This is a genomic window from Paenibacillus sp. O199 (genome assembly GCF_001636635.1).
GTDB lineage: Bacteria > Bacillota > Bacilli > Paenibacillales > Paenibacillaceae > Paenibacillus > Paenibacillus marchantiae.
In genome coordinates, this window is sequence record NZ_LGRP01000041.1 from 1 (window position 1) to 41877 (window position 41877).

Annotated in this window: 39 protein-coding genes, 1 pseudogene and 1 riboswitch; of the genes and pseudogenes, 30 read left to right on the forward strand and 10 right to left on the reverse strand. The window is 43.0% G+C overall.

Features of this window, described 5'->3' with window-relative positions:
• Positions 1–607: phospholipase D-like domain-containing protein (locus A6049_RS28880; RefSeq protein ID WP_063567888.1), on the forward strand; the 607-nt coding region annotated here is incomplete at its 5' end.
• A gap of 188 nt (positions 608–795) precedes the next feature.
• Here A6049_RS28880 and A6049_RS28885 read toward each other — a convergent pair.
• Complete coding sequence (locus tag A6049_RS28885) at positions 796–1479, reverse strand: NUDIX hydrolase (RefSeq protein ID WP_063567889.1); 684 nt, start codon at positions 1477–1479, stop codon at positions 796–798.
• A 79-nt stretch (positions 1480–1558) separates the two neighbouring features.
• Between A6049_RS28885 and A6049_RS28890 the strand changes: the two genes are divergently transcribed.
• Positions 1559–1861, forward strand: a complete 303-nt coding sequence (locus A6049_RS28890; protein ID WP_063567890.1) for a hypothetical protein — start codon at positions 1559–1561, stop codon at positions 1859–1861.
• A 285-nt stretch (positions 1862–2146) separates the two neighbouring features.
• On the opposite strand, the gene mscL is transcribed toward A6049_RS28890, so the two are convergent.
• Complete coding sequence (gene mscL / locus A6049_RS28895; RefSeq protein WP_063567891.1) at positions 2147–2641, reverse strand: large conductance mechanosensitive channel protein MscL; 495 nt, start codon at positions 2639–2641, stop codon at positions 2147–2149.
• A gap of 270 nt (positions 2642–2911) precedes the next feature.
• Positions 2912–3011, forward strand: a riboswitch (purine riboswitch).
• Positions 3012–3310: 299 nt separating this feature from the next.
• Between mscL and A6049_RS28900 the strand changes: the two genes are divergently transcribed.
• Together A6049_RS28900 and A6049_RS28905 are read left to right on the forward strand one after the other, a co-directional pair.
• Positions 3311–3898 carry a xanthine phosphoribosyltransferase gene (locus tag A6049_RS28900; protein ID WP_063567892.1) on the forward strand — a complete coding sequence of 196 codons (588 nt, stop codon included), beginning with the start codon at positions 3311–3313 and terminating at the stop codon, positions 3896–3898.
• A 1-nt stretch (position 3899) separates the two neighbouring features.
• On the forward strand, positions 3900–5261 hold the full coding sequence (locus A6049_RS28905; RefSeq protein WP_063567893.1) for a nucleobase:cation symporter-2 family protein: 1362 nt from the start codon (positions 3900–3902) through the stop codon (positions 5259–5261).
• A gap of 315 nt (positions 5262–5576) precedes the next feature.
• Here the strand turns inward: A6049_RS28905 and A6049_RS28910 are convergent, their stop codons facing one another.
• Positions 5577–5915 carry a DUF4870 domain-containing protein gene (locus tag A6049_RS28910; protein WP_063567894.1) on the reverse strand — a complete coding sequence of 113 codons (339 nt, stop codon included), beginning with the start codon at positions 5913–5915 and terminating at the stop codon, positions 5577–5579.
• Positions 5916–6068: 153 nt separating this feature from the next.
• Entirely contained in the window at positions 6069–6350 is a 282-nt protein-coding gene (locus A6049_RS28915; protein ID WP_053779714.1) for a hypothetical protein, read from the reverse strand.
• Positions 6351–6747: 397 nt separating this feature from the next.
• Between A6049_RS28915 and A6049_RS28920 the strand changes: the two genes are divergently transcribed.
• From A6049_RS28920 to A6049_RS28960, 9 genes are all read left to right on the forward strand, one after another.
• Positions 6748–6936, forward strand: coding sequence for a hypothetical protein (locus A6049_RS28920; RefSeq protein ID WP_017690840.1), 189 nt, complete (start codon positions 6748–6750; stop codon positions 6934–6936).
• Positions 6937–7168: 232 nt separating this feature from the next.
• Positions 7169–7930, forward strand: a complete 762-nt coding sequence (gene map, locus A6049_RS28925) for a type I methionyl aminopeptidase (protein WP_063567895.1) — start codon at positions 7169–7171, stop codon at positions 7928–7930.
• Between the two features lie 580 nt (positions 7931–8510).
• The gene (gene coxB / locus A6049_RS28930) at positions 8511–9563 is read left to right on the forward strand and encodes a cytochrome c oxidase subunit II (RefSeq protein ID WP_063567896.1); all 1053 of its coding nucleotides are present in this window, start codon (positions 8511–8513) and stop codon (positions 9561–9563) included.
• Positions 9564–9634: 71 nt separating this feature from the next.
• A complete protein-coding gene (gene ctaD, locus A6049_RS28935; protein ID WP_371121660.1) occupies positions 9635–11485 on the forward strand; it encodes a cytochrome c oxidase subunit I in 1851 nt (616 codons plus the stop codon).
• Positions 11482–12108: a cytochrome (ubi)quinol oxidase subunit III gene (locus A6049_RS28940; protein ID WP_063567898.1), complete on the forward strand. Its 627-nt coding sequence runs from the start codon at positions 11482–11484 to the stop codon at positions 12106–12108. The genes ctaD and A6049_RS28940 overlap by 4 nt, the downstream gene beginning before the upstream one ends.
• 3 nt (positions 12109–12111) lie before the next feature.
• Positions 12112–12432, forward strand: coding sequence for a cytochrome C oxidase subunit IV family protein (locus A6049_RS28945; protein WP_063567899.1), 321 nt, complete (start codon positions 12112–12114; stop codon positions 12430–12432).
• Between the two features lie 106 nt (positions 12433–12538).
• Complete coding sequence (ctaG, locus tag A6049_RS28950; protein WP_063567900.1) at positions 12539–13462, forward strand: cytochrome c oxidase assembly factor CtaG; 924 nt, start codon at positions 12539–12541, stop codon at positions 13460–13462.
• A 36-nt stretch (positions 13463–13498) separates the two neighbouring features.
• Positions 13499–13963, forward strand: coding sequence for a DUF420 domain-containing protein (locus tag A6049_RS28955; protein ID WP_024632131.1), 465 nt, complete (start codon positions 13499–13501; stop codon positions 13961–13963).
• A 111-nt stretch (positions 13964–14074) separates the two neighbouring features.
• On the forward strand, positions 14075–14446 hold the full coding sequence (locus tag A6049_RS28960; RefSeq protein WP_063567901.1) for a hypothetical protein: 372 nt from the start codon (positions 14075–14077) through the stop codon (positions 14444–14446).
• Positions 14447–14553: 107 nt separating this feature from the next.
• On the opposite strand, the gene A6049_RS28965 is transcribed toward A6049_RS28960, so the two are convergent.
• Positions 14554–14871, reverse strand: coding sequence for a hypothetical protein (locus tag A6049_RS28965; RefSeq protein ID WP_063567902.1), 318 nt, complete (start codon positions 14869–14871; stop codon positions 14554–14556).
• Between the two features lie 155 nt (positions 14872–15026).
• On the opposite strand from A6049_RS28965, the gene A6049_RS28970 reads away from it, so the two are divergent.
• The 8 genes from A6049_RS28970 to A6049_RS29005 all read left to right on the forward strand — a co-directional run bounded on the left by A6049_RS28970 (position 15027) and on the right by A6049_RS29005 (position 23122).
• Entirely contained in the window at positions 15027–15824 is a 798-nt protein-coding gene (locus A6049_RS28970; protein ID WP_095206246.1) for a hypothetical protein, read from the forward strand.
• Between the two features lie 92 nt (positions 15825–15916).
• A complete protein-coding gene (locus tag A6049_RS28975; protein WP_063567922.1) occupies positions 15917–16306 on the forward strand; it encodes a GntR family transcriptional regulator in 390 nt (129 codons plus the stop codon).
• A 15-nt stretch (positions 16307–16321) separates the two neighbouring features.
• Positions 16322–17218 (forward strand): ATP-binding cassette domain-containing protein, encoded by an 897-nt coding sequence (locus A6049_RS28980; protein WP_063567903.1) that lies wholly within the window; start codon positions 16322–16324, stop codon positions 17216–17218.
• A 20-nt stretch (positions 17219–17238) separates the two neighbouring features.
• On the forward strand, positions 17239–18141 hold the full coding sequence (locus tag A6049_RS28985; protein ID WP_063567923.1) for an ABC transporter ATP-binding protein: 903 nt from the start codon (positions 17239–17241) through the stop codon (positions 18139–18141).
• The gene (locus A6049_RS28990) at positions 18134–19429 is read left to right on the forward strand and encodes an ABC transporter permease (protein WP_063567904.1); all 1296 of its coding nucleotides are present in this window, start codon (positions 18134–18136) and stop codon (positions 19427–19429) included. Before A6049_RS28985 ends, A6049_RS28990 begins: the two co-directional genes overlap by 8 nt.
• 392 nt (positions 19430–19821) lie before the next feature.
• A complete protein-coding gene (locus A6049_RS28995; protein WP_143038143.1) occupies positions 19822–20643 on the forward strand; it encodes a hypothetical protein in 822 nt (273 codons plus the stop codon).
• The gene (locus tag A6049_RS29000) at positions 20640–21668 is read left to right on the forward strand and encodes a TniB family NTP-binding protein (protein WP_063567906.1); all 1029 of its coding nucleotides are present in this window, start codon (positions 20640–20642) and stop codon (positions 21666–21668) included. Before A6049_RS28995 ends, A6049_RS29000 begins: the two co-directional genes overlap by 4 nt.
• Before the next feature lie 362 nt (positions 21669–22030).
• The gene (locus tag A6049_RS29005; protein WP_063567907.1) at positions 22031–23122 is read left to right on the forward strand and encodes a hypothetical protein; all 1092 of its coding nucleotides are present in this window, start codon (positions 22031–22033) and stop codon (positions 23120–23122) included.
• A gap of 397 nt (positions 23123–23519) precedes the next feature.
• Here A6049_RS29005 and A6049_RS29010 read toward each other — a convergent pair whose 3' ends face one another.
• Positions 23520–25286: a sensor histidine kinase gene (locus A6049_RS29010; RefSeq protein WP_161490657.1), complete on the reverse strand. Its 1767-nt coding sequence runs from the start codon at positions 25284–25286 to the stop codon at positions 23520–23522.
• A 14-nt stretch (positions 25287–25300) separates the two neighbouring features.
• Complete coding sequence (locus A6049_RS29015; RefSeq protein WP_063567909.1) at positions 25301–25981, reverse strand: response regulator transcription factor; 681 nt, start codon at positions 25979–25981, stop codon at positions 25301–25303.
• A 388-nt stretch (positions 25982–26369) separates the two neighbouring features.
• Here A6049_RS29015 and A6049_RS29020 point away from each other — a divergent pair, with 388 nt between their 5' ends.
• From A6049_RS29020 to A6049_RS29040, 5 genes are all read left to right on the forward strand, one after another.
• Complete coding sequence (locus tag A6049_RS29020) at positions 26370–27020, forward strand: hypothetical protein (protein WP_063567910.1); 651 nt, start codon at positions 26370–26372, stop codon at positions 27018–27020.
• A 134-nt stretch (positions 27021–27154) separates the two neighbouring features.
• On the forward strand, positions 27155–28063 hold the full coding sequence (locus tag A6049_RS29025) for a hypothetical protein (RefSeq protein WP_063567911.1): 909 nt from the start codon (positions 27155–27157) through the stop codon (positions 28061–28063).
• Between the two features lie 4 nt (positions 28064–28067).
• Entirely contained in the window at positions 28068–28679 is a 612-nt protein-coding gene (locus A6049_RS29030) for an ABC transporter ATP-binding protein (protein ID WP_063567912.1), read from the forward strand.
• A gap of 51 nt (positions 28680–28730) precedes the next feature.
• The gene (locus A6049_RS29035; protein ID WP_063567913.1) at positions 28731–29948 is read left to right on the forward strand and encodes an ABC transporter permease family protein; all 1218 of its coding nucleotides are present in this window, start codon (positions 28731–28733) and stop codon (positions 29946–29948) included.
• A gap of 542 nt (positions 29949–30490) precedes the next feature.
• Complete coding sequence (locus tag A6049_RS29040) at positions 30491–31939, forward strand: pyridoxal phosphate-dependent decarboxylase family protein (protein WP_205412054.1); 1449 nt, start codon at positions 30491–30493, stop codon at positions 31937–31939.
• A gap of 1315 nt (positions 31940–33254) precedes the next feature.
• On the opposite strand, the gene A6049_RS29045 is transcribed toward A6049_RS29040, so the two are convergent.
• Positions 33255–33833: an isochorismatase family protein gene (locus A6049_RS29045; protein WP_063567914.1), complete on the reverse strand. Its 579-nt coding sequence runs from the start codon at positions 33831–33833 to the stop codon at positions 33255–33257.
• Between the two features lie 130 nt (positions 33834–33963).
• Between A6049_RS29045 and A6049_RS29050 the strand changes: the two genes are divergently transcribed.
• Positions 33964–34845 (forward strand): TetR/AcrR family transcriptional regulator, encoded by an 882-nt coding sequence (locus A6049_RS29050; protein WP_063567915.1) that lies wholly within the window; start codon positions 33964–33966, stop codon positions 34843–34845.
• 463 nt (positions 34846–35308) lie between these two features.
• Here the strand turns inward: A6049_RS29050 and A6049_RS29055 are convergent, their stop codons facing one another.
• Positions 35309–36955 (reverse strand): RNA polymerase sigma factor, encoded by a 1647-nt coding sequence (locus A6049_RS29055; protein ID WP_063567916.1) that lies wholly within the window; start codon positions 36953–36955, stop codon positions 35309–35311.
• Between the two features lie 1080 nt (positions 36956–38035).
• Here A6049_RS29055 and A6049_RS29060 point away from each other — a divergent pair.
• Positions 38036–38401 (forward strand): hypothetical protein, encoded by a 366-nt coding sequence (locus A6049_RS29060; protein WP_063567917.1) that lies wholly within the window; start codon positions 38036–38038, stop codon positions 38399–38401.
• A 182-nt stretch (positions 38402–38583) separates the two neighbouring features.
• On the opposite strand, the gene A6049_RS29065 is transcribed toward A6049_RS29060, so the two are convergent.
• The gene (locus A6049_RS29065; protein ID WP_063567918.1) at positions 38584–38886 is read right to left on the reverse strand and encodes a hypothetical protein; all 303 of its coding nucleotides are present in this window, start codon (positions 38884–38886) and stop codon (positions 38584–38586) included.
• Between the two features lie 1060 nt (positions 38887–39946).
• Between A6049_RS29065 and A6049_RS29075 the strand changes: the two genes are divergently transcribed.
• Both A6049_RS29075 and A6049_RS29080 read left to right on the forward strand, forming a co-directional pair.
• Positions 39947–41167 carry a TraB/GumN family protein gene (locus A6049_RS29075; protein ID WP_063567920.1) on the forward strand — a complete coding sequence of 407 codons (1221 nt, stop codon included), beginning with the start codon at positions 39947–39949 and terminating at the stop codon, positions 41165–41167.
• A gap of 467 nt (positions 41168–41634) precedes the next feature.
• Positions 41635–41877: pseudogene (locus A6049_RS29080) on the forward strand (glycosyl hydrolase family 8); the annotation flags it as partial.

The following is a 41877-nucleotide window of genomic DNA, read 5'->3' on the forward strand; positions in this document are numbered from 1 at the left end:
CGAGCCTGCGAAATACAGTGTCTTGAAGCCTGAGGAGATGACAAGCATGATCTCCGGTCAGATGCGTGCATCCCTTGAATATGTGCAGAGCAGTATGCCGCAGCATGAGCCGGAGAAGCCGGTCTTTTACAATATTGAAGGCGACAAAAATGTATTTGAGAATCTAAGCCGTGAACTTGCTGAGGCTAAACATGAGATTGTGGTGGACGTGTGGCGTGAGGAAGCGGAGTTGTTGCGTGCCGACTTGCAGCGTGCCGAAGACCGAGGCGTGCGCCTGTTATGGTCATGTGATGGTGGAGAGGGTATTATGGATCAGCCCGCTCCTTGGCCTGGTTTGCCTTCATACGGAGCAGGGAATGGCCGGAAGTTCTCTTTAGTGGTCGATCGTCGTTGGTGTATGTTAGGGATGCGCGGGGAATCTTGCGCCACTCAAGCGATGGTGACAGAACATCCGGTCATGACCGGACTGCTGTTGAATCATTTTGCTCAGGAATTGGTGTTGTATGAACTGGAGCAGGACATGGGGGAGGAACTGGAGTCTCGATACGGGCCTCGATACCAAAACCTCTCAGCGCGTTATTGGTCAGTACCTTCAGATATCCTATGAACTCCAAAATACATGCTTAAAGGAAGCAGGCGTTGCCATGAGGCAAACGCCTCTTCTTGCTAGTTAACAGAAGCAGTGATGTTCATCACAGCAAATGTTCCCTGTTGAGCTAATGTAATAGGGTATGAATTCATGCTATTTTTGAGAAAATGAAGCTATGAACGTAACTTTATCATAGGCAAAATTGGTTAGTTTTTGGGCACGTGAACTAACGCTTCAAGTACATCGATATAATATTCCGTACCGTGTGGCACGAACTCGGCTGCTCTAATCTCGCGCATGTGACGTGTTTGAACGTGAAGAGGAACAGAGCTACTATTTGCCTGATCCACCTGATTGGACGCTGACTGCACGGCTTGCACTCCCGCGGCTTGAATCACATGGGTTTCGCCACGGAACAAGGCAATCAGGTCATCCAGAGGCACTTCATATAGACTGTCGACTTCACTTGCCTGCAAGGTATAGGCTTCGAGAGGCTGGTTTAAGCACAGTCCAAAGACAGAGCTGAATTCCCGATCAATAAAAGGTACACCGCGAACCTGCCCTTCAAGTTGCTGTCTTGCTGTCAACAGGTAGGTCAGCGTTTCAAAAGGTGCTTGCACGCCCAGTTCTTCCTCCAGCTCACGACTGGCTTCATGCAGCTGTTCGCCGGCTGTGAGATGCCCTGCTGCGGTAATGTCGTAACATCCGGGGAAGGTATCCTTGATATCCCGTCTTCGCTGAAATAGAACCAACCGCTGTGAGCCTTCGTCCCGCACGATCCAGCAGTGGAATGAACGGTGCCAGAATCCCTTGGCATGAACCACGCTGCGCAGCTCTGTACCTATCCAATTTTGCTGATCGTCGTAAATATCGAAACGTTCTGGGGTCATGATACGTATCTCCTTATATAGCAAGTTTTAAAGTTCAAAATTTCACAAAGTATGTTTTAAACGAAAGGGGAACCATCTTATGGAATGCATTGTACACTTTCAGGTCATTTATCCGCAACCTCAGGAACGTAAAAGTCTTAGAGGATTGATTATGGTAGGGCAAGGTCAGGAACCGGCGAATAGCCAGCTAACAACGATGTTTAAGGATATGGGATTCAACGTACGTCTGGAAGACGAGAGCCAATTGTTGTTTAAACCTGTGGATGCGTCGATGAATTTTGATTATATCCGGGTAACAGAGCTCGATACCGGGGAAGAGGTTTATAAGGAAGATCGGGATTTGAAGTCGATTTTGGAGCACTTGTTGCCGCGTCGATTCTAGTTTGTAAGCATGGTGAGCGTAAGATAATAATGACATTAGAGCAACATACCTGCTTGTGAGATAAAGAAAGGCCCCACCTTTACGGTGAGACCTTTCATGTGGTTGCCGATTTGATCCCACCCGCTCCGTGCGGGATTGCAACAACACGGATGAAGAAGCATGACGGACAGATCAAGCAGGAGTTTTTTTACATAAGCCTTTATATATTAACAATTATCCACTACTGTTCTCTATAGAGAGTTTGGGTACACTGTAAATTCTGATGCACTTCAAGCATGGAAACGATTAAGCCGTTGCGCCGTTACCTTCAGCTTCCAGCTCTGAAGTACAGTGCGAACAGCGAGTAGCCGCAGCCGGAATTTCGGACAGACAATATTTGCAAGCCTTGGTCGTTTTTTGCGGCTCGGGCTTTTTGTGTTCTTTGCTTTTGATGTAATTGATACCCTTCACCAGCATGAAAATACAGAAAGCGACGATGAGAAAATCAATCATCACGTTGATGAACTGCCCATATGCAATCACCGTAGCGCCAGCCTCATTGGCTTGAGCGAGTGTTGTGATCTCCTGTCCACTGGCTGTTTTCATATCCCGATCCAGATTAATGATTTTCTGACTGAAATCAATGCCTCCAAGCAGTTTACCTACCGGTGGCATGATAATGTCATTCACGAGGGACGTGACAATTTTACCAAAAGCAGCCCCGATAATGACACCGACTGCCAAATCGATGACGTTGCCACGTACAGCAAATTCTTTAAATTCCTTTAGTACGCCTTTCATGTCTGCAAATCTCCTTTACCAAATATATTCATAATACAGGCGGCGTTTCCATCGATTCTCCGTTCGGACACGCGCTTCCGTTCTCATATTGTACATAAAAAAACCGCAGCAATCATCCCTTTAATGCAAATTAAGACAAGTTTCCGCAACTTCCATGAAAATACTTCTTTATTTCACGGCGCCGATTCGGTATACTTCTAACATTATCAGTTCCGTTCATACTTTTACATTCAGGTTCGCGATCATACATTGTAACGAATCATGGAGCTCTAAAAATTTAATATGCCGACTCGTATATGTGCAGGAATAGGCCTGCATGTTTCTACCCGATCACCGGAATGATCGGACTACGGGAAAGATCCTGCAACGTTGTTAAGGTATGGAGAGAGATGATTATCGGGCAGTGTGTCTGAAAAAGGATGTTCAAGTAGCTTCATATCCCTTCTTGAATAGGGAGTGAGGTTTGCTCTGAGTTATCCTGTTATCATGCTCTTCCATTACACTACACTTGCAGTATCCATGCGGCTTGTCCACATATGTACAAGTCCGTCTTTTCCCGTCTCCGGTTTTTCCGCAGCGTGTAAAAAGGCGGGCTTTTTGTTTTTTTACAGAGGGGATCGAGGTCATGCAGGCTTCTGTACGGGAGGGCGCACAGGGGGAAGAATTACGATGCAATTGTTAAAAGACAAGGTAATACAGGAAGGCATTGTCCTGTCCGAGCAGGTACTCAAAGTGGATTCATTCCTGAACCACCAGATGGACCCGGTTTTGATGAAGGAAGTCGGTAAGGAGTTCATCCGTCGTTTTGAAGGGGAGAACATTACACGTGTACTGACGATTGAATCCTCAGGGATCGCACCAGGCATCATGACTGCGCTGGAACTCAACGTGCCGCTTATTTTTGCACGGAAGCAGAAGTCACTTACACTCACGGAAGACATTCTGGTTGAGAAAGTGTACTCCTTTACGAAGCAGGAGACCAATGAAATTACAGTTGCGAAGAAGTTCATGCAGCCTGGTGACCGTGTACTGATCATCGATGACTTTCTGGCCAATGGCGAGGCAGCATTTGGTCTGGCCCGCATTGTGGAGCAAGTAGGTGCTGAAGTGGTTGGTATTGGCATCGTGATTGAAAAGGCGTTCCAACCAGGAGGCCGCTTGCTGAAAGAGGCAGGATACCGTGTGGAATCACTGGTTCGCATTGGGGCGTTGTCAGACGGGAAAGTTACGTTTGCGGACGAGGAGGTCACGATCTAATATGGCACGCGAACGTATTTTTCAGCGGCATCGGCATCCGATCAAAACGTTCTCGCTAGGTCTCCAGCACGTGCTGGCGATGTATGCAGGAGCTGTCGTTGTACCGATTATTGTCAGCAAGGCCCTTGGTTTTACTACGGAGCAGTTGACCTATCTGATTGCGATTGACCTGCTCGCCTGTGGTGTGGCAACACTGCTTCAGGTATGGGGCAATCGTTTCTTCGGAGTGGGGCTGCCCGTCATGCTTGGTTGTGCATTCCAGGCTGTATCACCGATGATTTTAATTGGGATGAAGAGCGGTGTGTCTGCCATTTATGGTGCGATCATTGCTTCAGGGATATTCGTTGTATTGTTCTCGGGCATTTTTGGCAAATTGATACGACTCTTTCCGCCAGTCGTCACTGGATCAGTAGTAACCATTATTGGTCTAACTCTGATTCCGGTTGCGTTCAACGATCTCGGCGGCGGTCAGGGTGCAGAGGACTTTGGAAGTGGGGTTCATCTTCTGCTCGGATTCGGCGTATTGGTGTTCATCATTCTGATGACACGGTTCACGACAGGATTCGTTCGTTCCATCTCGGTGCTGATCGGCCTTCTCGTGGGCACAGTGGCAGCAGGGCTCATGGGTGAAGTGAACTTTGCGCCAATTCGCGAAGCGAGCTGGTTCCATGTCGTGCAGCCATTTTACTTTGGTACACCGACGTTTGAGATTGTGCCGATTCTGACCATGATTCTGGTGGCGATTGTCAGCGTAGCTGAATCCACGGGTGTATTCATGGCTCTTGGCAAAATTTTGGATAAAGACCTGTCCTCCAAAGATCTGGCTCGTGGCTACCGTGCAGAAGGTTTGGCGATTGTGCTGGGTGGTATCTTCAACTCATTCCCTTACACGACCTATTCACAAAACGTAGGGCTTGTACAGATGACTCGTGTCAAAACGCGTGATGTTATCGTTGTAGCGGGTGGACTGCTTGTGGTTATCGGCTTTGTACCGAAGATTGCTGCATTGGCGCAGCTTGTTCCAGGTTCTGTTCTTGGCGGGGCCATGGTTGCATTGTTCGGTATGGTGGTATCGTCAGGTATTCGTATTCTGGGCAGCCAGGTTGATTTGAACCGTCATGAGAACCTGTTCATCATCGCCTGCTCTGTAGGCATGGGTCTGGGTGTAACGGTTGTGCCTCAATTGTTCGCAGGTGCGCCGGACTGGGCACAGATTATGCTCGGTAACGGAATTATTGCAGGTAGCTTTACGGCCATTTTCATGAATTTGCTCTTTAATGGTCTGGGTACTCAAGCAAGGGCTGCCAAAATGGCTGAACGTCAAGCGGATGTGATCCTTGGAGATAACGGCAAGTCGGCGTAAAAAGTAAAGAACTGAAATCATCGTTGTTATTACCCGATGCCTTCAACATGTATATTATGTTAACTTTAAATTCCTCATGGATTGAATAATAAATGTTGTGAATAAAAAAGTTAAACGGCCTGAACTATTCAGGGGATGAATCATCTATCCTGTTAATCGTTATTGAAGGCATAATAAACGGAACACCGGAGACCTTGCTCGTTAGAGAGCAGGAGATCCGATGTTTTTTCTTTTTTTTGCCCAAAACAAGATGGATTATTATGTAGACTCACATGATGAATTACTTTGAGATGAAGCCGATAGAAGCGTTACATCTTACAGATGCCGCATCTGTTTCTCTGCAAAGTCTCCGACCCACGGCAGCTTAAGCCATTTGCCTTGCAGACTGGTCACCACCATGAGAAGCCAGACCACCACACCAAGCAAGGACAATAGCGATGCCAGCAGTGGCCCAAACAGTGGGAGGAATGCACACAACACATGACCGACCATAATGAGGCCAAATACCGTGACGGATTGAAGTGCATGAAACAGAACGAATCTGCTTCGTTTTTCTACAGCCAGAAAGACGATTCCACCTACAAAAGTGAACAGATAACAGAGCATGCCGGCAATATTTTCATCCAGACCGCTTGATGATTTCATGGGGGACATTCGGTCCAGCCTCCTTTGTCCTTTTTAACTAGGTTATGAAGGAGGTGGACAGAACTGAACCGGATGGGACGAAATGTATCTTTGCTAGCTTAAAAGGGACATGTTCCTAATACTGCCCTGGAACATGCCCCTTTCCTTGCCTCATTATATAACTTAACGGTCACCCCGCTGAAAATGTCTGCGTGGATGTGTGGTCTTGCCAATCTTATCGGTATCATTCTCTTTAGGAACCAAACGCTCGTCGGTACGACCTTCGTGATGGTTGTCAAAAGCGAATTCTGTCAGTTCCCATTCCGTCTTGCCGAGAACGGGATCGGCCGGGAATTGTTGTCCGCGATGCAGATGTTCTTCTTGTCCGGCTTCGTTGGTATATATTCCGTCCACTTCCACCTTTTCATGCGAAAGGGGCAGCATTTCTTTATCTTTCTGATCCATAAAACAACGCCTCCTTAGATCCCATTATTTTAACTGTATGGGTTGTCCGTGATAATATCCCCCGAATAGTTCAGTGTTATGCTGGATATATTAATTCCGTATAGAAGTATCGTATTTATAACATATGATTCGGAATTAAACTTTTTGGGCATAAAAACCGTTATAAATATTAGGTAAAATCGTCAAGTCGTCAGATACTTCCGAATATGCTACAATAAGATTATGATTCACACCGAATCATATCGGGTATTTATAGTGTCAGGTACTTGCTTAAGCAAGGGTTCCCGACCTAAAGCTTGCTTTGAGCCGCGCACACAACTTCATGGATGGCATTTAAGACTTATTCGGCATTCTCTAAACGGAGCATTCACTTTCAACGTTTTGGGAGGGAATTACAATGGCAACGAAAGGTCACAATGAGGTCAAAGAAAGTTTGAGGGAAATGACTCGGATTTTCCGTCCTAAAGATCCAAAAAAATTCGTGAAGGAGTACGTGAGAAAATACCGGATTACGGGTGGATACGAGGAAGAATTGACTTCTGTGGTTGAGCATGAGCTTGTCAAGATGGATTCTTCCGTGTCCTGAAACACACACAACTCTGATTATACTGTTCCGATATGAATAGAACCGTCTCCCGGGCGTTAAGCTCCGGCAGACGGTTTTTTTTGATTGAAAAATGATATGTACATATTTCCAACGTGTAAACCTTTCATCTAAAAGAAAACAGAATTAGCTGTAGAGCTTCGCTCCACTTTTGGGGGCTTTGTTCCGTTCCTGCTGCATATACATGGAAGTACACATATGGCAGGAAGGATGAATGCATGTGGACCCTATTTTGAAAACGAAAGAAGAGATTGGCTACATGCGGGAAGCAGGACGAATCCTGCGAAGCTGTCACGAGCATATTGAAAAGTGGTTGGCCCCCGGTGTAACGACAGGAGATATTGACGAACGGGTGGAGGTTTTTTTGGCTGAAAGAGGAGCTACACCTGAGCAAAAGGGGTACAAAGGTTATCCTTATGCTACATGCGCTTCAGTTAATGAAGTGGTTTGCCACGGCTTCCCTAATGACCGGAAACTGGTCGAAGGCGATGTGGTGACCATTGATATGGTGGTGAACAAAGACGGCTGGCTTGCCGATTCTGCATGGACGTATGGGATCGGTGAACAACGCAGGTCCATACGCAAACTAATGAATCGAACGGAAAGGGCGCTTCATAAGGCGATAGCACAGGCAGTGCCAGGAAATACGCTGGGGGATATCGGTAACGCGATTGAACGGACAGCGAGGCTGTATCGTTACGGGATTGTGAAGCCTCTTATTGGTCATGGGATCGGTCAATACATCCATGAACCCCCGAATGTCCTCCCTTACGGGAAACGCAGGACGGGCATGATGCTGACAGAGGGCATGGTCATTACGATTGAGCCTATATTTACGAAAGGCAGCTCTGGAGCAGTTGTATGGGATGAGGATGGCTGGACGGTGAGAACAGTGGATGGAAGCTGGGGCGTCCAGTATGAGCATACGGTAGCCATAACAAGTGATGGTCCTCTTATACTAACTGACGGGACTTAGACGCTGTATCTATGGCAAGCTGGTAAGGGTGCTGCATACGGTGTAAGGGATACACAATAGGTTCAGGCTCCATGCCGTTTGGTTCTATAAGGGAGCGGTATGGAGTTTTACTGCGGCTTCCAGTAGTTGTAAGAGAAACAAGCTGATGCAGGCTTTTCTGTTTTGCATAATACTGCATGTTTTCAATGTGAGAAAAATCGGCAAAAAAATCAATTTCATCACCGAAATTTGGCAAAAATTTTCAAAAGTAGAGAGTAATATTTTTAACTGAAATCGGTTACAAATCAAGTTGTGGTGCGGTTTTTTACATATAGTGAACAATTTGTGAACATGTGTCCAAAGATTGACAAAATCATACCCTCAACTTATATTTAATAAGTGATTGAACCATATAGAATGAATTGGAAGAATGCGCAGACATGCCCTTAGCAGGAAATGACGGGAGTGGTGGAAGCGTTATTTTTGTAAGCGTTCTGTATGTCGGACAGGATTACGTGTATCGTGCTGAAATGAACTGAATTAAGTTTATTTTGGGCGACAACGGCAATCTACGAAAATGTTAAAAAAGTGGGGTAGATCAATGATGAAACAGTGGCAGGTTGCAAAGCGAATTCTCCCCTTGCTGGCGGTGTTCTCTTTGCTGCTATCCGCATGCGGGCGGGAAGACTTGTCGGTAATGAAACCTCAGGGTCCTGTGGCGCAAGGCCAATATGATCTGATGAAGCTGTCCATTGCGATTATGATCGTGGTGCTCATCATTGTATTTGCTATTGCTGCGTATGTGTTGATCCGGTTTCGCAGACGAGCCGGGCAGAATGAAATGCCCGAACAGGTTGAAGGTAATTTCAAGCTGGAAGTAATATGGACAGCCATTCCGTTGCTGCTCGTAATTGTTCTGGCAGTACCGACGGTAAAAACGATTTTTGCCCAAGGCGAAGATCTGTCCAACGACAAAAATGCAATTCAGGTCAAAGTCACCTCGCATCAGTACTGGTGGGAATTCACTTATCCTCAATATGACGTAACCACCGCTCAAGATCTCATCATCCCGACCGGAAAGAAAATCGCATTCGAATTGAAAACCGCTGACGTGCTTCACTCCTTCTGGGTGCCGTCACTTGCGGGTAAAATGGACACAAACCCGGATGGAACGCTTAACAAGTTCAGCTTCTCGGCGCCAAATGAAGGCGTTTACCGAGGCAAATGTGCTGAATTATGTGGCAGGTCGCATGCCTTTATGGAATTTAAGGTAAAAGCGGTCAGTCAGGAATCCTTTGACAAATGGGTTAACGAAATGAAAGCCCCGGCGGTACTTCCGGAAGATACCCAATTGGCTGAGAAGTTCAAAACGAACTGCCTTTCTTGCCATGCAGTTGGGGATCAGGGCGGGCCAGTTGCGCCTAACCTTACAGGTATCGGCGGCAAGCAATCCGTGGCAGGTATTCTGCTGAATCAGGGCGAAGGCCAGGAAGACGGTAATCCGGTGCTGGACAACATGAAAGAATGGCTCCATGATCCACAATCCGTGAAGCCGGGCAATACAATGCCTAATCCGAAAGACCTTGGACTCACAGATGAAGAAATCGACGGAATTGCCGAATATCTGGCCAACTACAAATTGGACTATGAATAGAACAGCAAGGACGAAGAAGGGGGTACACAACCTTGGCTCATGCTCATAGCGTCAAGCGGTATAGGGGCTTGATGGATTGGATCACCACCGTCGATCACAAAAAAATCGCCGTTCTCTATTTGATTGCGGGTGGATTTTTCTTCGGAATCGGCGGTATTGAAGCCATTTTGATTCGGATTCAGTTAATGAAACCGATGAATGATTTTGTGTCGGCACAGGTCTTCAACGAATTGATTACGATGCACGGAACAACGATGATTTTCCTTGGTGTTATGCCTATTATTTTTGCACTTATGAATGCCGTTGTACCTTTGCAAATTGGGGCACGGGACGTTGCTTTCCCTTTTGTTAACGCGCTTGGTTTCTGGACGTTCCTGTTTGGCGGACTGCTCTTGAACCTGAGCTGGTTGATGGGAGGGGCACCGGATGCCGGCTGGACTTCGTACACGCCACTCTCTGGCAGCGAGTACAGTGGGACGCACGGTGTGGATTTCTACACGATAGGTCTCCAGATCGCCGGTCTAGGGACACTCATCGGGGGCATTAACTTTCTCGCGACCATCATTACGATGCGTGCGCCGGGAATGTCCTATATGCGGATGCCGATGTTTACCTGGACCACATTTATTACATCAGCCATCATTCTTTTTGCATTCCCTGCCATTACGGTAGGACTTGTACTGTTAACGTTTGACCGTATACTTGGGGCGAATTTCTTCGATGTTGCAGGTGGCGGTAACCCGGTACTCTGGCAGCATATCTTCTGGATCTTCGGGCACCCGGAAGTATACATTCTCATCTTGCCGGCTTTTGGTATTATCTCGGAGGTTATTCCAACCTTTGCACGTAAAAGATTATTCGGTTACAGCTCCATGGTGTTTGCAACCATCCTGATCGCCTTCTTAGGATTCATGGTCTGGGCGCATCACATGTTTACGACAGGTCTGGGAACAGTCGCCAATGCATTGTTCTCGATCTCAACCATGTTGATTGCTGTACCAACAGGGATTAAAATATTTAACTGGCTCTTTACGATGTGGGGCGGACAGATTCGTTTTACGGCAGCAAACCTGTTTGCTGTTGGATTCGTTCCAACCTTCGTTATGGGCGGGGTTACTGGTGTCATGCTGGCCTCAGCGCCTGCGGATTTCCAGTTCCATGATACGTACTTTGTTGTGGCTCACTTCCATTACGTTATCGTTGGTGGATTGGTGCTAGGTTTGTTCTCTGGATTACATTACTGGTGGCCGAAGATGTTCGGTCGCGTCCTGAGCGAAACGCTCGGAAAGTGGACCTTCTGGACATTCATGATCGGTTTCCAATTAACGTTCTTCGTACAGCATTTCCTTGGTTTAATGGGGATGCAGCGCCGGATCGTTACATACTTGCCGAATCAGGATTTTGACCTGCTTAACCTGGTCAGTTCCGTTGGTGCATTCCTAATGGGTGTTGGGGTTATCATGTTCCTCGTGAACATCGTAATTACAACGAGAAAACCAGTTGATGCGCCGAATGATCCGTGGGAAGATGGTCGTACGTTGGAATGGTCAATCCCATCTCCGCCACCGGAATACAACTTTAAGCAGACTCCTCTGGTACGTGGAATCGATGCGTATTGGAAGGAAAAGATGGCTGGACATACGGAGATGACACCGGCCGAACCTGTTGGTTCGATTCATATGCCATCAGCGACTCCACTGCCGTTTGTTATGTCTGTCGGTATATTCATTGCCGGACTTGGTCTCATGTTCAGCAAAGATGATTTTGGCAATGCGTTTATGAACGGATTGTTTAACAATTACATTGTAGTCATTATTGGCCTTCTGATTACATTTGGTGCGATGGCGCTGCGGTCACTCTATGATGATCATGGCTGGCATATTGAACCGGAGGATCAGGATGAGAAGGGGGTTAGAACATGACAACTCCACATGCCGAACCGGTAAACGGCAAATTGCCGCATGAGCCGGAGAAAGCAACGCTGGAAGGACGCAACAAGCTTGTCGGCTTCTGGTTGTTCCTTGGCGGCGAGACCGTATTGTTCGGAACCCTCTTCGCAACCTTTTTGGCCCTCCGTGGCCAAACGAATGACGGACCGACGGCGAATGAATTGTTTCATCTGCCACTCGTGGCTGCAGCAACCTTTATTCTCTTAGTCAGCAGTTTGACAAGTGTATTTGCCATCCAGGCTATGCATAAGGGGAAGCGCAATGCTCTTGCTCTCTGGCTTGGCATTACCGTTGTACTGGGTCTTGGATTCCTCGGTCTGGAAATCTACGAGTTCTATGAATATGTGAAACATAAAGAGTTCGGCATGACTACAAGTGCATTCAGTTCAGCGTTCTACACGCTGGTTGGGTTCCACGGAGCTCACGTTGCATTCGGTATTATGTGGATTGGGCTCATTATCGGGCAACTGTTCAGAAAAGGATTAACGGTCGTAACTGCACCTAAAGTATACGTCTCCGCAATGTACTGGCACTTTATTGACGTGGTCTGGGTGTTTATCTTTACGGTCGTGTACCTGCTCGGAAAGGTGGGGTAACACATGTCGGTACAGGATAAGAGTGATCAGCAGCCTGTGAAGCATCGTCACCGGGCGGAAGGGCCACAGAAACACGTCGTTGTTTTTATTTTCTCGATTGTCCTGACGCTAATTGCGTTCGCGGCTGCTGCCGCGGGAGGAGTCAATACGACCTTTACCATTATTATATTGGTGGTTATGGCGATCCTTCAGGTGTTTGTACAGCTCGGTTACTGGATGCACTTGAAGGATAAAGGGCATTTGATGCCGATCCTGTTCATGAGCTTCGGATTTTTCGTAGCTTTTACGTGCATCATTATGGCACTCTATTGGGTTTGGTGGTAAAAGAGATGGCGGCGGCGCAGTGTCGCCGTCTTTTCCCCTTTTAGGCGGATCAATCCGTCAATGGATTCAGGCAACAACCAAATCAGGTCACGGGGAGGTTTCCCGTATGCTCGGGTTGCAATATTTTAGTTTCAACGATTTATGGAGTCCACTTATTATGGCATTGTTTCTGCTCATTGCTGCAGCTTATCTAGTGCTCGTTGGTCCGTTCAGTGAGCGGATCAAGGGGGCAGATCAGGCTACGGTCGCACAGAAAATGATGTTTATTACTGGGCTTACCGTGTTGTATCTTGCACAAGCGGGGCCATTCAATCTGCTGGGTCATGTGATGTTCAGCTTCCATATGGTGAGTATGGCTCTGTCCTATCTGGTAGCGCCACCGCTATTGATGAAGGGATTACCCCTCTGGGTATGGCGCGGAATCATCCGGTGGCTGCCGACACGGCAGTTATCTTTTTTGGCTCATCCGATCGTGGCGGCTGTGCTGTTTAACGGGTTGTTCTCGTTATATCATCTACCCGTGGTACATGATTACGTGATGTTAAATTTTACGGTTCACCGTTTGTATTACATTGTACTTTTCATTACTTCCATGCTGATGTGGTGGACGCTGCTCAATCCGTTGCCGGAAGGGAGACAAGCGTCGGGGCTGTCTAAGATTGGTTTTATTTTTCTGAACATGGTTCTTCTGACACCAGCTTGTGGACTAATTATTTTTGCCTCCGAACCCTTGTATGCGACCTACAGCAATCCTGCCGTATGGGCTGAGGCGATGCGGTATTGTGTCTCCGGGGATTCCACAGCATTGCTGCGATCGTTCGGTGGACCGGCGTTCTTCAACTTTCTGTCCTCTGCCAAGGAGGATCAGCAGGTGGGCGGTATTTTGATGAAATTCATACAGGAAGGCATCTTCGTCTCCATGCTGGCGTATGTCTTTTTCCAATGGTACCGCAAGGAAAAACGGGAAGATGATGATGATCCGTACCCTGTAGAGAATACGGGAGGACCGCTCAATCCTGCAGCGAAATAACACAAGTTTTGTTTGGACAAGAGGGGGAAACACACGATGGATATGTATTTTCTGCTACCCACGATCAGTACTTCTTTCATTGTGATTAGCGCAGTGCTGGTTGGAATTGGCTGGGTGCTAATTATCCGTGGCAAACGGGAGGCGCACCAAACCGCGATGATTGCAGGGGCCATTGCTGCCCTTCTGTTCTTTGTCATTTATATGTCTCGTACCATCTTTGTCGGGAATACGGCTTGGGGTGGGGACCCGGAAATGGAGATCTTCTATCGAATATTTCTGATCTTTCATATTATCCTTGCCACGGTGGCAGCGGTCTTCGGGATTTCCACTTTGGTGCTTGGGTTCAAAAAGAAATTCAAGACACATCGCCGTTGGGGGAGATTTACATCCATGATCTGGTTTAGCAGTGCTATCACAGGCGTTATTGTATACGTTTTGTTGTACCTGCTGTATCCTGGTGGACACACTCGTCCGGTATGGGAAGTCATTTTGGGTGTTTAATGCAATGAATTGAATTCTTTGAAAATATGAAAATGGATGTATCCACCCGTGGATTGGTCCAAGCTTCCTCTCGCATTCATTCATAGAATGAGTTCGAGAGGGGGAAAACAAATGAAAAAAACAGTCCATGTAAGTCAAACGTATCCACGTCTCACGGTGTATTCAGAAGAGGATTATCGTGGAAGAAGCAGGGTATACCGTGGTAACACGGGTCTCCGTAATCTGGACAACATCCTGGGTGGGGTAGAAAGCCTGCGTTTCTTCTCGACAAGTTCGAATGCAACGTTGGTTGTGTTTACGAGACCTAACTTTCAAGGCGGATTCCGCGTCTTTCGTGGGAACACCAACTTGAGAGATTTGGATGATCTGATTCGTGGCAATGATGTGGAATCTTTGATTTCCACCAATCAACGGCTTACTTTGGACGAAATTCGTGCGATTCGCAGTAATCGCAGCCTGCCAAGTGGCTACAACCTCGTTTAAGGATTAAACCTCTTCAGTATTCAGGTGCCGGGAAACAGGAAAGAGCTGTTCCGAATTGTGTTCGCACAATATCGGATACAGCTCTTTTTTTGGTTTGAGGAGTTATCCTAATCTCCACCACCGCCACTATCTCCACCACTGTCGTTGCTGGTTCCACTATCGCTACTGTGATGGTGATTAGATCCCGAAAAAGAATCACTGTCATGATGCTTGTGATCGTGTGAATGTTTGGAATGATGAGTGTAGGAGTCATCATTGGTGGTAATGACCGGGTATGCCGGAGAAGAGTCGGTGTAGCCGTTGTTACGGCGAACTCGATGTCTGCCTTTTTTGGCAGCATGACGCTTGGGTTCATCCCGCAAAATGAGCCAGATGACCACGATAAGGAAGAGGAGCACAAAGCCGATCTCAACCAGCCAATCCATAGGTGAATCAATCCTTTCTATGTATCTCTATAGTATCTCTATAAGTTGAATGAATAAAATTACAATGAATCATTGTACATTCAGAATCATGTTTTATTTTATCGTAACTCTGACGTGAATCCCATCCTTTCTTCCTGATTCAGGAAAATAAGGAGTTGACGGGAATAGGGAGTGGTCTGTATACTGTGTATATTGATATATACAGTGAGCACAGTCGAGATGGAAAGGCAGGCAATGATATGAACGAATGGAAGCAGGCTTGGTGGCTGACCCGCAGCGAGATGAACAAGGATAAGCTCCAATGGCTGTGGACCGCAATTTTTATGATATACACGGGCAGCATGAGCGGTGTGATGTTATTAGGACAACAGAAGACAGATTTCATTAATCCTGTTGTTGATACTTTCTTTTTGATCATGGTGCCATTTCAGGGATTCGTGTTCAGCAGGCGTTCCTTCCGTTACATACAGGAGGATTCCTATACACAGATGTTGGCCTACTATCGCAGACTTCCCATTCCACACGAGACAGTGATGTGGTCGAGACTTCAGCAGGCTCTGATGGCGTTTACGTATAATGGTATCTTTTTCTATGGATCACTGTATGTGGTTGGGTTGCACGAGGAAGGGTTCCGGTGGGATCAGTACCTGGCCTTTGGCATAACTTGTACAGGTTACGGACTTCTCATGACAGGCTTATATATTTACGGAGAGTTTCTGCACAGTGGCAAAAAATATTTGCTTCTCAGTTCACTGTTTTTGCCGCTTACGATCATCCTATCCTTGCTGATCCGAACGTCGGGCAGTTACGGATTTTCGATTGTAATTGATATGAGTAAATCATGGGGGCTGCTTTCCCCGATTATGTGGGTTGCTTTGGTGGCTGGCATAGCAGGATTATGGCTTTTCAGTCGGTTGACGCTGAAGAAACTTTCCACTCGGGATTTGAGTTAACGGTATGAAGGATGAACGCAAAAATGAATACAGGATGAAACCGGCACGGACAGGTAACAGACTGGAGTGTACCGGAGGGCGAGGTGCAAGATGTGAAAATACCCATTCAAATTAATGAAAATAGCGCTGAACCTTTATACCACCAAATTGAAAATCAGTTAAGATCGTTAATTGTTACGGGTCAGTTGGGGGAGGGAACACATTTGCCGTCCATTCGCGAATTCGCCGGATCACTGAATTGCAGTGTTATAACGGTTAGACGGGTCTATCAGGACCTGGAGAATGAAGGGCTGCTTCGTACGAAGCAGGGGACGGGTACATTTGTGGCCCAGGTAGAAGCCGGCGACAGAGAACATTATAGATTGAAGGCCGCACAGGAAGCGATGCAGGCAGCGGTGCAGTCCGGAAAATCGGTGGGATGTACGGAAGAAGAACTGGAGAGTCTGTTCCGGGAAGTCCTCAAGGCAGTTTACTCGAAGTGAGGGAGTGATTCATACATGGAGCCCATAGCAGTTCAGTTGAACGGCGTATCCAAAATGCGAAAACGCAGAGTTATTGGCCCAATCGATCTGACCATCCCGGAAGGGTATGTAGTTGCTATTCTCGGTCATAACGGTTCAGGTAAAAGCACACTTCTTAACATGCTACAACAAGTGGTACTGCCAGATGCCGGGCAGATTATATGGTTTGGGAAGGAACATGAGGGGCCTCTTCCCATTGAACTGAGACAACAGATCGGTTTTGTGGCTGACAACGCTGGGCTCGAAGAGAACCGGATTACTGCACAGGAAGCAGCTGATTTTCGAGCCTACTGGTACCCGCGTTGGGATATGAAGTTGTTCAACCAACTGATTCACGATATGGAAGTACCTGTTGATGTGAAGCTGAACAAGATGTCGAAGGGAGAGCGACGGAAATTTGAGATCGCTGCTGCAATCGCAGCTCGCCCAAGACTATTGCTTTTGGATGAGCCTTCATCAGGACTGGACCCCTTTGCCTGGAAAGTGATGGTCGAGCAGTTCCGTACCTTCATGGCTGAGGGAGACACTACGATTCTGATTGCCACACATATTGCGGATGAAGTCAAAAGGCTCGCCGATTACATCGTATTGATGCACCGTGGTCAGTCCCTGGGGATGGCCGAGAAAGATATGGTGCTCGATCAGTGGAAAGAAGTCTGGTACGAAGGAGATTTACGACCAGAGAGTATCCCTGGGGTTGTGGAATCTTCTTCTGAAGAGAGAGGACTGGTTCGCGTCATTACTACCCGGGTTAGCGAAGCGCAGGAAAGGCTGGAGCTGGCAAATAACCGGGTATTGAAGATCCGTAACTTGGAATTGGATGAAGTCTTGGCATTCTGGATTGCCGGGTATGCACCCGTACAGTGGAAATAACCGAAGGGAGACGATAAATGATGAACCGATTGGAATTGAAGCAGGTAGTCAAGCAATATGCAGACAAAACGGCAGTTAATGGTGTGACGCTTAATGTACAAGAAGGGGAGATTTACGGTCTGCTCGGAGCCAACGGCGCTGGTAAAACAACAACGATGCGTATGGTGCTTGGGCTAATCCACCCGGACGGGGGAAGTATCCAGTACAACGGCAAACCCTATAGCAAAGAATTGCAGCAGATTATGGGATATCTTCCGGAAGAGCGCGGTTTGTACCCGAAGGTAAAGGTCAGTGAACAGATCAACTATCTGGCCCGTCTGCGCGGCATGAATGGAAAGGATGCGGATCAGAGCCTGAAGTATTGGTTGGACCGATTCGAAGTGCCGGAGTATTACGACAAAAAGATTGAGGAACTATCCAAAGGGAATCAGCAAAAGATGGGCTTTATTGCCGCAGTGGTTCACAGACCGCAAATTCTCATTCTGGATGAAGCCTTCAGCGGACTTGATCCGGTCAACGTGGAATTGCTGAAATCCACGGTGAAGGAGTTGCGTGACGAAGGTACCGCCATTCTGTTCTCAACACATCGCATGGAGCACGTCGAAGAATTATGTCGTCAGATAACAATCCTGCATCGCTCCAACACCGTTGTACAGGGAGAGATTAAGGAGATCAAGAGCCGTTATCCACGTGAGCATGTGTTCCTGAGCACCATGGGTAATGTGGGCGGTCTGGAACAGCTGCCGGGTGTGAAAAAGGTAGAGCAAAATGAGCGTGGATACCTGATCCATATTGGTCAGATGGAAGCAGCTCAGGAAATTCTGAGAGCAGCCATGGCTCAGACGACCGTTGAACATTTTGAAATCAAGGAACCAACGCTTAACCAAATCTTTATTCGTGAGGTAGGTGAGTCGAATGAATAAAATGGGGACAATTATCGGATTTACGTTCAAAAACAAAGTAAAAACGAAGTCTTTCATGGTGACGACTATTGTACTTGCACTTTTAATTACGATTGGACTCAATATTCCATATTTCATTACCTTATTTAATGGCGGTCCCATCGGTGGAGGCTCGAGCACAAATCCGGTAAATATCGGTCTGCTGAGTAAAGGACAAACGGAGGTAGCCGAGAAGCTGGAGACATACTCTTCCGCACAAGGCAACCAAACGTATCGTTTTGTTAACGACGCGAGTAAAGATGAAGCGGCACTCAAAGCCGATGTGGAGTCGGAGCTTTTGGATGGGTACCTGAAGTTTGAACCTGTTGCGGGGCAAGACTTCCCACAACCTGTTTTGTACTCAAGTGAAGATATCTCCCCGCAGGTTATAGCACCCATTGAAGCTGCGCTGCAAATTGTGAAGCTGGATGTCGTGGTGAAAGATACACTCACGGCGGAACAAAAACAGCTCATCAGTACGCCGGTAAAACTGACAGAGCAAAACCTGGATTCTGGCCAAAGCGGAGCTGCAGCGGAGTCGGAAGGTACCATGAGTGGCATCAATTACATTGTGGTATATCTGCTGATTATCCTGTTGTTCACATCAACGATGATGACAGGTAATATGATTGCTTCCGAGATTACAGCCGAGAAGAGCTCGCGTATTATGGAGATTTTGATTACGAGTGTATCTCCGCTCAGTCAGATGTTTGGTAAAATTATCGGTATTTTCATGGTAGGTCTATTGCAAATCGGTATTTTCGGTGCAGTAGTTGCCGGAAATATGCTGTTACCGCATAACCGCGATGTATTGAGTGATTTCAACATGAACCTGGGTGATGTGAACGTCGCAGTCATTGTATATGGACTCATCTTCTACATTCTGGGTTACTTCCTGTATGCGGTGATGTTCGCGGCCATTGGTTCGATGGTGAGTCGGACAGAAGAACTGGGTCAGGCCGTGCTGCCGATTACGATGTTGTCCCTGGTTTCCTTCTATATTGCAATTTTCAGTATTGCTACACCGAACATCCTGTTGTTGAAAGTAGCAAGCTTCATTCCGTTCACATCGCCAACGGCAATCCTGGTACGGATTGGGGCAGGCGTTGCGCCAACTTGGCAGATCTGGACGTCTCTGGCCATTCTCGTGGTATCGATTATGATCTTCGGCTGGCTCGCAGCGAAAATCTATCGTACAGGTGTGCTGATGTATGGTAAACGCCCAACGTTCAAGGAATTGTTCAAAGCGATGAAGGCTTATAAGATCTAATCCAAGTTTACGAACACGGGTTGTTAACTTTAAATTAAAATGTCGGTAACTTGATAGTGATTTGTCGTTAACTTTAAATTAAAGTGCCGTTTCTCCTTGATAAATCAAGGTTTTTCATCAAAGTAATTATGAATCTAGAAACAAATTGGTTTTACAGTATTATGTCGTTTTTTTGAAATTGTAGATTTAATAATAAAGGGACTGCTGGAGGCAGTCCCTTTTCTCATAACGAAAAAGCATCAGGACATCAAAAAGGAACCATCGAAAATGCTTTGGGGAATATCAATCGTATTTTTCATGCTTTCCCAGGGACAACATTCTCGAACCATATGGAACGTGGTCAATATGATTCTGCTAACAAGGCTTGTGTTGATATTAATGGATTGCATGAGATGATTCATATTATATTAGTTGATTTAGTAGCAAACAAATATAATCGAGGAGTTGGTGGGATTCCTGATGATCTTTGGAATGAAGGGTTGAAAATATCTAAAGTTTCAAGGGGTTTACCCCAAAATAGGGAGTATATTGAGCTATTGTTTGCTTCAGAATCTAAATATAGGGTTCTTGGACTTAAGGGTATAGAGATATTTGGGCAGTTTTTCTATAGTGAGGCAGTGAATGAACTACGCCTGAGGATTAGAAATGAGAGTGGAAATCCCAAAGTAAGGGTAAGGCATGGAATTGATTTAAGACATATCTATGTGTATGACGAATTTGAAAAGAGATATCTGGAAGCAAGTCTAAAACAGACATCAAGATTGATTAGATGCCGGATTGATCCTAGGTATCCTTTACATGTGGAGCATTTGTCAGAGTTGTGCAACAAAAACAATAGAGAAGATTACACTTTCCTTCAAAATCAGGAGAATGTATCTCATGCATTGAAGGTACTTGAAGAAGTAGTTCGCGAAGGGAAAAAGGAGTATTCATTAATTAAACGTAGGAGAAGAAAGGTTGAAGATAGAGAAACCTCACTAGTAAGTGCTGTAAATGAATTGAAGAATAAAGCATCTTTAGTTCCAGAAAATCCTAATATTATTTTGATTAAATCTGAAGCAACTGATCTAACCCCTGGGGATAAACATGTGGATCTAGAAGTGTCGATTCCAGAGAAGGCGGTAGAACCTTCAGAAATATCTAAGATTATTACTACGGAAAATGTTGACCTACAGAAAATCAACTCCAGTTGGGGTATAGGGAGGAAGTCATGATAGTGGATAAATTCGAACGATTGAATGGTGCCCCTGCAAGTAGGGTTGAACACAAACGTAGAAAGGAGCATGTGAAGAAGATTATTGTTCACCACCCTCAATATAACGAGGTTTTAGAGCAACTTGAGGATATGTTATACATGAGCGATGGAAGTGTTTCTCCAGACCAGTTGTTTATTTTCGGACCAACAGGAGTAGGAAAGAGTACAGTTACAACAGAGTTTAAAGATCGCTATCCGCCGGTTGAAGTGTTCACTTCAGATAAGCACTATACACGTATTCCTGTTCTTCACGTAAGAGTCCCTCCCAAAGCATCGCCAAAGGCACTTGCCTCAAAATTATTAAATCAAATGGGAGATCCTTTTTTTAACGTGGGGACAGAGGTTCAGATGACAAGTCGTATTCATCATTTTATTAGGGAACTTGAAATTAAAATGATTATACTGGATGAGTTCCAGCACTTAATTGATAGTGACAGGGATAGTGTGCTTGCAACAGCTGCTAACTGGGTCAAAACATTTTCTGAAGAAAGTTCTATCCCTGTTGTTCTATGCGGTATGCCGAACTCAATTAATATTTTTGCCAAAGAAAAGCAATTAGACAGAAGATATGCTACCAAGTTATCCTTGAAGGGATTTGAGTATTTTACAGCAGAGGATAAAGTCATGTTTCGAGCTTTTTTAGATAAAGTGGAACAGGAACTGCCTTTTGCAGATAAATCAAACCTCTCAAATATCCGGTTAGCTGATAAATTGTTTTATATTTCAATGGGTATTCCATTTTACGTGATGAAGCTGTTGGAGTTTGCTACTGAAGTTGCTTCAAAAAAAGGTGAAGATAGTATCCATGAGAGTCATCTGGAACAAGCCTTGAAAAAGATTGGACAAGTATCTCGACCATTTAGAGTCAATCCATTTAATCAGGATAATTTTGATTTGATAGATGAATTATCAAGGGAAACGAAAAAGGAAGGGAATTCTAAAACATCTCAGTTTGCTGAAAAGCAAAACAATCGTAAAAAATGAGACAGCAGTAGTATTCATAAAATCTCCTAAGAGTAAATTTAAACAACTTCTACAGAAGGGAAGATGTACAAATGATAAGTTGTTTCGCTTACATCAATTCAGGATACTCAACTACATATATTACATAAACGCACGTTTTCATGTGAAGTTGGTACCAAATATTATATAATCATAGATAAATGTGAATTCAGTATTTGTAGTTACCTTAAGGATTATGGAATCAACTTGATTATTAAATTGCCCTGATTTTATATGTTGAATTTAAATAAAAGAAGATTACTTATAACTTTTTGTTTGAAGGTAGAGTTTGTATTTTTTTAAGTAAGTGACTTATCTCAAAATATGAAAGAGAGCAATAATTAATGGATAACTTAATAAGAAAAAGTATAATCGCAATGATTATGTTAGTGATGTATGTTCCGCTAAATATTTGGCTTTCAAGCTCGTTGTTTAATCTTGTCATGAAAGTAGATATAGGTATTTTTTATAGGTATGCGACTGATAACAAGTATGGTGAAGATATCTTCTTTTCTGAAAAGATTGATAAAGAAACAAAAGTAAGTCAGACAATTCAAGAGATATTCCAGTTAAAAGGTGAGCTTCAGACGGATAGTATTCAAGATACATTTGCCAAGTTATTAGAGGACGAGCATTTTTTCATTCAACAGATAGAAAAGAATAGTGAATATATTAGTTACTTGACTTCAAAAGAATTAACAACAGAAGATTTAATTACATATATGAATCTAATAGCTGATTTAAACAGCAAGATTATGAATGGTAGCTTCTATTTGTCGGCCTTAATTTTATTCTTATTGATGTACTTATTATTTGAATTTAGGTTAGAGCTATACTTTATTGCAGGAGTCCTATATATATTTACTACTTTGAGTACATTCACCTCGGGAATATTTGCAAATATATTTTTCTACCCTATGCGTTGGATGAGTCAGATTATGCGTGTTAATTTGGATTATAACTTTGAAGAATACGCTATGTATATTGAGTTTTTGCCAACAATTAAAGAGGCATTTTTATCTTTTATTATTTTTGATACAGTGGTTCTGGCGTGGAGAGAGAGGCGGAAGAAGAGAAGAACAATGAAAATCACAGAGATATATTATTCAATAGATGAGATTATTAATGTATTGAGTAATCTAGAGGTATTTAATAGTAATTCTCCTTTTATCAAGGTGAATAAAATCAAAGTAGATTTCAACTATCTCTATAAGTTTACAAAAACGAAGAAAAAGGATCCTGCATTAAAGGAAGTGAGAAGGCTCACTCTAATGCTTCTGTATAGAAACCAATCAATTGCTCTTTTAACCAAGGACGTACTTAATGTTATGGAAAGATTAAAGCAAGAATTAAGTAAATCTATCGTTTTCAAATCTGAAATTGATCAACACTACAAATTTGTTATGGTGAGTAAGCAAAATGCCAAACTTAAATGACGCTCCTTGCATGACATTTTCAATCAGAAATGTTATTAAGCTGAGTGAAAAAAAGGTCCTCTCCCATTCTATAATTACTGTAAACATAATTTAAATGACAACTCCGACCGGTGTTTTACATGTCGGTTTTTTTGAGCCCAAACAATAACGATGGTGCTAAAAACTATTTAGTAAATACCAGTAGTTATGTTATTGATCGTGCCAGGCAGTTTGAAGTGTTCTCGGTTACGTTTGATGTCATGTGATTTATACTTACTCTCGATGTGGCGTGGATTTTGTCACGTATAATTAAAGACCCAGCACGCTCCTCACATCAATGGAGTATGCTGGGTCTCGTGTTCCTCAGAGTCTACGCGAACAAATCCTGTTTACTCTGATCTAATGAATAAAAGCAAGGTCAGCTGCTTTCGAATTGAGTTGCAAGGGGGAGTGTAAAATAAAATTTCACACCAGATGGTGTATTCTCAGCTCCGAAGGTCTGTTGATGTAGCTGCATGATTTCCTTAACGATAGAAAGTCCAAGTCCTGTTCCCCCAGACGAGCGACTTCGTGCATTCTCTTCGCGGTAGAAACGGTTCCAAATCGACGGTAATTCACTGTCGGGAATTTTTGGACCCTCATTAGTGACGGAGACATAGACAGTACGTTCACTTCTGCTTAATTCAAAGTCTAAACGTATGGAGCTTCCTTCTGTGGCATAGTGAATGGCGTTACTCAGATAATTGAGCACTACCTGTTCAATTTTCTCGGGATCAGCCACGACAAGGAGACTCTTGTCCTCCGAGATAAGAATGTTTAATGTTTTAGCGTTAGAAAGTGGCTTCATATTTGCAGCAGTTTCAGCAATCAACTCATAGAGTAGGAACGTAACTGGCTTTAATTTGACAGTTTGAGCTTCAAGTTGTGTCAATTCCAACATGTCTAATACAAGCTTTTCCATTCGATTCGCTTCTCGTAGTATCGTTCGGGCGTACTGCTCCCTTTTATTCTCCGCAATGAAGTCAACCAGACCTTCCGCGTAACCTTTGACTACACTAATTGGTGTCTTCAACTCATGCGAGGCATCCGAGACGAATCGCTTCTGAATGACTTCCATTTTGCTCTTATATTCCATCTCCTCAACCAGCTTTTCATTTGTCAGCTGTAGTTGGTTCAAAGTGCGTTCTAGATTCGATGATAGGCTGACAAGGCTAGTGGACAAGCTACCAAGCTCGTCTTTGGTTTTTATTGGGGATATCGCCGTGAACTCGAGTTTCGCCATTTGGGCTGCGGTCTGATTAAGTTTGAGTAGTGGGCGAGAAACCCATTTGGAAAATAGAAAGGACAAAACCACGATCAGCAGCAGTCCACCTACGATGCTAAAAAAAGCATAGTACATTTCAAGCGCACTAAATGCCTCTTCGAGCTGCGTTAAAGGTGTCAACGCAAACAAATACCCTTGGGTAACGCCGTTAACGATAATTGGCTGGATAAACACGAGATTTTGAACGCTGCTTACGGCTTCTTTCCATTCCGAATGAAAGGCTTCACCATTGGCCACTTGTTCTGAATACTCTTCTGGAAGGGGAAACCAAGCTTTGAGTGCGGCGGCCATGATTCCCTCTCGGTTATTCCATTGTCCGGGCTTGGGCAAAAGTATGGACACAATAGAGCCATGCACCACCTCTAGTCTTTCTGTGTTCACATTGTTAGGGAGGGTGCCAATCGATGGCGAATACTCCTTCGTGATGACGTATGGCGAGAACAATTTTCTGTTTTGCTCATCGTAATATTCTCCTTGAATTGAGACACGGTCATCTTTTTGCAAGCCGTACTGCGCAAGTTTTGATAAATCGGAAAAGAAAGAAGTGGAAACAGCGATCCTCTCACCGCTATCTGTTTCAATCCACAGTTTAAAGGGATTGTCATAACGAATCTGTCCTTGCTTGTCCAGAATTGCTATTTGTACGTGATTTTGCGTAATGAAACGTCCCATGACAGAAGAAATCCTCTCCATTGGAAAATTCTGTTGACTGTAATACGAAGCGAAGCTGGATAGTTTTTTTTGAAGATCCGAAGCTCGCTCATTCTGGTAGAATCGTTCAAAAAAAAAGAAGTGGCCGGAGATGACTATTGCAAAAAATATGATATAGAATACTAAATTGGCAGCGAATAGCTTGAACACGATTCCCCTAGACTTCATGAAGGTTCCTCGAATTTATATCCAATACGAAAGACGGTATGTATATATTGAGCGTCGTCTTTCAGTTTTTTTCGCAGATTTTTGACATGGGTGTCAACAACTCTAGAATCTCCATAATAATCTATTCCCCAGACAAGGTTGAGCAGATGCTCCCGACTCAAAGGTAAGTTTTTGTTTTTCAGAAAATGAATCAGTATATCGTACTCCTTATAAGACAACTCAATCATTTGTCCGTTAACTTCGACTGTGCGTTTATTTTCATTAACGATAGTGTTACCGAAACAAAACAGGAAATTTTCCTGACCGACGGTTTGTTCTACTCGCTTCATTAACGTTTCAGCACGAGCCACTAGCACTCTGGGACTGAATGGTTTGGTAACGTAATCGTCTGCTCCCAATTCAAAGCCCAGCAATTTGCTTTCCTCTTCAAATTTGGCCGTCAGAATGATGATAGGTACAGTAGAGGCAGCTCGAATTCGTTTGCATACACTCCAACCGTCGATTCGGGGAATCATCAGATCTAGTATGACTAGATTTGTGGGCCTGGTTTTAAATAAGTCCATTGCCTCCTCACCATTGGCCGCCTCCACAACCTCCCATGATGATTTTACGAAATAATCGTTGACCAGTTCGCGAATGGATTCTTCATCCTCGACCAGCAATACAGAACGTCTCACTAAATTTCCTCCTATTTAACACATGAATTACACAACTGTTTAGTATTATAGCAAAAGTGATAATTATCTAAATTTTGTACATTTAAGATGAATTAATTAATAAATTTATAATACATATAATTCTATTTTATTTAGTAAAGAGAGGAATCAAATAATACTCATGCCTATTGTTACCGACAAAGGGTCACCCTTTTTAAACAGCTGAGAGGCAAGGTGTAGTAAAGTTGTTCCTTTTGGCAATCTTAAGACAGGTACTATTATAAATTATTATTTTAATAATTCCTATTATTTCTTTATAAAGAAAATAAAGGTTTACTAATTTATGAGATAGTAGTATTATTATGGAAGACAAATCATTAACTAAAAAACAATTAAAGGAGAGTTATTCTTGAAGAAAAAATTGCTTGGTCTAGCTATTTGCACAATGATGCTTAGTCTCCCTCTTAATGCTTTTGCAGCAGAGGATATCTTGGACACTAACAATACCATTATTACGAGTGAACCTGGGTCTGTTGTAGATACAGGACAAAGTTCTGATGGTTTTGATGATTTTGTTATTACGCCGTTTGGTGCAAGTGATCGTTATTATTTCGATGATCCATCGCCAGTACCTACCAGTGACAAAGGGAAATTATATTCGCATGCAGAAAGACAAAAATTTGGCGAACAGAGTGGTAATGTAAAAACGTATCGCTATTATATCTATTCCAAATATGAGGGTAATGCGACAGTGGAAAGTATTTCTTCTGAATGGTACACCACAGCAAAATTAAGAAGTTCTGCTACAATGACATTGAACACATCTTTGGGTACACAGGGGAGTTCAATTTCTGCCGGAATTTCATCTACATGGCAAAATGTGAAGTCTCCAACAAAAACATGGACGAACTCCAATGGTTCCAAGACTACATATGAGCAGTCCAATTTCGCGGTTTCTCCTGTATCCGATTTATATAGCGATGATGTGAGTATTGTCCATACTTCGAAATTGAAATTGAAAGGTGATGCGAGACCATATAGCTTGCAATCAGGAGTATAATATACTTATTTAGGTAGGAAATCTGGTTAATGATATGTCTGAATGATTTTAGGAACTGATAAATCTACGTCCTGTCGTTGTAAAACAGGGCGTAGATTTTATTCGTATAAGCCGAGGTTAAATCGGGAGGGAATATGAAGAAAATAGGAGCATTTTTGTGTGTTATCTTTTTAATGATCGTCATTACAGCTTGCAATAAAGGAAATGATATGGAGGCTAATCCATACAAGGACGAAGTGAACAAAGAAAATGAGATTTTCCTTTTTAATATAACCAAACAGCAAATGGGTAGATACAACAAGGATTCATTACAATGGAGAGCACTATATGAGCAGGATAATTTGTTTCAGTATGTGTTTGGCCATACTAGCAAATTTGTTGTAAGTGGTCATAGCGTTGAGAATGAGTTTGTATTGTTTGATGTTAGCGACGATCAAAAAAAGATCACAAAGATTTTTGATATGAAAAATAATAAGGATGCTTTTTTTCCACTTGCTGATGATGGACAAAAGTATTATTACGTTTTATATGAGAATGAAAAAGATACAGATTCGATAAACAGAAGCGTATTTACATTTGATGAAAATAACGAAATTCAAATTTTATTCAACACGAATGAAAAAATCACTTCAGGCACTATCGTTAATTCAACACTTTACTATACAGTATACGAACCTGGAAAAGACAGTTACACGGTGTATTCCTTTCCATTGAATGGAACGGATAAGCAAGTAAGTGTAGTTAAGCAGGGCCAACCAACCAGGGAATTATACAATTTCCATAACAAGCTCTTTTTTTCAAACGAGAATAAAATTTTTAATGACACCCGTTCGTTTGATAAAAAGGATGAAAACTTTTTTGTAAACAATTTACTTGTCCAGATATATTCTGATACCAATCAAGACCTGATCTGCACTGTAATGGATACGGAAAATAATGAAATGCTAGGGCGCTACAAATATCCTATCAATTTCGAAGTCAAAAACAATACACTATATATTTACTGTGAAGGCGGGATATATACTTTGGAGATTGGGGGTTAAGTGGTTGACTATTTCCTTAAAGTCCATACATCTTAAGTATGGAGAAAGACTTGTACTATGTGAGCTTAACTATCAATTTAACAAGGGTGTTTATTTAATTAGTGGGGAAAGTGGCAGTGGAAAAACAACATTATTAAATCTAATTAAAGGTTATGTGCAACCGGATAAAGGCGAAATTGAGAGAGGTAATTCGACTATTTCTTATATGATGCAAGAAACGATGTTATTTTCCAATTTAACCGTGTCTGAGAATTTCATGATGAAATATGCTCTTCATCATGCGTTGGAAGATGAAAAGTATAAATCAATTCTATCAAATGATATGACTAACATCGGATTGCCAATTAACTTGTTGAATACTAAGGTGTCCTCCCTTTCTGGAGGGCAAAAACGAAAGTTAGAGTTGTTGTTGATTTCCTGTGATCCATCAGAAATCATCTTACTTGATGAACCTGTTGCCAATCTGGACAAAGCAAGTATTCAACAGATTGTTGCTTATGTTGAAAGTCATTGGTCGGACGAGAGAACGGTAATTATATCCAGTCATAGTGAAATGAATTTTGAGGGTCCAGTAAATAGGTTGCTTCTGGATCAGGGAACGTTAAGAAGTATTTAATTGACTTTAATTACGGATCAATTAAGTGTATGGAACAAATGGAGGAAACCTATGAATCCAATTCAAATTCATAAATATATTATTAAAAAATCAAAAAAAACATATTATAGGATGGTAGTAATAGTTTCTTTGATTTTTATTATTATTTCATCTTATGCTTTTTTTTACATGTTTAATCAATTGGCGAATAAAGAAAATTTCTATAATAACACCAATGCTCATCTTATTAGAATTGAAGGAAAGATGAGCAATAATATTTTAGGCAAACTAAGCAGCGAAGATGTTGAACAAACAGAATACATGTTAAGGGATCGCGGAGAGCGGTATAAGCTATCCAAAATATTTAAATTATCAAGCGGAATTATGAATGCCTCAGACAACAAAGGAATGATCCTGTATGGCCTTGATGAAACATTCTCAAACATGCTTAACCAGCATTTTGAGATGAAAGACAACGTTTTATATTCCGAGACGGGATTGGGAGAATTGTCAATAATTATTCCCCATATTCAGTTTACAGAACAAGGGGACATCCAATCTAATTCTTTTGATGAGAAAACATTCCAACTGAAAAATATTTATGACGCAGTTGATAAATCCAATATGGCTTATTTCTTTTCACGTAAGGTCAATGATCTTCCTATGGTGTTTGCTACACAAGATACCCTAGTGGATATTCTGAATATCATGTTTAAAGACAACATGAAAGAAACCGATAACGGAGAATTACACTCATATAATAGTATTTATGATTTCATCGACGTAGAGGAAGTGTTGATCTATATAGATGATATCCAATCATTAGGTGAACTCGTTGAACAGTTTCGAAGTTCCGACTTTCTTGTCTCATATGCATTTGACTCCTTTGAAAGTTTAAGCACAGATTTATGGAAATCTAACATGCTCTACAATATTATTTTGGTGTTGCTTGTAATGATTAGCATGATTTATATCGCGCTAACCTATCGTAATTACTTGAAATCACAGCAAAAAGATTTCGGCATATTTAAAATATTCGGATATTCCGATCAAAGTATTTGCAGAATATATAATCAAGTGTTATTTAAGCTTTTTGGGAGTGTATTCGTTATAGCTTTCATATTCAATTTGATCATATGTTTCAACAGATGGGGTACGTTTATGTTAATTTTTGCTCTTGAATCTTTAATGTTGTTGTTCATTGTATGGTTCATCAGTCAATACCAGATAAGAAGGGTTATCAATAAAGGAGTTTTATTCCTGGTTAAGGATGATAAGGAGTTCGAATGATCCTACTCAAGAATATTTGAGAAGTAAGAAAGCAAATTAAGTCTGAAATAAGCTGCATCCTATCTAAAGGATCACTACAAGAAAGACTAGATTGTTATAGTTTTTTTTGTATAGAAACATAGTCCCATTCGAAGTCGCTATTCTAGCGACTTTTTATTTTATTGGTACAAGTTCTTGTACCAAGCCAGGAACAAGAACTTGTACCGATTGCCGAAATGGACAAGAACATGTTCCCATTACCGATTAGGTATGTAACTAATCGGTTTTAGTCTCTTAATTTAGCTTAACGTGCAGGGGGCCCATCGATAAAATAAATGTGATTGAGCGAATAAGGGGAAATCAGTATGAATTGAAAAGGTGAAATTCGCCTAAAGTAATAGTTGCCACGATTTTATTGTCATATTGCAGAAATTTGTAGTTAGCTTACGCTGAGATTGAGGAATATAAGCAAAGTGTGAGGAGTGCGAATTGATGAGCAAGATATCAAAAGGATGGTAATGTTAAAATAAATTTGTCTTAAATTCTTACTGGGGGCGGTTATTTTGATAAGAAAAACACAAACGGATAGTAATGACCTGAATGAAAATTTTCGCTCTCTTCTTGAGCGTACTCAGGTTCATGCTGTAGATTTTCTCAACAAATTGGACAGCCAGTCTGTCGGTGCAACTACAGACACAGATACATTACGTCGTCGATTGGGCCTTCCACTTGGCAATGATGGCATTCCCGCCGAACGGGTGATTGACGAGTTGGTGGCTGCCACGGAAGGAGGACATTTGGGCTCTGCAGGGGGCCGTTTTTTTGCATGGGTGATTGGTGGTGCACTACCATCAGCACTTGCAGCCGATTGGCTTACTTCCACCTGGGACAATAACGCAGCTCTATATGCATGCGGGCCTGCCGCTTCTGTAGTGGAAGAGATTGCCGGAGCATGGGTCAAGGAGGTACTCGATTTGCCTAGCACAGCTTCGTTCGCATTTACCACCGGCTGCCAGATGGCGCACTTTACTTGTCTCGCCGCAGCACGTCATGCGCTCCTTCGAGATAGGGGGTGGAATGTGGAGCTGGACGGGTTGAACGGAGCACCCTCAATCCGTATTCTAGCGTCTGAACAGCGTCATGGAAGTATCGAACGAGCTCTGCGCTTTCTAGGTATCGGAACAGCTGCCTTGGTTCCTCTCACTACCGACGAAGACGCGCGTGTCACAGCAGATGTGCTGTCCACAGCACTTAAGGCTTCTGACAGCCCAACGATTGTTATTCTTGACGCAGCGGATCTTAACGTAGCCGCAATCGATCCGTTCAGCGAACTTATCCCTATCGCGCGAGCAGCTGGGGCATGGGTGCATATCGACGGTGCATTTGGACTTTGGGCGCGAGCAAGTGGACAACATCGAAGCAAACTGGCAGGAATCGAACTGGCGCATTCATGGGCGACGGATGCGCATAAGTGGCTTAATACACCGAAGGACAATGGGATAGCCCTAATTACTGATTCCGATGCACATCGCGCTGCAATGGGGATTAGCGCAGTCTATCTGACCCATGATGAGGAAACACGCGACCAAATTAACTGGACGCCAGATTGGACTCGACGCGCACGAGGCTTTGCGGTGTATGCAGCGTTGCGTGAACTTGGTAGAGCTGGCGTGGCTGATCTCATTGAGCGGAGTTGTAATCATGCCGCAGCACTCGCGAGCGGTATTGCAGCGTTGCATGGAGCCGAGATGGTTTTTGCACCCACGCTGAACCAAGCACTGGTCAGGTTCCTCTCTCCAGAAATCAATGCTACAGAAGAAGATCATGACGCTCGCACCACCTCAGTGATTGCCGCTATCAACGCGGAAGGAACGGCATTTTTCAGCGGCACAGTTTGGAGAGGGCGGAGTGCAATGCGAATCAGCGTTGTCAACTGGCGCACGTCGGACACCGATGTGCATGCGACAGTAGCCGCAGTCGCGCGCGTGCTCGCCAGTATGGACCTTAATTAGAATTTTTGTGGGGCAAGACAAGCAGTCAATAGTAGGTTTGTAACTGGAGAATGGGACCCGTATAAATGAGTTAATTTATACAAATTAGTTTATGTTTTTTTAACCTTGATGGGCTAATTGCCTTCAAGGTTCTTTTATTAAGGTATAGTTCATAACAAGACATTTTTCCTGTGAGAAATGTATAATTAATCAAAGAAATTGTTATAGTGATAGCATCATCCCAGAACAATAAAGACGAATAACTTGAGATGAACATTTGTCGAGGGACAAGAACATAGTCCGATTTCCGATTAGATGTATATCTAAATATAGGTAGTGGAGCTCTTTTGAGTGACTAGACGCTAAAGGCTGAATTATGATCACGATACGAGCTTCAATGCACGCAAGTATTTCTACTGGAACCTGTAATCCCAATTGAAATGTGTATAATAGATAATTGTACATTTATTCGTTAAGACTTGTGCTTTGTTTGCATTGCCAGAGACGAAGCTATTTTCACCTTATATTGTGAGCGTATTTAATAGGATGTTCCTGAGCAGTTTTATTTGGAACTGGTGGTGCTCCGTTACTTCTATAAAAATGGGAGAAGGGGAGCATAACAAAGAGGAAGACTTGCTTGGTTGTCGTTTTTCTATGATACTCATGGCATCCATGCTAATAACAACTGTGTTTCTTCTGTTTAATGCACCATTCTTAAGACTATTTGGTGCCAGTAATGAGATTTTATCATTCGCTAATGAATTTTTAAACATTTAGCTTTTTGGAACTTTAGGTGTACTCATTTCTCTGGGATTAGATTGGTTAATTGCAGCACAAGGATATGCAAAACAGCTATTCACGGTATTTGTCGCTGCGGTTGTGAACATTATCCTCGACACCATTTTTATTTATGGTATGAAGTTGGGCATAGTGATTTTATAGCGCAGCTACCCATTAGTCTGTTCATCAACGATCTAGAGCTTATTGTACTGAAGGCTAGACTAATGAGAGGGGCCAAAAGCTTTCTGCCCCGAAAAAATCGACGGACGTCCAAATTATTTAATGGCTTAAATAATCCGTGTTTTAAGCAGACGAAGGTAGCTCTGTTCATGGAACAACTATTAAACTCTAGATAGGATTACATAGAATGGTGAACCAACTAAAATTAGGTAGTGATCTAAGTGCTAACAGATTAGAAAAGTAACACAAAGCAAAGGTACCTGGTTGCGTACCTTTGCTTTAACTTAAGAGAACGGTGTCGTAAAAGTTACCATTGTATCATTCTCGATGAGTGCTTGTTAGCAGACCTATCATCTATTAAGTTCTTTTATGTGGATCATGATTGAAGCGCTGCACAAGCGAGAATCTCGTCGGTAGTACGGATTCGGCCGATACGTGGAAAGATGACTTTGCTGACGTGCTCATGTTCTGCCTCGCTGAATCCGGTCATTGCGTCTATTGCAAAAATCACCTGATACCCATGAGCAAATGCTTCTCGCGCCGTTGTATCTACCCCGATCCCTGAAGCAATTCCACAGAGTATGATCGTAGTAATGCCTCTCCGGCGTAACTGCTGATCCAGATCCGTCCCGTAAAATGCACCCCACTGACGCTTAGTAATTAGATGGTCGTTAGTAGTGACTCCAATTTCAGGTACAATTTCATCCCATCCAGGTACCAGATTGATCGCTGGCGGTTCTTGATCCAGCAACGGATGGGGCATATCTTTGAAATCTTTCGAAGAAACACGTACGAGTCCAACGAAGGCACCAACCTCACGGAAAGTTTGAACCATGGCAGCGGCACGTTCGACAACTTGTTCTGCTGAATGAGGGGCGTACTGGTTTCCGATCCATTTCTGCAAGTCGATTACGATTAATGCCGTTTTAGAAAATTGATATAAATGCTCTTTCATGTTAATCACACTCCAATTTCAATTTGATCATCCTTAATAGTAAGTTCATAAAATTGAACTTTTATTCATTGACTTGGTGTTCATAATTTTGTACTATAGGTTCAAAGTTGTCAAGAGGGGATGCTTGAGCATGAGCGTAACGAAGCAAGATATTATTTATTCGGCTTCTAAAATGTTTAAAGAAAAAGGTTACCTGGGAACATCCATTCAGGAAATCGCCCAGGACTGTTCCATAGCAAAGGGCTCCGTTTACAAATATTTCCCTTCTAAAGAGGATTTGTTGTGTGAGGTTTTCGACCATTGCCAAATGGCTTATTTTGATCGGGCTGAACGTTTGAAAGATATCGGAAAGGGAAGCCCTCAGGAGAGACTAGTGGATCAGATTGTATTTCGTTTTCAGTATTTCATGGAATATCGTCATATTATGGTGGATTTCATTGATCTGCCAATTACGCAGTACGAAACATTCAGCAAATTGAGGAATCACGTTCGCGAGCGAATGATGGAGTGGCACAGATCATGGCTTATAGAAGTTTACGGCCCTAGAATTAAGCCGTTTCTCTGGGATTTGGTCTTTATTTATCGGTCTTTTATTAAAGATTATCTGCAGCGCGTCATCTCCGAAGAGAATTTATTGTCCATTGAGGATACAGCTTGGTTTATCGTTGATAAAATGGATGCGTTAGTCAACCACATGTCCAAGTTAGGTTCGAATGGGCTGCTCGGGCAAAGCGCATATGATACATTTATTCATTCAGGCTCAAATGACTGGAATAGAGAAAAAAAACGGATCACCGAAGAGTTGCTCAGCAGAGTGATTGCTATCATTGATGTCTGGAAGGGGGGGGCTGAACGCCGTAAGGAATTGCAGGAGATTTTACAATTGTTGAATAGCGAAATTGCTCAGACTAATCCAAAGAGGTCGGTTATTCAAGCGTTGTGTGCTTACCTAGAACAAGAGAAAGAACTAAGGAGTTCAGTTATTCAGTTAAAGCATACCGTCCTATCCTAGGTAAGGAATATTGGTGTTGGTTAGAGAAATGTGATTGTTCCAATGATGATAACTATAGCGGTATATTTAAATAAGGTTGCACAATTGTTGCTTTAATAATTGGATTTGAAGAATAATAACATTGGAACCATGTAAATTCAATATTGCCCGTAAATTCATTCAACTAACGGGCAGTTTTGCTGAATAGATCTGCCGAGTAGTGGAGCATCTGGCCTCTCACGGTTGGTTGCGGACAAGAAAGATAAAAATCATAAGGTAAAGGAGAAATCTGGCAGATACGATTGCGATCAAAAACTACCCATGACGCACATGCGTTATGGGTAGTTTTTGATCATTTCCATACGTTCAGGAGGGGGCCACGTGAAATAGCGATGTCCTAATCACTTCGTTGGACAGACAGAGTTTTGTGTAAAAATGGCCACCGCCCGGAACGGCCTTTCTTCATATACATTTCCGAACTGACTTACTTGACCGGCCCCATCCAGGTTGAGATCGTCTTCTGCTGGTGCGGCAACGGCGGTTTCAACTTCCCGTTATCGACCAAATGCTTCAAAATATAAGCGACAAGCCGGCCTCCGCCGGTGTTGCCTCTCACCATGTAAGCAAGCTGTGGCTCCAAATGCTTCGGCTGATTTTGCAGGAACAGCTTGAGCATTTTGTCGTAGAGCTTGCCGACAGCAGGCGCATACAGAGCGGACAAATCCGGCATTGCCTTGTTCAACCGATCCAACGTTTGCGGAGAGTCGATCCAAACCGCATTGAACTTGTATCCCTCCTCCGTCTTGCGGATGTACCCCTTCTCCAGCAGGAACGAATATTGCTCGCTGTTCTCTTCGTTGTCGGGCAGTTCCCCTTGTTGGAACGCATGACAAATCTCGACATTTCGGTATTCCAGGAAACGCCAATCCATCTGGCGGTCACTCCAGTACGTATTGAATTGCCACAAGTATAAGGGAGTGTCTTCGACGTAGCGGAGCGACGGACCGAAGGTGACGTAACTACTCAAATCAAAACCCGGATCGGCATCGTGGCTCCGGTTTAACGCCGCATAGGCAATATACTGACCTCCGTCCTTTCGCATTGGTGCGACCGCATCGAAGTTTTCGCCCGCCGGCATGCTCCGCCAAGATTGCTCCTCGACGTTCTTGGGCAGCAAGGTCCAGAGCAGGAAGTTATAGTCGCCGTCCGGAATGTACACTCCGCTATCCTCGACTTGCCGGCGAACTTCAATTAACGAGTCAAAATGAACATCGGCCACTTCGGCGGCGCAATCTTGCCAAAATTGATGACCGGCTACGGCCAACTCGAAGAGGTCCCAGACGATGGTATTGCTTTGATATTTGCCGGGAGAGGTTTGGATGAGAAAATTGTATTCTGCCAGGTGCCGGACTTCGCCATCCAGCAAAGACGGCGGCATTCCGAGCTCCTCCGCGATTTGATGTACGGTACGCGCCTTGTGATAAGCCGCGTAAACGATATTTTGCGCCAAGGCGCGTCCAAGAAAATCGTTGGTTTCGCCCAGTCTGCCGGCCGAACCGGAATGGCCCATTTCCCCCATGCTGACCGGATTGACACTTAAAGTTCCTGTTGCACGCATACGTTTCATCCCTTTCCGTAACTTCTTTTTAGCCTCGCTCAAATGCCACTTCACTGTGTTGACAGGAATTTTCAGAGCAATCGCGATATCGCCGATTTTAAGCTCTTCGTAGTAATGCATGACCACGATCCGGCGATGAATGTCGGACAGAAACGCGACTTCTCGGCGGAGCTCGCGGTAAGCTTCGGTTACCAGCAGCCGGTCAAGCGGCTCCCGGGAAGGGGCAGCAGACAGTTCGGACATGCCGTTGATTTCGAACGCTTGGGGAGCGTGCGTACGCTTTTTCAACCAATTCACCCAAGTGTATCGGGCAACCGTCCAGACGTAAGCGTCAAGGTTTCTAATGTCCCGCACCCCAGAGAAGGATTTCAACAACTGCAGCATTATCTCCTGAGCCAGATCCTCCGCCTCGGCCCGCTGCTTGACCCGGTTTAAGGCAAAACCGAAAATCGGTTTGACATAGCTCCGAATCGCTTCCGCCGCTTCTTTTCCGTTTTTACTAATTGAATCCATCTTTTGCCTCCATAGTTGCATCTGTAATTCCTGACAATTATATAGTGTGCCAGGCGAAATAAAGGTTGGGATTATTTTAAAAAACATTTGGACGTCCTACCGGATCAATCATACACGTATAATTACAAACATCATGAGTAGGTCATTTAAATGGTTAAAGAGACGTTATGAATTTTTTGTTAAACAAGATGAAGATTACTTTAGATGTAAAGGTCTCACTTTTAGTATATAAATATACTTCTTTTCCGTTCAACTATGGGAGGATACAAACTAGGAGCACGAGCCGAAGTTCTTGTTCGGGTACTTGGGGTACTCCTTCGTTCCGTGGTTAACCAGGAGTGGTCTGGATTAATTATTCAAATGCATAATAGAGGCTCATTAAACTAACGGGAAACGATAGCTCATACAACAAACAAAGCAGCTGACCAAAATGATCGGCTGCTTTTATTTCAAAATAACAGGAAGATTATTTTTTAATCAAGTTAAAATTTGCACTTATTCTCAAGAGGTACATATCATATTATTGTAGACATTGGGTCTACTTCTGTAGGAAAAGGTTAGCCCGCCGATTCACTCCCGGCGGGCTTTATTATTGTACAGCTATTCGGCACAACAGACTCAACGGAACTCAGATATACGATAGGTCAATGACCGGGAACCATCCGTGAGATAACTCTACTTCATACCTATGTATCGGGGCAGCTACACGTTCACCATTTTTCAGTATCTCTTCAGCAAACAACGCCCTTCTTTGATAACACGTTCATATATCCTCCAGGTGAAACAAAATGGAACGGTTTACCTTCTGATTCGCCCGATCGCTATCCGGCGTGTTGTCCATGTTGGATGGAACATAATAATACCTAGAGGAGAATTGAGATTTAATGCGTAAGGAAATGCATTTTATCGTAAACTGATGTTCACATGCACTTTAAATGCTAGTATAATAAAATTAGGAAAATAAAACATTTTATAGTTGAATCTTTTCCTTAACAGACCTTATCGATTCGTTCAACATTTGGGTGAATATAATGTTTTAAAGTAGGAAATAATTATTGTTATAGGAAGGGCGAGGATAATATGTTTAAAAAAATATATTTAATAGCCATTGCAGTGATTATTATTTCAGGAGTGGCATTAATATCGAATTCAAAAGCAGACACCTATTCAGAAATGGAAACCGTAAATAAGACAGATGAAAATCCTGTTAACACTAATTTTTCAACAAATAACGTGAAATCCGTAGAATCCGAAGAATCAGTAAAAAACGTAGAATCCGTAGAATCAAAAATCGCAAAAGGGTATTATAGTCAACTATATACACCTCATGGCATGTTCGTGCGAGCAGATGAAAAAAGTATCTTTAAGGAATCGGAGATAGCAAGAAATTTAGATCAAATCGGGCCTAATACGAATCAACTAATTTTTGAAGGCGAGTTTTTTTAAAAAGTAGATGAAGCAGAATTTCTTAAAAATTATCCCAATTCGTTGCTCTTAAATAAAACCTTAAATGATGAAAACCCGACTGATACTGATGTTCCATCAAGTTCATCAAAATAGTAATTTCACTTCATAAATAAGGAGCCATTGTTTTCGACAATGGCTCCTTCTTGGCCTTCTTGTTTTACTTAATCATTGATTGATCCATATCCACTAGCAGTTGTAGTTCCAATACTTTTTATTTGCAAAGCATAAGTACCCGCTTGAACATTGGAAAAAGTTATTGTTTTAGTAGCACTTGAATAGTTACCAGCGATTGGTATGCTATTTTTTTCAGAAGCTCTCAAAGTATACTCGATAGATACAGTCCCGCTACCATTAGTGGGATACTGGGCAAGCTTTATCGTTATATCTCCGTAAGAGTAGTGGTTGAACCATTCTTTAGTTGTATAGTCATCAGATGAAAGAGGCCCAAAGGAATAGTTTTGCAACCGCTGAAGGTCCTCTTAAGTACCTTAAAGGAATTAGTGGTTCTCGAATGCTTGCTCAAGATTTGATTTCCGAGGTCATCCCTACGAAGTGAAGTAGATTAGGAGTGAGTTGGTGTATCTTATACGATTGAAACCAAACCACAATGAGTCTTTGTTGAGTTACTTGAGTAGAACTGCTGAAGCGAACGAGTTTTCTTTGATTGATGTGATCAAGGATGTGAAAAGTAAAAAGTACACCTTACGAATCGATCGACTGTATCTTATAGATCATCACCCTCATGTGAAGCAGGAGTTAGGTTAGAAGAATAGTAGGCGTTGGGATTTATTCCTGAAGATAATGAACTGGTAAGAGTAAAGGCCCAAGCATTGCTAATATCGCAATTTACTTGGACCTAAAATTAAGATTTACTATACTCAATAGAATTATTTTTTATTTTGTGGGACAAGTTTCTCGTAGGCTTCGGTATCGAAAGTGTCAGCTTGAATAAGCCACTTATCATTTTTATTTACTAATGACAGTCTTCCTTCTAATGAACAGTCTCATTACTTATAACGCAATAAGATAGAGACAATTACTAATATAAACAGTTAATAAATTGGATATATGAGTTAAATTTAAAACAATAGCAAAAGACCGCTTCTCAAAGTAAAAAGAGAGCGGTCTTTTGCTATTGGTACCTTAGGATTATCCGGTTTAATTCGTCAACAATTTTATGCATAAATATACAAATGAGGATTTGCTGTTTTTCTCAGCATTTGTGAAAAAGATGGAGATTCTATAACGTTAGCGTTAAGTTACTCTCGGTAAATATGAAAAAATGACTTGATTTATAAGGCATTATCCATGATTTTTCTCATTAATTATGACAACACACAACACTGTATTCAATTTTAAATTAGTGGTTCAATAGAACCTTCATGATCCGGAACGGAATTGGCTTGAGTAATTAAAGCAGAGAAGGTGCTATGCTTTAAAGAGGAGCATCTTCTCTGCTAAATTCATAATAATCAAAATATCTTTTATTCAAATTACTATATTGCTTAAAGGAGAATACATAATATGAAAAACTGGAAACGCATGCTCTTGTCTCTGACGATCTCCGTAGGTTTGCTCGCATCCGCAGTACCGGCTATGGCCTCTCCGCAAGAGACATCGGTAAAGGTGAATGACGAAACGGTTGAATATACGGCAGGTGCACCGATTAACGATAAAGGAACAACACTTGTGCCGCTACGCTCCACGCTGAACGCAATGGACGTGAAGCTGACGACAGCAACGGATGATACAATTACAGCCGTCGTTAACGGCAAGACGATTACGTTGAAGAGCAAGCTTACACGTATTAATGGCGTAACATACGCTCCTATCCGTATTGTAGGGGATGCAACTGGTTATGAGGTCCGTTGGGATGCTACTACACGCACAGTGCTACTGGTTTCCAAAGGTGGCAAAACAGAAACTGTTCAAACCGGTGGACGTGGCTTCATGTGGGAAGTCGAAAGCAACGGCAACACCGTGTACCTGGTAGGTTCTATGCATATTGCGGATGAAAGCTTTTATCCATTGCGTAAGGAGTTTGAAGAAGCCTTTGCCGAGGCGGATTACCTAGGCGTAGAGATCGATATCAGCAAAGCGGCTGACGAAGCGCAGCAGAAGATTGTTCTGGATCTGGGCTCGTATCAGGATGGCACAACACTGAAAGATCACATCTCCAGGGAGACGTATGCTCAGGTGGGAGACATTCTGAAGAAGAATGGATTGGAAGCGAATGCACTGGATACCTTTAAGCCTTGGGTAGTGGAGAGCACACTGGCCAGCCTGAAATCCATGAAAGCGGGCTATGAAGCTTCTTCGGGGGTTGACCTATACTTCATACAGAAGGCAATTGAGCGCAAACTTCCGGTAATCGAGTTGGAATCCTATGAATCTCAATTGGGAATGTTCAATGACTTCTCCAAGGAGCTGCAAGAGAAAACATTGAAAGCGACTTTGGACAATTTTGATGTGTTGGATGACAGCGTGAATCAAATGGCCGAAATGTGGAAGACAGGGAATGACGAACAACTGTTGGAGCTGACGAACAGCTTCTCTGATGATGAAGAATACAACAAAGCAATGCTGATCGACCGTAATGTTGGAATGGCTGATAAGATCGATGGTTACCTGAAAAACGGCAAAGGTGAAGAGTATTTCATCGTTGTTGGTGCAGCGCACTACTTGGGTGATCATGGGATTGTGAAGTTGCTGAAAGATAAAGGATATACAGTGGTACGAAAATAATATAATTATAGCTCCTTATATGGGAGTTTGGTATTCTCTCCACATGATAGACAATAGTGAAAAAAGAGATCGTATAAAATCCCTCTCAAGCACTGGCACTGGAAGCTTGAGGGGATTTTTGTATGCCTGCGAAGAAGCAAGTAGTCGTCTATACGTGAGTGAATGAAGGCTTGATATTAATTACGGTAAGAAACCCCCGTGCATTGATTCCCGTTTTTTTTTACTGTCAAATGTCGATTCAGGACTTTAGATTCAATCTCAGAAATGTCTATTTACAAATATTAGAAAAGCATTTAAAATAAATGTAAGCGTTTTAAAAGTTAAAGCGCTTTAACTTTAAGGCGGAGGTGATTGTGTCTCGCGAGTATCGAATCATGGTTTCTCCATCAAGATGCTGCATTGAATTTTAGGCTTAAAGGTTATGTCATGGATCAAAACCCATTTGGACCTAAAAGGAGCGTAAATTTATGAGAAAAAATAGGGGATTTTCGGTTAGCAGCAAGGCTGTTATGATGTGTTGTCTCGCTTTTCTTCTGATTCCGGCGAGCTTTGCTTTCGCCGCTCCAAACAAGCCGTTTCCGCAGCAAACGACATATACCAGCGGCTCGATCAAGCCTAACCATGTTACGCAAAGTGCGATGGATAGCTCCGTGAAAGCGAAATGGGACAGCTGGAAATCGGCTTATCTGAAAACGGCGGGCACAGGCAAG

What these genes read in the sequence shown, in the direction of transcription:
- A6049_RS28900 (WP_063567892.1), top strand. Translation starts at nt 3,311, where the DNA reads ATGCAATTGTTAAAAGACAAGGTAATACAGGAAGGCATTGTCCTGTCC.
- A6049_RS29045 (WP_063567914.1), bottom strand. Translation starts at nt 33,833, where the DNA reads ATGAAAGAGCATTTATATCAATTTTCTAAAACGGCATTAATCGTAATC.
- A6049_RS29035 (WP_063567913.1), top strand. Translation starts at nt 28,731, where the DNA reads ATGAATCCAATTCAAATTCATAAATATATTATTAAAAAATCAAAAAAA.
- A6049_RS28995 (WP_143038143.1), top strand. Translation starts at nt 19,822, where the DNA reads ATGATTCATATTATATTAGTTGATTTAGTAGCAAACAAATATAATCGA.
- A6049_RS28920 (WP_017690840.1), top strand. Translation starts at nt 6,748, where the DNA reads ATGGCAACGAAAGGTCACAATGAGGTCAAAGAAAGTTTGAGGGAAATG.
- A6049_RS28940 (WP_063567898.1), top strand. Translation starts at nt 11,482, where the DNA reads ATGACAACTCCACATGCCGAACCGGTAAACGGCAAATTGCCGCATGAG.
- A6049_RS28955 (WP_024632131.1), top strand. Translation starts at nt 13,499, where the DNA reads ATGGATATGTATTTTCTGCTACCCACGATCAGTACTTCTTTCATTGTG.
- A6049_RS28910 (WP_063567894.1), bottom strand. Translation starts at nt 5,915, where the DNA reads ATGTCCCCCATGAAATCATCAAGCGGTCTGGATGAAAATATTGCCGGC.
- coxB (WP_063567896.1), top strand. Translation starts at nt 8,511, where the DNA reads ATGATGAAACAGTGGCAGGTTGCAAAGCGAATTCTCCCCTTGCTGGCG.
- A6049_RS28915 (WP_053779714.1), bottom strand. Translation starts at nt 6,350, where the DNA reads ATGGATCAGAAAGATAAAGAAATGCTGCCCCTTTCGCATGAAAAGGTG.
- map (WP_063567895.1), top strand. Translation starts at nt 7,169, where the DNA reads ATGCATGTGGACCCTATTTTGAAAACGAAAGAAGAGATTGGCTACATG.
- A6049_RS29025 (WP_063567911.1), top strand. Translation starts at nt 27,155, where the DNA reads ATGAAGAAAATAGGAGCATTTTTGTGTGTTATCTTTTTAATGATCGTC.
- A6049_RS29000 (WP_063567906.1), top strand. Translation starts at nt 20,640, where the DNA reads ATGATAGTGGATAAATTCGAACGATTGAATGGTGCCCCTGCAAGTAGG.
- A6049_RS28885 (WP_063567889.1), bottom strand. Translation starts at nt 1,479, where the DNA reads ATGACCCCAGAACGTTTCGATATTTACGACGATCAGCAAAATTGGATA.
- A6049_RS28890 (WP_063567890.1), top strand. Translation starts at nt 1,559, where the DNA reads ATGGAATGCATTGTACACTTTCAGGTCATTTATCCGCAACCTCAGGAA.
- A6049_RS28945 (WP_063567899.1), top strand. Translation starts at nt 12,112, where the DNA reads ATGTCGGTACAGGATAAGAGTGATCAGCAGCCTGTGAAGCATCGTCAC.
- A6049_RS29075 (WP_063567920.1), top strand. Translation starts at nt 39,947, where the DNA reads ATGAAAAACTGGAAACGCATGCTCTTGTCTCTGACGATCTCCGTAGGT.
- A6049_RS28985 (WP_063567923.1), top strand. Translation starts at nt 17,239, where the DNA reads ATGAACCGATTGGAATTGAAGCAGGTAGTCAAGCAATATGCAGACAAA.
- A6049_RS29050 (WP_063567915.1), top strand. Translation starts at nt 33,964, where the DNA reads ATGAGCGTAACGAAGCAAGATATTATTTATTCGGCTTCTAAAATGTTT.
- A6049_RS29055 (WP_063567916.1), bottom strand. Translation starts at nt 36,955, where the DNA reads ATGGATTCAATTAGTAAAAACGGAAAAGAAGCGGCGGAAGCGATTCGG.
- A6049_RS29005 (WP_063567907.1), top strand. Translation starts at nt 22,031, where the DNA reads ATGGATAACTTAATAAGAAAAAGTATAATCGCAATGATTATGTTAGTG.
- A6049_RS28965 (WP_063567902.1), bottom strand. Translation starts at nt 14,871, where the DNA reads ATGGATTGGCTGGTTGAGATCGGCTTTGTGCTCCTCTTCCTTATCGTG.
- ctaD (WP_371121660.1), top strand. Translation starts at nt 9,635, where the DNA reads ATGGATTGGATCACCACCGTCGATCACAAAAAAATCGCCGTTCTCTAT.
- A6049_RS28980 (WP_063567903.1), top strand. Translation starts at nt 16,322, where the DNA reads ATGGAGCCCATAGCAGTTCAGTTGAACGGCGTATCCAAAATGCGAAAA.
- A6049_RS29060 (WP_063567917.1), top strand. Translation starts at nt 38,036, where the DNA reads ATGTTTAAAAAAATATATTTAATAGCCATTGCAGTGATTATTATTTCA.
- A6049_RS28960 (WP_063567901.1), top strand. Translation starts at nt 14,075, where the DNA reads ATGAAAAAAACAGTCCATGTAAGTCAAACGTATCCACGTCTCACGGTG.
- ctaG (WP_063567900.1), top strand. Translation starts at nt 12,539, where the DNA reads ATGCTCGGGTTGCAATATTTTAGTTTCAACGATTTATGGAGTCCACTT.
- mscL (WP_063567891.1), bottom strand. Translation starts at nt 2,641, where the DNA reads ATGAAAGGCGTACTAAAGGAATTTAAAGAATTTGCTGTACGTGGCAAC.
- A6049_RS28905 (WP_063567893.1), top strand. Translation starts at nt 3,900, where the DNA reads ATGGCACGCGAACGTATTTTTCAGCGGCATCGGCATCCGATCAAAACG.
- A6049_RS28990 (WP_063567904.1), top strand. Translation starts at nt 18,134, where the DNA reads ATGAATAAAATGGGGACAATTATCGGATTTACGTTCAAAAACAAAGTA.